The sequence below is a fragment of the uncultured Coprobacter sp. genome (assembly GCF_947855755.1).
In the GTDB taxonomy this organism is placed as follows: Bacteria; Bacteroidota; Bacteroidia; order Bacteroidales; family Coprobacteraceae; genus Coprobacter.
The window spans coordinates 1-57,671 of record NZ_CANUAR010000022.1 but is presented as its reverse complement, the minus strand read 5'-3'; the positions used below and the strand labels follow the sequence as shown (position 1 = coordinate 57,671).

Annotated in this window: 41 protein-coding genes and 1 pseudogene (1 of these 42 running past the window's edge); 21 read left to right on the top strand and 21 right to left on the bottom strand. The window is 39.1% G+C overall.

The annotated features are described in order from the left end of the window. The 13 genes from Q0093_RS11470 to surE all read right to left on the bottom strand — a co-directional run. On the bottom strand, nucleotides 1-1,371 hold the beginning of the coding sequence (locus Q0093_RS11470) for a T9SS type A sorting domain-containing protein (protein ID WP_297930556.1). It extends 1,656 nt beyond the left edge of the window; 1,371 of the gene's 3,027 nt are visible here — the first part of the coding sequence; the start codon lies at nucleotides 1,369-1,371; the stop codon falls past the left edge of the window. A 230-nt stretch (nucleotides 1,372-1,601) separates the two neighbouring features. Next, the gene (locus tag Q0093_RS11465) at nucleotides 1,602-2,645 is read right to left on the bottom strand and encodes a hypothetical protein (RefSeq protein WP_297305282.1); all 1,044 of its coding nucleotides are present in this window, start codon (nucleotides 2,643-2,645) and stop codon (nucleotides 1,602-1,604) included. Between the two features lie 102 nt (nucleotides 2,646-2,747). Next, a complete protein-coding gene (locus Q0093_RS11460) occupies nucleotides 2,748-2,948 on the bottom strand; it encodes a hypothetical protein (RefSeq protein ID WP_297305283.1) in 201 nt (66 codons plus the stop codon). Between the two features lie 30 nt (nucleotides 2,949-2,978). Next, nucleotides 2,979-4,379, bottom strand: coding sequence for a RagB/SusD family nutrient uptake outer membrane protein (locus tag Q0093_RS11455; RefSeq protein ID WP_297930554.1), 1,401 nt, complete (start codon nucleotides 4,377-4,379; stop codon nucleotides 2,979-2,981). Nucleotides 4,380-4,402: 23 nt separating this feature from the next. Then, entirely contained in the window at nucleotides 4,403-7,738 is a 3,336-nt protein-coding gene (locus Q0093_RS11450; RefSeq protein WP_297930551.1) for a SusC/RagA family TonB-linked outer membrane protein, read from the bottom strand. A 770-nt stretch (nucleotides 7,739-8,508) separates the two neighbouring features. Next, nucleotides 8,509-9,633: an aminotransferase class III-fold pyridoxal phosphate-dependent enzyme gene (locus tag Q0093_RS11445; RefSeq protein ID WP_297930548.1), complete on the bottom strand. Its 1,125-nt coding sequence runs from the start codon at nucleotides 9,631-9,633 to the stop codon at nucleotides 8,509-8,511. Between the two features lie 18 nt (nucleotides 9,634-9,651). Beyond that, on the bottom strand, nucleotides 9,652-10,620 hold the full coding sequence (gene argC, locus Q0093_RS11440; RefSeq protein WP_294177297.1) for an N-acetyl-gamma-glutamyl-phosphate reductase: 969 nt from the start codon (nucleotides 10,618-10,620) through the stop codon (nucleotides 9,652-9,654). A 64-nt stretch (nucleotides 10,621-10,684) separates the two neighbouring features. Next, complete coding sequence (locus Q0093_RS11435) at nucleotides 10,685-11,887, bottom strand: argininosuccinate synthase domain-containing protein (RefSeq protein WP_297930545.1); 1,203 nt, start codon at nucleotides 11,885-11,887, stop codon at nucleotides 10,685-10,687. Nucleotides 11,888-11,916: 29 nt separating this feature from the next. Then, entirely contained in the window at nucleotides 11,917-12,477 is a 561-nt protein-coding gene (locus Q0093_RS11430; RefSeq protein WP_294177292.1) for a GNAT family N-acetyltransferase, read from the bottom strand. 83 nt (nucleotides 12,478-12,560) lie between these two features. After that, on the bottom strand, nucleotides 12,561-13,046 hold the full coding sequence (argR, locus tag Q0093_RS11425; RefSeq protein WP_297930541.1) for an arginine repressor: 486 nt from the start codon (nucleotides 13,044-13,046) through the stop codon (nucleotides 12,561-12,563). A gap of 732 nt (nucleotides 13,047-13,778) precedes the next feature. Beyond that, nucleotides 13,779-14,093 (bottom strand): GNAT family N-acetyltransferase, encoded by a 315-nt coding sequence (locus tag Q0093_RS11420; RefSeq protein ID WP_297930538.1) that lies wholly within the window; start codon nucleotides 14,091-14,093, stop codon nucleotides 13,779-13,781. A 26-nt stretch (nucleotides 14,094-14,119) separates the two neighbouring features. Continuing rightward, complete coding sequence (locus Q0093_RS11415; RefSeq protein WP_294177288.1) at nucleotides 14,120-14,902, bottom strand: M48 family metallopeptidase; 783 nt, start codon at nucleotides 14,900-14,902, stop codon at nucleotides 14,120-14,122. A 9-nt stretch (nucleotides 14,903-14,911) separates the two neighbouring features. Further along, nucleotides 14,912-15,697 carry a 5'/3'-nucleotidase SurE gene (gene surE / locus Q0093_RS11410; protein WP_297930535.1) on the bottom strand — a complete coding sequence of 262 codons (786 nt, stop codon included), beginning with the start codon at nucleotides 15,695-15,697 and terminating at the stop codon, nucleotides 14,912-14,914. 290 nt (nucleotides 15,698-15,987) lie between these two features. Between surE and Q0093_RS11405 the strand changes: the two genes are divergently transcribed. From Q0093_RS11405 to Q0093_RS11320, 18 genes and pseudogenes are all read left to right on the top strand, one after another. Continuing rightward, complete coding sequence (locus Q0093_RS11405) at nucleotides 15,988-16,752, top strand: AAA family ATPase (protein ID WP_022390364.1); 765 nt, start codon at nucleotides 15,988-15,990, stop codon at nucleotides 16,750-16,752. A gap of 51 nt (nucleotides 16,753-16,803) precedes the next feature. Further along, nucleotides 16,804-17,691, top strand: coding sequence for a ParB/RepB/Spo0J family partition protein (locus Q0093_RS11400; protein ID WP_009319610.1), 888 nt, complete (start codon nucleotides 16,804-16,806; stop codon nucleotides 17,689-17,691). 76 nt (nucleotides 17,692-17,767) lie between these two features. After that, nucleotides 17,768-18,415, top strand: a complete 648-nt coding sequence (locus Q0093_RS11395) for a DUF5683 domain-containing protein (protein ID WP_297930531.1) — start codon at nucleotides 17,768-17,770, stop codon at nucleotides 18,413-18,415. Nucleotides 18,416-18,428: 13 nt separating this feature from the next. Next, nucleotides 18,429-20,030: a transglycosylase SLT domain-containing protein gene (locus Q0093_RS11390; protein WP_297930528.1), complete on the top strand. Its 1,602-nt coding sequence runs from the start codon at nucleotides 18,429-18,431 to the stop codon at nucleotides 20,028-20,030. A gap of 335 nt (nucleotides 20,031-20,365) precedes the next feature. Next, a complete protein-coding gene (locus Q0093_RS11385; protein WP_297930525.1) occupies nucleotides 20,366-22,030 on the top strand; it encodes a pectinesterase family protein in 1,665 nt (554 codons plus the stop codon). Between the two features lie 21 nt (nucleotides 22,031-22,051). Next, complete coding sequence (locus tag Q0093_RS11380) at nucleotides 22,052-25,471, top strand: pectinesterase family protein (protein ID WP_297930522.1); 3,420 nt, start codon at nucleotides 22,052-22,054, stop codon at nucleotides 25,469-25,471. A 203-nt stretch (nucleotides 25,472-25,674) separates the two neighbouring features. Next, nucleotides 25,675-27,159: pseudogene (locus Q0093_RS11375) on the top strand (polysaccharide lyase family 1 protein); the annotation flags it as partial. 72 nt (nucleotides 27,160-27,231) lie between these two features. Next, the gene (locus tag Q0093_RS11370) at nucleotides 27,232-28,323 is read left to right on the top strand and encodes a DUF4957 domain-containing protein (protein ID WP_297930577.1); all 1,092 of its coding nucleotides are present in this window, start codon (nucleotides 27,232-27,234) and stop codon (nucleotides 28,321-28,323) included. Nucleotides 28,324-28,355: 32 nt separating this feature from the next. After that, nucleotides 28,356-30,218: a GDSL-type esterase/lipase family protein gene (locus Q0093_RS11365; RefSeq protein ID WP_297930519.1), complete on the top strand. Its 1,863-nt coding sequence runs from the start codon at nucleotides 28,356-28,358 to the stop codon at nucleotides 30,216-30,218. A 48-nt stretch (nucleotides 30,219-30,266) separates the two neighbouring features. Beyond that, entirely contained in the window at nucleotides 30,267-31,484 is a 1,218-nt protein-coding gene (locus Q0093_RS11360) for a glycoside hydrolase family 88 protein (protein WP_297930516.1), read from the top strand. A 535-nt stretch (nucleotides 31,485-32,019) separates the two neighbouring features. Next, nucleotides 32,020-32,226, top strand: a complete 207-nt coding sequence (locus tag Q0093_RS11355; RefSeq protein WP_009319618.1) for a winged helix-turn-helix domain-containing protein — start codon at nucleotides 32,020-32,022, stop codon at nucleotides 32,224-32,226. 334 nt (nucleotides 32,227-32,560) lie between these two features. Further along, nucleotides 32,561-33,538 carry a pectinesterase family protein gene (locus tag Q0093_RS11350; RefSeq protein ID WP_297930513.1) on the top strand — a complete coding sequence of 326 codons (978 nt, stop codon included), beginning with the start codon at nucleotides 32,561-32,563 and terminating at the stop codon, nucleotides 33,536-33,538. 71 nt (nucleotides 33,539-33,609) lie between these two features. Then, the gene (locus Q0093_RS11345) at nucleotides 33,610-35,244 is read left to right on the top strand and encodes a glycoside hydrolase 43 family protein (protein ID WP_297930511.1); all 1,635 of its coding nucleotides are present in this window, start codon (nucleotides 33,610-33,612) and stop codon (nucleotides 35,242-35,244) included. 390 nt (nucleotides 35,245-35,634) lie between these two features. Beyond that, the gene (locus Q0093_RS11340; RefSeq protein WP_297930508.1) at nucleotides 35,635-38,877 is read left to right on the top strand and encodes a TonB-dependent receptor; all 3,243 of its coding nucleotides are present in this window, start codon (nucleotides 35,635-35,637) and stop codon (nucleotides 38,875-38,877) included. A gap of 34 nt (nucleotides 38,878-38,911) precedes the next feature. Then, a complete protein-coding gene (locus Q0093_RS11335; protein WP_297930505.1) occupies nucleotides 38,912-40,759 on the top strand; it encodes a RagB/SusD family nutrient uptake outer membrane protein in 1,848 nt (615 codons plus the stop codon). A 23-nt stretch (nucleotides 40,760-40,782) separates the two neighbouring features. Then, nucleotides 40,783-42,381 (top strand): DUF5123 domain-containing protein, encoded by a 1,599-nt coding sequence (locus tag Q0093_RS11330; RefSeq protein WP_297930501.1) that lies wholly within the window; start codon nucleotides 40,783-40,785, stop codon nucleotides 42,379-42,381. Between the two features lie 269 nt (nucleotides 42,382-42,650). After that, nucleotides 42,651-43,841, top strand: a complete 1,191-nt coding sequence (purT, locus tag Q0093_RS11325; RefSeq protein WP_297930498.1) for a formate-dependent phosphoribosylglycinamide formyltransferase — start codon at nucleotides 42,651-42,653, stop codon at nucleotides 43,839-43,841. Then, nucleotides 43,841-44,434: an ACP phosphodiesterase gene (locus Q0093_RS11320; RefSeq protein WP_297930495.1), complete on the top strand. Its 594-nt coding sequence runs from the start codon at nucleotides 43,841-43,843 to the stop codon at nucleotides 44,432-44,434. The genes purT and Q0093_RS11320 overlap by 1 nt, the downstream gene beginning before the upstream one ends. A 100-nt stretch (nucleotides 44,435-44,534) precedes the next feature. Here the strand turns inward: Q0093_RS11320 and Q0093_RS11315 are convergent, their stop codons facing one another. The 4 genes from Q0093_RS11315 to Q0093_RS11300 all read right to left on the bottom strand — a co-directional run bounded on the left by Q0093_RS11315 (nucleotide 44,535) and on the right by Q0093_RS11300 (nucleotide 50,731). Then, nucleotides 44,535-45,653 (bottom strand): Mrp/NBP35 family ATP-binding protein, encoded by a 1,119-nt coding sequence (locus tag Q0093_RS11315; protein WP_297930492.1) that lies wholly within the window; start codon nucleotides 45,651-45,653, stop codon nucleotides 44,535-44,537. Nucleotides 45,654-45,665: 12 nt separating this feature from the next. Next, nucleotides 45,666-46,424: a tRNA (guanosine(46)-N7)-methyltransferase TrmB gene (gene trmB / locus Q0093_RS11310; RefSeq protein WP_297930489.1), complete on the bottom strand. Its 759-nt coding sequence runs from the start codon at nucleotides 46,422-46,424 to the stop codon at nucleotides 45,666-45,668. A 171-nt stretch (nucleotides 46,425-46,595) separates the two neighbouring features. Beyond that, complete coding sequence (locus Q0093_RS11305; RefSeq protein ID WP_297930486.1) at nucleotides 46,596-49,772, bottom strand: glycoside hydrolase family 2 TIM barrel-domain containing protein; 3,177 nt, start codon at nucleotides 49,770-49,772, stop codon at nucleotides 46,596-46,598. 275 nt (nucleotides 49,773-50,047) lie between these two features. Continuing rightward, nucleotides 50,048-50,731, bottom strand: a complete 684-nt coding sequence (locus tag Q0093_RS11300; RefSeq protein ID WP_294177257.1) for a S24 family peptidase — start codon at nucleotides 50,729-50,731, stop codon at nucleotides 50,048-50,050. Nucleotides 50,732-50,964: 233 nt separating this feature from the next. On the opposite strand from Q0093_RS11300, the gene Q0093_RS11295 reads away from it, so the two are divergent. Continuing rightward, nucleotides 50,965-51,291: a hypothetical protein gene (locus Q0093_RS11295; RefSeq protein WP_297930483.1), complete on the top strand. Its 327-nt coding sequence runs from the start codon at nucleotides 50,965-50,967 to the stop codon at nucleotides 51,289-51,291. A 60-nt stretch (nucleotides 51,292-51,351) separates the two neighbouring features. Here Q0093_RS11295 and gap read toward each other — a convergent pair whose 3' ends face one another. The 4 genes from gap to Q0093_RS11275 all read right to left on the bottom strand — a co-directional run bounded on the left by gap (nucleotide 51,352) and on the right by Q0093_RS11275 (nucleotide 56,185). Further along, complete coding sequence (gap, locus tag Q0093_RS11290; protein WP_009319632.1) at nucleotides 51,352-52,356, bottom strand: type I glyceraldehyde-3-phosphate dehydrogenase; 1,005 nt, start codon at nucleotides 52,354-52,356, stop codon at nucleotides 51,352-51,354. Nucleotides 52,357-53,066: 710 nt separating this feature from the next. Then, nucleotides 53,067-53,885, bottom strand: coding sequence for a 3-methyl-2-oxobutanoate hydroxymethyltransferase (gene panB, locus Q0093_RS11285; protein ID WP_294177250.1), 819 nt, complete (start codon nucleotides 53,883-53,885; stop codon nucleotides 53,067-53,069). A gap of 130 nt (nucleotides 53,886-54,015) precedes the next feature. Then, entirely contained in the window at nucleotides 54,016-55,602 is a 1,587-nt protein-coding gene (locus Q0093_RS11280) for a hypothetical protein (protein WP_297930481.1), read from the bottom strand. Nucleotides 55,603-55,810: 208 nt separating this feature from the next. Continuing rightward, entirely contained in the window at nucleotides 55,811-56,185 is a 375-nt protein-coding gene (locus Q0093_RS11275) for a hypothetical protein (protein WP_294177246.1), read from the bottom strand. Nucleotides 56,186-56,412: 227 nt separating this feature from the next. Between Q0093_RS11275 and Q0093_RS11270 the strand changes: the two genes are divergently transcribed. Both Q0093_RS11270 and Q0093_RS11265 read left to right on the top strand, forming a co-directional pair. After that, the gene (locus Q0093_RS11270) at nucleotides 56,413-56,871 is read left to right on the top strand and encodes a hypothetical protein (protein WP_297930479.1); all 459 of its coding nucleotides are present in this window, start codon (nucleotides 56,413-56,415) and stop codon (nucleotides 56,869-56,871) included. A 227-nt stretch (nucleotides 56,872-57,098) separates the two neighbouring features. Next, nucleotides 57,099-57,563 carry a hypothetical protein gene (locus Q0093_RS11265; protein WP_297930477.1) on the top strand — a complete coding sequence of 155 codons (465 nt, stop codon included), beginning with the start codon at nucleotides 57,099-57,101 and terminating at the stop codon, nucleotides 57,561-57,563. Nucleotides 57,564-57,671: the final 108 nt, after the last annotated feature.

The following is a 57,671-nucleotide window of genomic DNA, read 5'->3' as shown; positions in this document are numbered from 1 at the left end:
AGACAGAATATGTTCGGAAACAGAACCTTCGAATTCTGCAAGAGATTCTACTGCCGAATAGTAGTTGAAGAGGTTGTCTTCCATGTAATTTTTTACGTTGATATTATTGTTTCCATCACTTCCTATAAAAGAGTTTTTAATAATTAAATAAGTGGTTTCGGGTGTATGACGGAACGATAGATCGGAGTTTTGAAATTTACTTCCGTTGTTTGTTGCATAGTTGTTTTCGATAATGCAGTTCAATAATCTTTTCAATACGGTCTGGCTGGTTGATGTATCGTCGTTATAGAATCGGATTCCTGCTCCATGTCCTGCATTTCCGGTTGTCGTATTTTCGGTAATGGTACAGTTGATCAGATCGAATGTTTCTCCTGTTTGGCCGGCAAGCAACATGATTGCTCCGGCATCGTTTGAAGTACTGTTTTTGTAGAAAGTGGAATTTATGATCTGATAGTCATTGATCGCTGTTTTTTTATTTTCAAGGGAGATTGCTCCTCCTCGTCCGGTGTTTTCTATAAATGCACAACTCTCGATGTGGAGTTTGACCGCATTGGTATTTGTCGAATTGCTTACGGTTATCGCACCGCCTGCCGAACCATTATTTTTATAGAAGTACGAGTTAGAACAAAAAATGGAAACCTGTTTTTCTTCGGGAGTAATCGTGTTGACGGTATTGGCTTGTGTTGCGATAGCGCCGCCGAGAGTAGCGTTACCTTGCATGAAAGAACAATTATCTGCAACTAACTTTCCGGATGCGACGTATATAGCTCCTCCATAAGAAGCATTGCTACGAACGAAACTACAACTTTTCAGTGTCACGATGGCGTTATCGGCTTGAATGACTCCTCCATAACGGAGGGTAGGTGATCCGCAGGCATCGAAATTACAATTCTCGATAGAGACATTTCCACCTTCGATACTAATTGCTCCACCACCTATTACCATGGGATTTATATTTTTCAGCGCATTAGTTATCGAGATGTTCTTAATTGTCAGGTTTTCGGCATTTTGCAGTAATAATATCCGTTGTCCTAAAATAAGAGATGTCCCGTCGATACCGGATGTTTCGGGAGAGCGCCCTTGTATAACGATATTTTTCTTGTCAGACGGGAATTTGAGACCAAGGCAATCGTTTTCCATTTGTCCTATTCCTGTTCCCGAAGTTTCGTTTTGTATGTTTAATATGTCCAGTATGACAATCGTATCGTCATTTTCAAGAACGGTAAATGCTTTTCCTAATGTTGCGTAAGGTTCGTTTTGCGAACCGGGATTCGAATCGTTTCCGAAAGAGGCAACATAGATTTCTTTTGCTGATACAAGGCTCGATAACAGCCCGGAAATGAATAAAATCAGTAGTCGTCGGTTTTTCATTTTTGTAAGATATTGAATTAATGTAAAAAACAAAAATAACCGTCCGTCCTTAAGAAATCCTCGAATAATGTATTAAATACAGATTAAAAAGAGAATATATCGTGTTTAATATCGGGGTTTATAAATAAGGCTGCCTCATTTTTTTATTTGGGGCAGCCTCAGAGCCTATCTAAATTTTCCAATAAAAATACTATCAGATCAGGTTCTCAGAGTTTATATTTTATAGATCTTTATTGTATTCGGGTGAACTTGTAAGTAATACCGAATACCGATGGCGCGTTAAAGTTCCATTCGCCGAAGAATGTATCATTGAACGAAGAGTAGAAAAAGTCGGTTGGGACATATTCGTGAATGAATATGTTGATGGTATTGTCATCTACTTTGTAAAAACCTATCTTGAGATCTGCCGGTTCGGATTTTGTCGCTGAAAAATATTTGTTGGCACCTTTTATTGTGTAATATATGATGTCGATTCCGTCCCAATTATCTATCATAGACATGTCAAAGAAATTTTCTACGCTTAAGAAAGAAACTTCATGTTCTGCACCGCAGAAATAATTTTTCAGGCTTCCTGTCACGTGAGGAACAATTTTTTTACTGTCGTTTATATTCACGATTTCAAGATAATCATCGGCATTGAATGTTTCGGGCAGATTTGTATAATCTTCTGCCGGGATTTCTAAGTTTATCCAGTTTAGTTTGTTTGTGATCTCTACCGGTTTCCAGTTTCCTGCAAAGTTATTGAAATCGGTATTAGCTTTAGTAATGTAAATATTCATTTGGTCATAGTTTCCCAAATAGAACTTGTCGGTATTTTTTTCGGGAGCATTCAGTTTTAAGATTATTTCTTTGATTTTTGTGACAGATTCTCCGGCTGTGAAACGCACACTTCCTTCATTACTTCCTGCTTTTACGGTAATGAAGTGTTTGAGTTTCGGTTCGTCCGAATCGGCAGCGGCAGTTTCTGTCGGTGTATATCCGTCGATCGAGTAGTCTGTTCCGATTTCTGCCGTACTTGCTGCATCTACTTCAAACGGAATATTTATATCTTCCGGAGCAGTGAATGATTTTCCGCTTTCTTCACCTTGAAGAATAACTTTCACATCTAAGGTGTTGGACATTGATTGAGATGAGGTCTCGAAGGAGTACATGATTTTTTCATCGATTTCATCAAAGGATGTCGGTTTTTTTGTGTCATCGTTATCGTCATCGTTGCATGATGAGAATGTAAGCGTAATGACGCTTAAACATAAAAAATAAAAGATTTTTTTCATTTGTTTGATTTTTAAGTGATTAATAAATTATTCGGTTTATAGAGTTCATTTGAATTTTTTTGAAAATCATTTTTATTTTCTCCCGGAGAGGAATATGAGTTTTTATTTTGTTGCAAGTTCATATTCTGTTTTTTTATCATTACACAAATCTCTTTCTGAGGAGGTCATGACTGTTCCTTTAGGTAATAAGTATTTAGTAGATGAATTTTCGGTTTTCGGAGGAAGGTCGTCGCTTTGGTCGCATGAGACGAGTCCGCAAATAATTGCCGATACCAATAAGGCTGATAGTATGTACTTTTTCATTTGTCGTATTTTATTATAGGAATGAGATTTTTATTCTTCGTATCCCGGATTCTGTATTACCAGTCCCGGATAAAGGTCTATATCGGACTTATTTATGGGGTAGGTATATAAATATTTTTCATTTACATATTTTTTCCCGTTGTTGGCGACCCAAAACTCCGGACGACCGTTTCGTTTCAGTTCAAACCATCGGTCGCCTTCGATGTAGAATTCTTTACGACGTTCGCATAAGATTGCCGACATTAGTTTGTCTATCGGTTTACCGGTTGCATCTTCAGTGATCAGTTGGGAATATATTTCCGGTAAGTTTTCTTCTGTGTATGGGATGAAATTTTGTATGATTCGTTTTTCGCGAAGGGCATTTAATTGACGTATGGCGTTTTCTGTGTCGTTTAAATGGGCATAAGACTCGGCAGCAATCAGGCACATCTCTTCGCTTCGGATTCTGAAAAGAATCGTTTTATTGTTTACCCGTTTTTTGTTGAATGCAACAGTATAACGAATGTCATCATTTTTTTCTGAAAAAGATTCAGCCATTTCTCTGCTTACCGGACGTGTTTTGGAATCGCTAAAAGCATTTGTAACCGCCATAGAACCTAAAGAAGATTCTGAGGTGTAGGGATTTAAAATAAAGTTGGAACTTTGGGTAAATTTATTTTGCATGACTTCTTCATACCGATTCGCTTCTAACATCGGGTATTTGGATAGCAGTTCTTCTGCATACTGAATTGCTTTTTCCCACTGCTGAGTCCAGAAATATAGTTTTGTCAGATATGCTTTTGCGACATCCGATGTGAAAATGTAGTCTGTGTTGCTTATATCGTATCGTATTGCGTTTTTAAATCCTTCTTCTATGAAAGAGACTGTTGTTTTCAAGTCGGATCTGGACGGTTTTGCTTCCATGTCGAAGCGGTCAATTAAGGGGAGTCCGAGTTTATCTTCAGCCGAGATCGGATTATACGGCTCGCAAAAGCGGATCAATAAGTTATAATAACAGATGCTTCGTATCGCCCAAGCTGTTCCTAAGAGTTGTTTTGCCAGTTCTGATTCGGTATCTTTCATTTCTCCGATTATCATATTGCAATCTTTGATTACCGAGTAATTGTTGGAGTATTCGCTTTGTACCGAATTTATTTTTTCGCCTATGTATAGAGGGGTATATCCGTTTATCGTAAACCCTTCTACTAAGGAGGCTAAAGTCGCGTCTAAATTGTCTGAATAAAATTCTTGCAGTATAAGGTTGGTCGCATTGCCGAGAATCTCTTCATCTTGTCCTGTTTCTACACGGTCGAGCCAATAATGAATGATCGTGGAAAAGTCTTCTGCGGTTTCGGGAATTATTTTTCCTTTAGGTTTTACGTCGAGGTATTCTGTGCATGCAGGCGTGAACAAAATGAGAGTTCCTAATAATGTGCATTTGAAATGTTTCATATTTCTTTATTTCTATATTGATCTTAAAATCCGATATTAACGCTGAAGGTAACAGAACGGGATATCGGGTATGTTGCGCCCGGAGTTTCTGGGTCCATTCCTTTGTATTGCGTAATTGTCAAGAAATTATTCAACGATAGAGAAAAATCGAGATTGGAGATTTTAGACCGTTGTATGTATTTTTTGGGAAGTTTGTATCCGAGAATAATATTTTTAATTCTGAGATAAGAGAGCTTGGTGAGAAATGCACCTTGGGTGATTGCTGTTTCTGTCGGATATTGCCGACTGAATCCGTAATCTGCCGTATAGGGATTCCACAAGCGCGGAGCGGAGGCATCTGTCTTGTTCTCAGGTGTCCAACGATTAAACATGTCTCGGTTGACATTGAGATATTGTGTGAATAAGTCGTTTTGAAAAGTCTGTACCATTTCGTTTACCGTGATTTCTTGTCCGTATTCTGTACTGGAATACGAAACGGGAGGACGAATATATTCGAATTGTTTTGCTCCGACTGAATAGACTCCATTTATGCTCAAGCGGAATTCTTTATAGTCTGCACTTAAACTGAAACCTCCGGTAAGAGGGGAGGTCGGAGTCCCCAAATAAAACAGATAGTTGTCCGGAAGATGAAGATCGTCTTTTGTTCGGATTACGGCATCCGGACGGAGTTCGAAATTATATAATCCTGTTTCTGGATCGATTCCCGTGCATTTGCCGCTGAAAATACCGTCGGTAGGGAATCCTTCGAGCATTTCAGCATTATAAGAGGTACTGCTGTTTCGATAGGGAGGATTGTATTTGCTCACGATGTTCCGGTTGAGAGCCATGTTTACGGATAGGTTCAGGCTGAAATCTTTTGTTTTTACCGGTATGCTGTTCAGTGTTACTTCAATGCCTCGATTTTTAATTTTTGCGGTATTGTATTTTTGTGTAGGATATCCTGTCGTGGTGAGCACTCTTTCTGATGTAACGACGTCCGAACTTTTACGATAGTATGCTTCGACTATGCCGCTCAATCGATCGTTGAAAAGTCCGAAATCGAGAGAGGCTTTTACATCCTGTGTTTTTTCCCATCGCAATTTGGGATTCGGAGCACCTACGACTTTCCCGATATGATAAATGTTGTTATTCAGATTTCGGTAATTGTCATAATATTCGATAATCAGTTGCGGACTTGCGGCACGGCTGATGTTTCCGGTAAATCCACTTGCGGCACGGAGAGTTATCCGATTCACTGCCGGTTTTAAGAATTTCATAAAAGATTCTTCTCCTAAATGCCATGCAGCTCCGAGAGCCCAAGTCGGATTGAATTGTTCTTTGCTTCCGAAGTTTGAGCTTCCGTCGGTTCTGAAAGATACGTTGAAGATATATTTGTTCATCAGATAATAGTCGGCAGAAGCATAGAAGGATGCAAACCGTTGCTCGTCTTCCAGTTGTCCGGATGCCAAATCAAGAGCTGCCAGATACTCTTTCAGTTTTTCATATCCGACACCGTTCGGGTCGGGCAACGGAGTTGTATTATTTTCGGTAATCGGGTCATAACCGTACCGCTTACTATATAATGTATGGGAGGTAGAACCTCTCAATTCTGCTCCGGCTAAAATAGACAAAGCGTGATTTTTCCCGAAATTGTCGGAATAGGCGAAATGTCCCCTTACCATATAACTGTTCATGGATGCTTTGTTTTGAGCGATAGAAGCGTACTCACGACGACTCTGACTGTCAACCGAAAGGCGATTATCGAATGCGGCTTTTGTTTCTGCACCATAAATGCTTTCTGAATTATTATTGGAGAAGGAGTAAGAAGCTAATCCTTCAAACTTTAGTTTGGGTATGATTTTCCATTCCAACCCTCCGCGTAGCGATGTGCTGGTATTTGACGTATTGCTTTCGGTCTCATTCATTTCACGCATGATATTGAATCCGCAGGCAGGAATATAAGGTGCTTTGTAAGATCCGGTAAGATTATTGTATTCCCCTAAGCTGTAATATGTTTCGTCTGCACGATAGCTACCGTCCGCATTATACGGGCTTTCATAAGGATTTGCGAAGTAGGCGTATTTAAAAGGATCGACACTTTCGAGAGCCGGAGCTTTCGAGTTGAGATAGGAAACATCGATCCCGAAATTTATTTTTATTTTTTGACTGGGAGAGATGTTTAGGTTTGTAGTAAAATTGTAACGGTCATAATCGTTCTTTTTTACCAGTCCTGCGTCATGGGTATATCCTAAAGAGGTGTAATAGGTTACTTTTTCCGTTCCTCCGCTTAGAGAAAGATGATGGTTTGTCGATATTGCGTTGCGGAATAGTTCGTCATACCAGTCGGTTTCTATGCTTCCGAGCTGATCTATATAAGAATTTTGTTCTTGTTCTGTCCAACCTTGAAATTTGCCTTTCCCGGATCGTATAATTCCCACTATTCCTATTACCGGATAGTTCGTCTTTCCTGCAGCAAAATCGGTGGCAGAGAATTCGTCCCATAATGTCTGTTCGTATATTAGTTTTTCTTTAGAATTCATCAGGTTATTATCTTTTTGCGGTGGCATGACGACCGATAAGTTTGCCGAATAGTTGATTTTCATCTTGCCGGCCTGACCTTTTTTGGTAGTTACGATAATAACTCCGCCGGCAGCTCTTGAACCGTAAATAGCTGCTGCTGCCGCATCTTTCAAAATTGTGATATTTTCGATGTCATTCGGATTTATTCCTGCAATTCCGGTTATAAACATGTTATCGAAGTTTCCTGTTTTAATTTCCGATGAGGATATTTCAGGAACGCTGTTCTGCATAGGAACACCATCTATTACCCATAATGGGTCGGCATCTCCGGTCAGTGTATTTGTACCTCGAATTCTGATTTTTTGTTCTTTCCCCGGTTGTCCACTTGTCGCAGAAACCGATACTCCGGCTATTTGACCTTGTAAAAGTGCATCGATGTTGGGTTGTGGTTGATTGGCAAGTTTTTTGCCGTCTATTATACCGACAGAACCGGTCATTTTTTTTGTTGTCGTTTGTGCATAACCGGTTATAACTACTTGTTCCGTCTCTGTCGATTGAATCTCCATTTGCACTGTTATATAGGAAGTTTTGGATGAAACAGCAACTGTATTGTCATTCATTCCTATGTACGTGAACAAGAGATGCTTTCCGTTTTCGGGCAGGAGTATCGAGAATTCTCCTTTATCGTCAGTTGAAGTTCCTATAGATTTTTGTTCTTTTACCCGGACTGTTACACCGGATAATCTTTCCCCCGATTCATCGATGACCTTTCCTCGAATGTAATGTTTGTCTGCGGCTAAGGTAATTGTGAAATAGAAAAAAAAGAATAGTGGTAAAATAAACAGTAATTTTTTGATCATTTCGGCTTTGGCTTTTAAAATTATCCAAATAAATGAACGTTTATTTGGACTTTTTTTTATGAATTGTATCTTTTCTCTTTTAATTATTTAGAATATAAGTATTTATATCGAAAAATAACCTTTTTATAAAAGCTCGGTTATCTATTGGCTTTAGAGTAAAAATAAACGTTCGTTTATTTGGTTATTGTGGTTAATTTAAGTTCTGATTTAATCTAATAAGAAATATTTTAATTAAGTGCTGTTTAAATTTCCTGATAAAATTATATGTCCGGACTGTTGATCTTGTACGCCATGTATATAGTTTGCTACACTTTTTTCGGGACAAAAAAATTTAAAAGAATCTCTCAAAAGCGTCTGTGCAAAATCTTAAACAGGCTCTAAGAAACAAATGAAAGTATGCGATATTTAGTCTTTTATAAGAAATTATCATTGGTGTTCATAAATGTGAAATTTTGTAGGTTGTTTTTGTTATGTTTGTAAAATATTTTATTTCCTATGTAATTTCTTGTTTTTACAAAAATATATTTATATTGTTGTAAAACAAACAAAAATATCTATTTTAACATTATTATTATTGCAAAAAGGTGATTTTGGTATAAAGATTTAGAATTTTGTCGGGATTTACTGTCTAAGTTGTGTCCTATTTGAATAGATATAATAAAAAAAGTTTATTACTTATTGTTTATAAATAAAAACCTTTTATCCGAAATCAAATCTTCGGATAAAAGGTTTTTTATTTAGATAGGCTATAAAAGCCTCTTCAGGTTTTCTTAATTCAATACTTTTTTCAAACGTTCGATAAATATATCGGCTTGATCGGTCGTGAGTATTAATGGGGGTAGTAGTCGTATTACATTTGTACCTGAAACTCCTGTAAATACTTTCTGTTCAAATAACAGTTTACTTCTGATCTCTTTTACCGGTTGTTCAAATTCAAGGCCTATCATGAGACCTTCTCCTCGTACTTCTTTGATCTGAGGAATCTTTTTTAATTCATTGATCAGGTAGTTACCTGTATTGGCCGCATTTTCTACTAAATTTTCTTTTTTCATAATATCGAGTACGGCTATTGCTGCAGCACAACCGAGATGATTTCCTCCGAAAGTCGTTCCCAACATCCCGTATGCCGGAGTAAACATGGGGCTTATCAGTACGCCACCGATCGGGAAACCGTTTCCCATCCCTTTTGCCATAGTTATGAGATCGGCTTTTATTTCGGCATATTGATGTGCAAAAAATTTACCGCTTCGCCCGTATCCCGATTGTATCTCGTCAAGAATGAGGACTACTCCGTTTTGAGTACATACTTCCCGGAGTTGTTGCATAAAATCTATTTTAGGAACTTGTATTCCTCCTATTCCTTGTATTCCTTCGATAATAACCGCACATACATCGCCTTTGGCTATTTCTGTTTTTACGGAGTCGATGTCGTTTAGGTTTAGATAACTGACTTCGAATGTATCGTTGATAGGTGCAACGATTTTAGGATTGTCCGTTACTTTTACCGCTGCCGATGTACGTCCGTGAAATGCTTTTTTAAAAGCGATGACTTTCTTTTTTCCTGTATGGAAAGAGGCAAGTTTGAGTGCATTTTCGTTCGCTTCTGCACCGGAATTGATCAGAAACAGCGAATAATCGTCGTATCCTGATTGTTTTCCCAATTTATCTGCCAGTTCTATTTGAAGTTTATTGATTACCGAATTCGAATAAAATATAAGTTTTTGAGCCTGTTCGGTAAGTTTTTGAGTGTAATAGGGATGGGTGTGCCCCACCGAGATTACAGCATGTCCGCCATACAAGTCGAGGTATTCGTTTCCTTTTGAGTCATATGTGTAACAACCTTTCCCCTTGACTATTTCTATATCGAAAAGAGGATAAACATCGAATAGTTTCATAGTGAATTTTTTATTATGTTAAAATGCTGAAGGTTTGAGTCTCAGACCGACGGTTTCTTCCAGACCGAAAAGTAGATTCATATTGTGAACCGCTTGTCCGGATGCGCCTTTCAGAAGGTTGTCGATCAAAGAGGTAATCAGCAATTTATTCCCGAATTTTTCTAAATAAAGTAAACATTTGTTTGTATTTACGACTTGTTTCAGATCGGGATTCTTGTCGCTGATGAACACGAAAGAATGATCGTCGTAATACTCTTCGTAAATTCGTTTTATTTCATCGAGTTCTACCGGGCAGTCCGTGTAAAGAGTGGCGAAAATCCCTCTTGAAAAATTTCCCCGTACCGGAATAAAATTCAAATCGGTATCAAAACTGTTTTGAAGTTGTTTTAGACTTTGTTTTATTTCTGCCAGATGTTGATGTGTAAAAGGTTTATAGATCGAGACATTATCATTTCTCCAACTGAAATGAGATGTTGCCGAAGGTTTTTGCCCAGCACCTGTCGATCCGGTTATCGCATGGATGTGTACAGGATTATTAAGCAGCAAATTTTTTGCTAACGGAAGCAAAGCCAGTTGTATAGCAGTAGCGAAACATCCCGGATTGGCAACCCGATTGCACCGGATTATGCGTTTCCGGTTTAGTTCAGGGAGACCGTAAATAAAATCATGTTCGGAAGATTCTATCCGGAAATCCATAGAGAGGTCTATTAATTTTAATTTTTCGGGAAGAGTATGAGCTTCCATGAATTTTTTTGTGTCTCCGTGTGCTGTACAGAAAAATAATACGTCGATTTCGTCAAAAGGAAGTTCGGAAGTAAAAGTCAGGTCTGTTTCGCCGAAAAGTCCTGAATGAACGTCCGTAATTTTATTTCCGGCATTACTGCTGCTGTTGACAAATCCGATCTCAACGTCCGGATGATTTATTAATAAACGAATTAATTCTCCGGCTGTATAGCCTGCTCCGCCTATAATTCCTGCTTTTATCATATTATACTATTGGGAAGAAAGCAGAAAAAGATAAATCCTTTTCTGCTTTTGGTTTATTAAAAATTTACTTTTTATTTTTGTTCAATACCGAATGGTAAATTTTCATTTGGTTACCCAAGATTTTAGTGAATCCCTTTACGTCATCAGCTGTCCATGCCTTGTTCACTTCTCCATATTCTCCGAAATCGGATTTCATAAGATCAAAATCGCTTTCGACACCTACCAAGACATAGCGGTACGGCTTCAGGTCGATGATAACTCGACCGGTGACATTTTGCTGGGAACTTTGTAGAAAAGCTTCCATATCTCGCATTACAGGATCGAGGTATTGGGCTTCATGCAAAAACATCCCGTACCATGTCCCGATTTGATCTTTCCAGTATTGCTGCCATTTGGTAAGAGTATGTTTTTCGAGCATTTTGTGGGCGTTGATGATTACCATAGGAGCTGCTGCTTCGAAACCTACACGACCTTTGATACCTATGATCGTATCACCGATGTGCATATCTCGTCCGATCGCATATTTTTCAGTGATTTTTTCAATTGCTTGTATTGCGGCGACTTTGTCATCATATTTTTCCCCATTGACTGCCGCGATTTCTCCTTCTTTGAAATCTATTGTCAAGGTTTCTTCTCCTTTTGCAACCATTTGACAAGGATATGCCGATTCGGGAAGGGTCTGGTCGCTTTTCAGCGTTTCTTTTCCTCCGATACTCGTTCCCCATAATCCTTTGTTGATGGAGTATTCCATTTTTTTGAAATCAGCTTCATATCCGTGTTTTTTCAGATAATCTATTTCATATTCGCGGGTGAGGGTCATGTCTCGTGTCGGAGTAAGTATTTTTATTTCAGGAGCTAATATTTGAAATGTAAGGTCGAAACGAACCTGATCGTTTCCTGCACCAGTACTACCGTGGGCGACATAATCAGCTCCGATTTCTTTGGCGTAATTGATAATGGCAATTGCCTGAAAAATACGCTCCGAACTGACTGAGATCGGATATGTCCCATTTCTGAGAACATTTCCGAATATCATATATTTTATGCTTTTATCGTAGTATTCTTGTGTTATATCGAGAGAGGCATGTTTTGTCGCACCCAGTTTGTAGGCGCGTTCTTCTATCGATTTCAGTTCTTCTTTACTGAATCCTCCGGTATTTGCGATTGCCGTATATAGTTCGTAGCCGCAGTCTTCTGTCAGATATTTGGCGCAGAAAGATGTGTCTAATCCTCCGCTAAATGCTAAAACAACTTTTTCTTTTTTCATATCGAGAGTATTTTATATTTAGATGTAGTTTATTTATTTTCGGAATGATGTTCTTCGGCGTGCGGGTCGAAGAGCATTCCCGTACACAGACACATCCTGCGATTTGTTCGTTGCAATATGTCATAATTTACACAGCTTTGGCATCCTTTCCAAAATGCCTCGTCATCTGTAAGTTCGGAAAATGTTACCGGACGGTATCCTAATTCCGAGTTGATTTTCATAACCGCCAATCCGGTTGTAAGTCCGAAAATTTTTGCATCCGGGAAACGGGATCGTGAAAGTTCGAATGCTTTTCTTTTGATTCGCTTTGCCAGTCCGTGTCCTCGATATGACTCTACGACAATAAGTCCGGAATTGGCTACAAACTGTTTGTTACTCCAGCTTTCGATATAGCAGAACCCTGCGAATTTATCTCCATCGAGAGCGATAATGGCTTTACCTTCGAGCATTTTTTGTTTTACATATTCCGGTGATCGTTTTGCAATTCCGGTACCTCTAACTTTCGCTGCTTTCTCGATCGTATCGAGAATCGTTTCTACATACGACAAGTGCTTCTCGCTTGCTACAATTACTTCAATTGTATCTTCCATTTTCTTTTGTTCTTTGGTCTGTTTTTAAGTAGAATAAACAGGCGCATCGGGTCATTTTAATATGTTAATATAATATCTCTTTTTTATTCTCCGTCGATAGAAGGGATTATGGTTTTTAAAGTTTCCAATACTTGGGATCGCGTAATTCCTTCACGTAAGATTAATAATATCGTGTCGTCTCCTGCAATCGTTCCCAATATTTCTTCAGCGGAGTGAGAGTCTATGTCCCAAGCTATTCCGCTGGCATAACCCGGACGTGTTTTAATGACTGCCAATTGTCCAGAGAATTCGATAGAAAGAAATCCGGATACCGGGCCTGCATAGTGATGTCGATTTTTTGTGTCGGCCAGTCTGCCGATTCCCGCAGTTTCGGGCATAACGTAAAGGTAGCCTCCGTCTTTACCTGCAACTTTGGCAATCTGCAATTGTTTTAAGTCTCTTGAAAGTGTCGCCTGAGTAAGGTCGAAACCTCTTTCTGTGAGTTGCTTTAGTAAATCTTCCTGACTACTGATTTTGTATGAAATAATGATTTCTTTAATTGCTTGTAACCTATCGACTTTATTTTTCATAAGATTATTCCTTTTTTGCAAGTCTGTCCTTCTCTGTATCTTATAGTACCTTTTTATTATGTCTGTTTTCAATATTTATGTTTCGTTTCTTATAGCGTTTTATGCTTTTAGAAAATAAAAAATGCACCGAAATAACTTTCGGAACAGTATTGAAATAAGATTTGAAATAGCTTCTAATTATAAAGTAGAAATTTTCCATTTGTATAATTATGCTATATTCTGATGCAAATGTAAGAATAAAAGTTTTATTATTGCATAAAATCTGAATTTATTTTGAATAAAATCGATATTTTGTTGTTTTATGCAGAAAATATTCTGCTTTGTGGTTGTTGAAATTGAATAATTTTGCAGAAATATCGATTGGTAGGTTTTATAGAAGGAAAACACAAAGAAGGCTTATAGTCTATCTAAACTTTCCGGTAAAAAATATTATCCGGTCGTTTTTGCGTTCTTTCGCTCTTTTCCCCGTTTTTACTTGTCGGATAGCCGGCTATCCGACAAGTAAAAACAGAAAAGCATCCTCAAAAGCAACTTTCAAATCAGATCCGAGTAAAATTAGACAGGCTCTTAAATCAATTATATAGTAAAGCTAAAATAGTTGCCAAATGATTTAATAATATTTTATTTTTTCCATTCCATGAAAAGTTCTTCTTCTCTGGTATGTATGTCAATTTGGGTTTCTACAATTTTGAAATTTTGTTTTTGATAAAATTCTATGGCTTTGAGATTTTTTTAATAAACGTGTAGTTGTAAAGCTATATATCGTTCTTTTGCAGTGTTCAGCAATTGTTTCCCAATGCCGTGCAATTGCATGTGTTCGGAAACGAAAATTCCTGCAATGTAGTTATTAACAAAACCGATAAATCCTACGATCTTTTTATTCTGGTCTGCGACATATATTTCGGCTTCGGATAGTGCCGATTTTACCTCATTAAAATTATCATGCCAATAGTGTTCGGGAATAAAGGAGTGAGTCTTCAGGTTGGTTTGCAGCCATAGTTGCATGACATCTTCGATGTCTTTTACTTCCATTTTTCTTATTTGCATGAGTCTTTTATCGAACTGAATTTTTTTTATTTTTTGTATTTCATCGCTTCGGGGACTAATTTTTTCAGATTCGCTATTCGAGAGGCATCAGATGGATGGGTACTTAAAAATTCGGGAGTGGAAGATCCTTGAGTTGCCATTCTTTCCCAAAATGCAGGGGCTTTTTCGGGATTGTAGCCGGCCATCGCCATAAAAATGAGTCCCATGCGGTCGCTCTCGGATTCTTGCTTACGAGAATAAGGCAGCATGACACCGACTTGTGTTCCGACACCGTATATTTGGTTTGCCAGAGCTTGTGCTGCATCAGACTTGTTTTGCATCAAAGTGTTTAACGCTATTCCACCATATTGGACGAGCATTTGTTGGCTGATTCGTTCGCTGCTATGCTTGGCGACTGCATGAGCTATCTCGTGTCCGAGAACGACAGCTAATCCGTCATCATCGAGAGTGTAGGGAAGTATGCCGGTATTTACGACGACTTTTCCTCCGGGCATGCAAAACGCATTCGGCGTATTATCGTTGACCAGCACGAATTGCCAATTATAAGAGGCGGCATCGGTTGCCATACCGTTGTTCTGCAGGAAATTCATGACGGCGTTTGCAATGCGTTGCCCGACACGTGTGACTTGCAGTGTCTTCATGTAGTCTGTCGATACTTTTGCCGTTTTCATGTAGTCCGAAAAACTTTGGTTACTTAAAGAAAGGACTTCTTGATCAGAAACGAGATTGAGCTGTCTTCGGCCGGTCAGCGGTACGCTGCTGCATCCGAGCATGATAAAAATAATAAACGATATGGCGATTTTTTTCATAAGCCGGGATTATTTTGAAGATAAAAGATCGTTTATTTCCGGGATAACAGAATAGGCCGTCTGGTCACAGGTACATGGAACTATCGAGATATAGCCATGAGCAAGTGCCCATTCGTCGGTTTCTTCATTCTCGGGTTCTAAATTCATAAAACGGCCGGTCAGCCAATAGTAATCTTTTCCGTGCGGGTCGATACGGTGGTCATACTCTTCGGTCCAGTAACCTTGAGCCTGACGGCAGATGCGAACTCCTTCCGGATGAGGAATCGCCGGAATATTGATATTTAGACAGACCGAAGGCGGAAGCCCTTTTTCTAAAACTTTTTTACAGCTTTCCCTTACGATTTCCCGGCAAGGTGAAAAATCTGCATTCGGTTCGTGACTGGCAAGAGAAAAACCGATAGAGGGGATTCCGATTATACAACCCTCCAAAGCAGCACCCATCGTTCCCGAGTAAACGATGCTGACGCCAGAGTTCGAACCGTGATTGATTCCGGATAATAGAAGGTCAGGCCGGCGGTCGAACAGTTGGTTCATAGAAAGTTTTACACAATCGACCGGTGTGCCGTTTGTCCGGTAGAAAGATATGTTTCTGTAATGTTCGATCAAATTGAGCCTTAAAGGAATACCGACAGATAATGCGCTTGATTGACCGGAACGGGGACTATCCGGAGCTACAACTACGATCTCCCCCAAATCTTCTATCATTTTTACCAGTTCGTGGACACCTTTTGCTTCTATTCCGTCATCATTCGTTACTAAAATAAGCGGTCTTTTTTCTGTAGCTGGGACTTTCATATATTTTAATTGTCAGGTTCTTCGTATGCAAATGTACAAAATAAACATTTTTCAGGCCGCTTTTTTTAACGTGTAGTTTATTCGAGTGCTAAATTAATTGAAAGGCACAGTAGTATCCGTCAAATTTATTTATCTTTGTCACGATGAGTGAGCACTTTACGTATATTCGGAATCTTATTGATGTTATTAACAATAAAGCCGACTTATCAACAATCGGGACATTTTTTTGTGTGCTGATAAATAGCAGAACATAAAAAACGGTTACTTTGTTCCCGATAAAATTTTGTGTTATGGGTAAAGTTATTGCTATTGCCAATCAAAAGGGGGGAGTAGGGAAAACCACTACCTCGATCAATTTGGCCGCATCATTAGCCGCGTTGGACAAAAAAGTTCTCGTGATCGATGCCGACCCACAGGCAAATGCTTCTTCAGGACTCGGGGTCGATCCTCGTACGGTTTCTGTATCGATTTATGAATGTCTGATCGGTGGAAATTCTTTACGTGAAGCGATTGTCGGATCTTGTGTTTCAGGATTAGACATCGTGTGTTCGAGAATCGATCTTGTCGGTGCGGAATTGGAACTCTTGAATGTAGAAAACCGGGAGAGAGTGTTGTCTCGGTTGTTGGATGAGGTCAAGCGGGAATATGATTATGTTTTGATAGACTGCTCTCCATCGTTGGGTTTGATAACCGTCAACTCTTTAACCGCTGCGGATTCGGTTATTATTCCGGTTCAGGCCGAATATTTTGCATTGGAAGGAATCAGTAAATTATTGAACACAATTAAGATTATCAAATCCAAATTGAATCCGGCACTGGAAATAGAGGGCTTTTTACTGACTATGTACGATGCTCGGCTAAGACTTGCCAATCAAATTTATGAAGAGTTGAAGAAGCATTTCAGGGATATGGTGTTTACTACCGTTATTCAGCGGAATATCCGGTTGAGCGAAGCTCCCAGTCATGGTATCCCGGCGATATTGTACGATCCGGATTCTCGCGGAAGTATTAATCACATGCAACTGGCAAAAGAGTTGATCGAAAGAGAGAGTTGATTTTATAAGATAAACCTGTCTTGCCCGGCAGGTATAAAAGGGCGACATACTATGGCTACATTTAAAAGAAACGCTTTGGGACGTGGACTCGATGCACTCATTACGATGGATGAGGTGAAAACGGAAGGGTCTTCGTCGATAAATGAAATAGAAATTTCAAAAATAAAACCGAATCCGGATCAACCCAGACGGGAATTTGATCAGGAAGCGTTGTCGGAACTGGCTACATCTATTCGAGAATTGGGTATTATACAGCCGATATCCTTACGCCAGATATCGGACGGAACTTATCAGATCATTGCCGGAGAACGTCGTTACAGGGCTTCTATTATGGCCGGTCTTAAAACTATTCCGGCTTATGTGCGTACAGCAGAAGATGAAACGATGATGGAGATGGCGCTGATAGAAAATATTCAACGGGAAGATTTGAATTCTATCGAAATCGCATTGACGTTTCAGAAATTGATCGAACAGTATAATCTGACTCAAGAACGTTTGAGCGATCGGGTCGGTAAGAAAAGGACGACTATTGCTAATTATCTGCGTTTGTTGAAACTGCCGGCCGAAATTCAAATGGGGCTGAAGAACAAATTGCTGGATATGGGGCATGCGCGGGCTTTGCTGTCGATCGATGACCCGGCACTTCAGTTGAAAGTATATGAATTGATACAAGAGAACGGTTATTCTGTGCGTAAAGTCGAAGAAATTGTGAAAAGTCTTTCCGAAGGACATTCGATAGAAGAGGCGAAAAAGCCGAAAGTTCCTTCTCGTCCTACTTCACGCGAAGAATATGATATTCTGAAAAAACATCTTTCTTCATTTTTTAATACAAAAGTTCAGTTTACTTGTAACGATGAGGGAAAAGGAAGGATTAGTATTCCTTTTAAAAATGAGGAGGAGTTGGAACGTTTGATCGCTATTTTTGATAAATTGAAATAGTATTTTGACAGGGATATATTACATATACAGACATAAGATACTGGGGATCTTTTTAATTATATGTCTTTTAATCCCGATGTCGGTTGTCCCGGTATCGGCTCAAGTACAGACGGAAGTTTCTACCGGAAAAGATTCTCTTTATGTCATCGGTACAGAAGAGAGGTCTATCGATGTTGTCGATACTACCGGATTGGAGGTCGACCGTAGAGATAGTGTCGTGTTCAACCCCGATCCGATGAAAGCCGTTTGGTTATCGGCATTAGTCCCGGGTTTAGGACAGATTTATAACCGGAGATATTGGAAATTGCCGATTGTAATAGGCGGGTTTATGGGATTGACATATGCCGTCTCATGGAATGGCAGATATTATACCGATTATTCTCAGGCATATCGGGATGTCATGGATAGTGATCCGACTACCGATAGTTATATAAATTTTCTTCCGTATAACCGTAGGAATGATAAAGAATGGATCGAATCGAATACCGAATGGCTGAAAAGTGCGATGAAACGGAAAAAGGATTTTTACCGTCGTAATCGGGATTTATGTATTATATCTATGATCGGGGTTTATGTCGTGGCCATGATCGATGCTTATGTCGATGCACAATTATATCATTTTGACATTACTCCTGACGTTTCGATGCATTTGCTTCCGGCTGTAATGGAGCCTACTCCGTTTTCGAGTACTTCATTGGGGTTGCAATGTGCGATAACTTTTTAAAAATGAATTGATTATGCAGAAAATAGTGCTTGTATTTCTTTTTTCGTTTTTGCTGTTCCCTGTTTGGGGGACGATAGACGAACCTCAGAAAATCAGAACAGCTAAAGATACGATTTCAGATCACGAAATCGTTTTACCAGAGAGCCTTGAAGCTGACGTCGATAGTCTTCTGTCCAGTTGGTTTTTAAAGAAATATGCCATAATCGATGAAAATTGTATAAGAAGCAGTGTTAATATAGATTATCCGGATTCCGTTTATATTCAGCGTTTGGCGGCTTTACCTACTGTTATCGAAATGCCGTATAATCAGGTTGTAAAAAGTTATATAACTCTTTATACTGAGAAGCGTCGTGAATTGGTCGAAACGATGATCGGTCTGAGTGCCTATTATTTCCCTATTTTCGAACAAGCTCTTGAAAAAGCCGGATTGCCTCTTGAATTGAAATATCTGCCGATTATCGAATCGGCTTTGCGCCCGGACGCTGTTTCCCGTGCGGGAGCTACCGGATTATGGCAGTTTATGATCGGTACGGCAAAACCTTTAGGTCTTGAAGTAAATAGTTTGATAGACGAACGTCGAGATCCTGTTCGTTCGTCAGAAACAGCCGTACGATATTTAAAAGAATTGTACAATATTTATCAAGACTGGCCTCTTGCCATAGCCTCCTATAATTGTGGTCCGGGAAATGTAAATAAAGCGATCCGCCGTTCGGGTGGCAAAAAAGACTATTGGGAAATTTATAATTATCTGCCGAAGGAAACCCGGGGATATGTACCTGCGTTTATTGCAGCTAATTATGTGATGCATTATTACCAAAAACATAATATTTGTCCGGTTCTTACCGACTTGCCCTTGACGACCGACACGATACAGATCAGCGACCGCATTCATTTGAAGCAGATTGCTGATGTTTTGGAAATTCCTATGGATCTATTACGAGGGCTTAATCCGCAATATCGAAAAGATATTATTCCGGGAGATACCCGTTTGAGAACATTGTGTCTGCCTGCGCAGCAGGCTTACGCTTTTATCGATGCGAAAGATTCTATCGTCAATTATCAATCTGAGATATATGGTCGGCGGACGACTGTCGAACCTGCAGGTTATTATGCTTCGACCGGAAGCGGCAGTTGGGTATATCATCGTGTAAGAAAAGGAGAGTCCCTTTCTGTAATCGCCAATCGTTATGGCGTTTCTGTCCGGAATCTCCGTAATTGGAATCATTTAAAGAATAATAATATCGTAGCCGGACGAAGACTGAAAGTTTATCGTGCCGAACTTGCTCGGAAAGCTCCTTCTAAAAAGGTCGAGAAACCGGATAGTATAACTGTCATCTCTAAGGATTCGACTTTTATTGCGCAATCTATGAAAGAAGTAAAAAACGAAACTGCCGTTATTTCTTCGGTTTCGAGTAAGAAAAATATTTCGACGGCACGTAATCCGCGCAATCCTGCCTATGATCGTTATCATTATCATAAGGTCATTCGGGGAGAGAGTTTATGGACTATTTCGCAACGTTTTCCGGGTGTTACTACTGATTTGCTAAAGAAAATAAATAATCTGAACTCGTCTTCTTTAAAGATCGGTCAGATCCTTAAAATTCCGGAAGTCTAAGAGCTTGTCTAATAGCCTGTTTAAATTTTCCAATAAAAAAATACTATCAGGTCATTTTTGCGTTCTCTTCCGGTCTTTTTCCTTGTTTTCCCCTCGTCAGATAGTCCGCTATCCTCCTCGTAAAAACAGAAAAACATACTCGGAAGAAATTCTCAAAACTGACCCGAGTAAAATTCAGACAGGTTCTTAAAAGCCTCTGAAACTCCTTTTTATTCCATCCCGAGTAGAATCGAAATTATCTTGATTATATAGAAATTTTCCACAATTTGTGTCAAAAAATACTCTTTCAGACAGGGTTGTGTATTTATTTTTGTGACATGATAAAATGTCTATAAATGAAGAACACGTTCTGTTATATCCTATTTGTTTTACTTCTATGTGTTTTTTGTTCGTTCGATGTCGAGCGCATTCCTGTCATTTATATGATCGGAGACTCGACAATGGCCGATAAACCTCTTTCGGGCGGAAATCCTGAACGAGGTTGGGGACAGATGTTCCCCGGATTTTTGACGCCGGATATTCGTGTTGATAACAGAGCTCTGAATGGACGCAGTAGCCGGAGTTTCAGGAATGAAGGGCATTGGGAACTCGTACGGAAAAGACTTCGTAAAGGAGATTATGTGTTTATCCAGTTCGGGCATAATGATCAAAAAGCTGATACTGCTCGTCATTCGGATGCAGAAACCGACTATAAGATCAATTTAGGAAAATATATAGATGAAACTCGGGAAGCTGAGGCAATACCGGTACTTTTTACTCCTATTGTCCGTAGAAAGTTTAACTTGGACGGTACATTAGCAGATACGCATGGGAAATATACCGATGCGGTAAGAGTTGTTGCTAAGGAAAAACAAGTTTTATTAATCGATTTAAATAAAATGTCTGCCAGTTTGCTGGAACGGTACGGACAGGAAAAATCTACTTCTCTTTTTGTCTGGGTCGAACCGGGAATCTGTGCAGCATTGCCTGAAGGGAAACAAGATAATACTCATCTTAATGTGCGAGGTGCGAGGATAATTGCCCGTATGGTCGCCGAGACGATAAAAGAGACTATTCCTGCTCTTGCTCCTCATATCGTAGTGTATGATTACGTTGTAGCCAAAGATGGTAGCGGAGATTTTTTTACTATACAAGAGGTCATTGATGCAGTACCTGATTTCAGGAAAAAAAGGCGTACGACGATTTATATACGGGAAGGCGTCTATAAAGAAAAGGTTATTTTGCCGGAGAGTAAAATAAATGTTTCATTTATAGGAGAGTCCCGAACTAAGACTATTTTGACTTATGATGATTATGCTTCTAAAATGAATGTATTCGGAGAGGAGATGTCTACTTCGGGTTCTGCTTCATTTTATGTTTACGCTCCGGATTTTATAGCAGAGAATATGACTTTCGAGAATAGTGCAGGACCTGTCGGACAGGCTGTTGCCGTTTTTGTGAGCGGAGATCGTTCTGTATTCCGGAATTGTCGTTTTCTGGGCTTTCAGGATACTCTTTATACTTATGATAAAGATAGCCGGCAATATTATGAAGGTTGCTATATCGAGGGAACGGTCGATTTTATTTTCGGAAAATCTACTGCGTGGTTCGAGAACTGTACAATTCACAGTAAACGCTCAGAAGGGTATCTTACTGCAGCGGCGACTCCGGCAGGAAAGGCATACGGGTATGTTTTCCATAATTGCCGGTTGACGGCAGATCGCTCTGTCGAAAATGTTTATTTGGGGCGTCCTTGGCGTCCTTTTGCCCGGACTTTGTTTATTGAATGCGATATGGGTAGCCATATTTCTCCTGAAGGGTGGCATAATTGGAAGAAACCCGATGCTGAAAAGACAACTTTTTATGGCGAGTATAAAAGTCGGGGTGGGGGTGGAAATTGTGAAGATCGAGTTAGTTGGTCGCATCAGCTTACGAATAAAGAGGCGGATCAGATAACTTTAAAAAATGTATTGAGTGGAAACGATGGGTGGAATCCCCAGATAATCGAAACAGTTAAATAGTATAAATATAAAATTATAACCATGAAACAGATGATGAAACGATTCGGATTTTTATTTCTTTTATGTTTGTCGGTGATCGGTTCGATCCGTGCAGAAGAGAAACTTTTGTATTCTACGACATTTCAAGATTGGGAATCTTCTTCTGCAAGCGATGATGCAGTCGTTGTACCTGCAAAGACTCATTTTTCGAACGAGGATTTTTCCTTTTCTTTGTCTCAGGTAGTTGTTTCTCCGACAGGAACAGATTCTAAATTTACCAGTTCTTATGTGACTCCCGGTTATATTCGGGCAGAAAAAAAAGATAATTCTGCTATCGAAATTTCTGCATTGAAGTCGGTTACGAAAATCGAATTTGTAGAAGCTGCTACCGGAAATGATCGGGGATTGGGTGTGCAGATAAAGTATGAAGGTCAGTCTGAGTGGGAAACGATTTTCGATACGCCATTGGACGGAACATACTATTATGATTCTAATAACGAGAAATATAAAGATACACAGGGACATTTGGTGTCTATTTCCATTCCGGAGGAAAAACAAAAGAACGTATCTATCCGCTTTTATAATTTGAATGGTTCTCAATATGCATTCCTGCTTAGTCTCGACATTTATGGCGATTATGTTTCTACGGCCGAACAGGTAACGTTGAGTACAAAAACGAATATCGAAGGTGCAGGGAATATATCCGTTTCTCCGGTATCGGAGACTTATGATATAAACTCGACAGTAAAAGTTTCTGCTGAGGCTGCTTTTGGATATGAATTCGTAAACTGGACAGATGATGATAGCGGTGCGGTATTGGGAAGCGATCCGGAGTTGGAACTTGTTTTAAATACCGATCGGAAAATAACTGCTAATTTCAATAAACTGACTTTGTATAAGCTGACTGTTTCTGTCAACGGTTCTCGGTGGGGTAAAATCTCTTTTTCTCCTGAAGCAGAGGATAATTTTTATCCGGAAGGAACTATCGTGACGCTTTCGGTGGTAGATAATCCTGTTACGATATTCGGAGGCTGGAGCGACGGGCAGACAGAAAAAGTACGTACTGTTCAGATAAACGGGAATGTAGAGCTTTCAGCAAATTTCGATCAAAAGGATTTTATTGTAGGGTGGGATTTTAATGATGCTGCCAGTGCTGAAAAAAGAAAAGAGATTCCCGCACCGTTCTATTCTGAATCTACGAATCAGGGATTGCTTTCAGCTTATGAGCCGACCGGAGCATCGGTAAATTGGTTGTACCATGCTGCGGAATATACTCCGGCACATGCAAATGCACGGCTTTGGACGACTGATTTCAGTTCTCGGCGTTATTTTCAGGCTCAATTTTCGACTAAAGGATATACGAATATAGAGGTTACATCGCTGATGTCCGGAAGTTATCAGGTATATTCTAAGCAAAAAATGCAGTATTCGTTAGATAATAAAGATTTCAAAGACCTTGTGACGATAGATCTTTCTTCGGTTTACGGGAAGTCGTTGTGGGAAGATTGTATCGGGAAACTTCCTGCTGAGGCAGAGGATCAATCTATGGTTTATATCCGTTGGATTGCTGACGAAACAAGCACGATATTGGGTTCGGGGAATGACGGTACGACCTTAGCTAATGTATTCGTGTTTGCCGATCCTAAAAATGAATATGATCCGGAAGCACCCGTATTAGCTTCGTCAGTTCCGGCTGAGGGTTCTTCTTCAGCTTCTGCAAATGGAGCATTAATTTTGAATTTTAACAAGAAAATAAAAGCCGGTACGGGAGATGTCGTATTGAACGGAGTCTCTTTAGTCCCTGAATATGGATCTACGTCTGTTACTTTGCCTTATACGAAATTAACTTACAATACCCCTTATTCTGTGGATATTCCGGCCGGTTTTGTAACCAATGTATCAGGGATACCTAATGACGCGTTTTCTGTAACGTTTACGACAATGAGTCGTCCCGATCCGATCGCAAAAGTTTTTGATGTCGTAGTGGCACAGGACGGTTCGGGGGATTATACGTCTGTAAAAGACGCAATCGATGCCGCACCTTCCGACCGTACATCTCCGTGGTTGATTTATATTAAAGCGGGAAAATATCAAGGCCATCTTGAAATTGCAAAACCGTATATTCATCTGATCGGGGAGGATGCGGAGAGTGTTATTATTTCGGACGACCGAGTCAGCGGAGACAATGATTTAGGCAAGCCTGTTTATTCTCCAACTGATGGGGCTACCGTATATGTCACCGGAGACAATTTTTATGCGACGGGTATTTCGTTTGAAAACGAATACGGAATAACTGCACAGGACGGACCTCAAGCTCTTGCCTTGTGTACTTATAGTGACCGGGCTATCTTGAATAGATGTAAGTTGAGAAGCTATCAAGATACTTACCTTACTTCGAATAAAACAGGGAGACGTCATTTCCTGAACGAATGTTTTATCGAAGGTGCTGTCGATTATATTTATGGAGCTGGGGATGTATTCTTTAATAAATGTACATTGTATAATACCCGTAAATCGGGAGGATATATCGTTGCACCGAATCATAAGAAGGAAGAAAAGTGGGGCTATGTCTTTGATCATTGCGTTATCGACGGAAATGCCGATGTCGAAGGGCTTTATTTCGGCAGACCTTGGCACGATTCGCCTAAGACGGTATTTTTATATACTACATGCAAAGTCCCTGTTTATGCAAAAGGTTGGTATTTTACGATGGGAGGTATTCCTGAAATATGGGCAGACTATAAAACCGTAGATGCATACGGAGATCCGGTCGATGTGTCATTGCGTAATGATTATTATTACTACTATGAAGGAGAAACAATTATAGATGAATCTACCGGACAACCGAAAAAAGATGAGAACGGAGTAACCATGAAAGAGAATAAAATTGAGGGTTACGCCAAAAATTCGCTGACTGATGAAGAGGCTGCAGCTTATACGATCGAAAATGTAATGAGTGGAAGTGATGATTGGGATCCGGCAATTATGACGGAGAGTGTCGAAGCACCGTCCGGTTTGAAGATAGATGGTAAGACGTTAAGTTGGGAAGCTTCGAAGTATGTCATCTGTTATGTCGTAAAAAAGAATGGATCTACGATAGGTTTTGTAAAGGCAGATGCGGCGGAGTTGGTATATGAGGATGAGCTGATGCAGTCCGGTGATGAATATACAGTTCAGGGAGTGAGTGAATATGGTATGTTGAGCGAATTGTCGGAAGTTGTTAAAGCTGATGTATCCGGGATAGAAACTCTTGATTTACCGGATTACATTGCTTATCGAAACGGTGATGAGATCGTGGTTAGAAATATTCCGGAATCGGCGACAGTAAGCGCTTATTCTTTAACGGGTACAGTCTTGGCACGGGAAAAAGTATCGGACGGTACTTTCCGGATAAGCACTGTTCAGCCTTGTATTATTCGTATCGTTTCAGAAAAAAAGACAAGTGTGTTCAAAATGTTGTGATAGCATTTATTAATTATTAATGTGTGTATTTGTGATGAAAGTCCGGAAGGGATCTGCCTTTCCGGACTTTTATTTTTTAGAAAGTTTTATAGAAGAGGGATAGCAGAAGCAAGGAATAACAATAAATGCACCTATTCTGTTGATTCCTACACATTATTAAGTGCCGGTCATGTGTATCTTTGTACCATTAAAGTTTATTACAAATGAAAAACATATCTATCTGTATTATAATCTCGATACTTTCGTTGGTTTGTGTGCAGGCGCAAACGCCGGCATTTCCCGGAGCAGAGGGGCACGGTCGTTATACGACCGGAGGACGAGGCGGAACTGTTTATCATGTGACTACGCTTGAAGATACCGGATTGAAGGGAAGTTTGCGTTATGCTGTTGTGCAGAAAGGAGCGAGAACAATCGTTTTTGATGTTGCCGGGACTATTTTTCTGAAAAGTACGTTGAAGATAGCGAATGACGATATTACTATTGCCGGACAAACAGCTCCCGGACAGGGTATTTGTATCGCGGGTTGGCCGGTATCCGTGTCGGCGAATAATGTTATTATCCGTTATGTGCGTTTTCGTATGGGAAATGAAAGTGGAACAGAGGAAGATGCTTTAGGCGGATGGGGGAAAAAGAATATCATTGTTGATCACTGTTCGATCAGTTGGTCTGTAGATGAGTGTTGTTCGTTGTACGGGTCTGATAACTTGACTTTACAATGGTGCATTATTTCAGAAAGCCTGCGTACGGCAGGACATGAAAAAGGCACGCACGGATATGGCGGAAATTGGGGTGGCGCTAAGGCCTCTTATCATCATAACTTATTGGCGCATCATGACAGCAGAGCTCCTCGTTTAGGTCCGAAAGCGGGAACTCAGACACGAGAATATATGGATTTGAGGAACAATGTAATTTATAATTGGTCGGGTAATGGTTGTTATGGTGGTGAGGGAATGAAAATAAACATCGTAAATAATTATTATAAACCCGGACCGGCGACAAAAAGTGCGGCAACTTCTGCTAAGGTGCGGTATCGGATTGCCGGAATCGGCATTCGTACGGAAAGCTATGTTTCTAAATATCCTGATTTTGCTCCTATGAAACATGTTTGGGGGAAATATTATGTCGACGGAAATGTTGTCGAAGGTTATTCGGACGTAACGAAAGATAATTGGACGAAAGGTATTTATGAACAGATCGACAATAATTCTTGTGACGGATTATATACTCAGGTTACAAAAGACACCATTAAATTAGATACTCCTCTGGAAACGGATGTTATAACTACTCATACGGCAACTCAGGCATTGGGACGTGTTTTATTGTATGCAGGATGCTCTCTTGCAAGGGATGAAGTGGACGCCCGCATAGTGAGGGAGACGGAGTACGGGATAACGACTTATACCGGAAGCGTTTCTGCAGATGCGAAAAGCAAACCGGGATTAATAGATTTACCAGATGATGTTAAACCGGAAGGGGCGACAAGCGCATGGCCGGAGTTATCGGACGGAGGAGTAACAGAAGCGGAATTGATAGATACGGACGGTGACGGGATTCCCGATGTATGGGAAGAGGCTCACGGATTGAATAAAAATAATGCGGCAGACGGAAAGATTGTTAACTCTGAGGGTTATACGAATCTTGAAGTGTATATGAACAGCCTTGTTGCAGAGATTACCGAGAATCAAAATAAAGTTGTAGATTATACGCCTATTGTCCCGACTTCTTTGGAGACATTGTTGAAGAATGCTTCTGCCGGAGATGTGCTGGAAGTGACAAGCGAGGTTATAGGAAAGGAGTTGACGGTAGATAAAAATATCACGATAAAGGCTAAATCGGGCTTGATAGGACCTCCAGTGTTGGAAAAGGTGACTTTTAAAATTAAAAATGGAGCAAGTATTGCTTTAGATGGTCTTATTTTATTTTATGATCGTCCTGATGAAGAACCGACTGACAGCAAATATCTGATCAGCGTCACGGGGGAAGCTCAGACGATTCCGGAAATTTCGTTTAGAAATTGCGAAATTTACGGATATGGGCGTGGTGCTGTTCGGGCTGATGACAAGACGAATATTGCTGTAATCGGTAAGTTGGAAGTCGATAATTCGGTCTTTCATGATATGTGTAAGGCAAGTCCCAATTATTCTGTTTTGGGATTTGCTAAAGCTGAGCTTTCAGAAGCGGAATTGACAAATAGCTCGTTTTTTAATTGTTCGGGGGGAGTTTTTGTAAATGGGGGAGCTGTGCCTCTGAATTTCAAAATGAGCAACGTGACGGTTTTGGATTGCGGAACGGATGCGGACGAGACTCAGACCGGGAATGCGGCGAGAGCATCTAATGAGATTATTGCTACCGGGGCTTGTACCGGTTCTGTTTATAGATTGGAGAATTGTATAATTTCAGGGTTTGAAACGAAAAAAGTCGTATTGAATGATGATGCGTATGTTCAAAATTGTCTGATTGAGAACGAGGTAACCGGTGACTTGAAAACCGATACGCGGATTAATGCTTCTGTCATCTCGAAAGATTATGATTCTTATATTTTGACTACAGACTATTTTGTCGGGGATGAGGTGGGTGATTCTCGATGGACGTTGAAATCTTCGGAGACAGGAGGTCTTGTTTCGGATTTAGGACAGAATAGCGATATGAGAGTTTGTGTTTCGGGAAATCGGATTCATTTTGCGGGTATATCGGGTACTGTTATGGTAGATGTATTTGCAATAAATGGAAGTATTGTTCTGAAAAAAACAGGAGACGGAGAGAGTATTTCGTTTGAATTGCCTTCGGGCTTCTATGTCTTGCGTGTGGTTTCGGGCAGACAAGTAAATGTATTTCGTGTGAATGTAAGGTAAAAAGATTGTTTTAGGTTTATTGCGTTTTAATTATGAGATTTTTTTGGTCAATAATATTGTTTCTGTTTTTTACTTTTTCGTTGCATGCGAAGATAAAGATAATTACGATCGGAGATTCTACGATGGCTGAATATGATCCTTCTACTACCGAAAAGGTCGGGTGGGGGCAAACATTATCTATGTTCGTTTTGTCGGATGCCGCTACGGTAATTGATGATGCCCGAAGCGGTCGGAGTAGCAAATCTTTTATTTCGGAAGGATTATGGGATGCTTCGAAAGCAAAAATATCTCCGGGAGATTATGTTTTGATACAGTTCGGCCATAATGATGAGAAGACAAATGTGGAAGGAACCGGTTCTACTATTCCCGAGTTTAAATCGAATTTGAAAATGTTCGTGTCCGAGACAAAAGCTGCCGGAGGAGTCCCGGTATTGTTTACCCCTATCGTAAGATGTAATTTTTCCGGAAATAAGATATCGGAGACAGGACGACATATAACGGCGGACGGAGATTATGCCGCTGCTGTTCGCGAGGTTGCCGCAGAGACCGAAACTTCTATCGTCGATCATACCGAGTTGACGAGAGTTTTGGTAGAGGAATATGGAGAGACGAAAGCTCTTTCGGAATTGTATGCGTCCGGAGACAGGACGCATACTAAAATGAATGGTGCTATTGTTTTTGCCCGATTAGCGGCTGAGGAATTGTTAAGACAGAACATTTTGTCAGATTGTCTTTCTGTTGCTCCGTCTTTAATGGTAAGTCCGTCTTCGGAGTGTGATTTCGGAATGGTTTATGTCGGTTCTTCATCGGAGTATCTTTTTTCTGTCAGCGGTTCATCTCTTGATCCGGCTAACGGTTCGGTGACGATAACTGTTACTGAAGGGTATGAAGTTTCTTTGATAAAAGAGGGGGATTATGCTTCTTTTTTGCGGTTACCTTATGAAAACAGAGAGTTGGCTTATACTTCTTTTTATGTACGTTTTGTCCCCGGTATAGCGGGAGATATAACCGGAGTTTTGACTTTGACCACCGGAGAGATGAAAAAAGAGATACTCCTTTCCGGAACGGGATTGGATGCATCGACCGGAGTGCGGTCGGAAGTCGTTTGGAAACTGGATGGAGACGAGAATCCTGTTGTATCCGGGTCGATAGTCGCTCTTCCCGAAAGTTGGAGTAATATGTTCGTTTCGGATTATAACCGTGTAGGCGGTATTTCGGAAAAATCTCAACGAAACTTGATTTCGGGAGGATCATGGCCTAAAGAGGAGGATGAGGTTTCGGATCGTTATATTCAGTTTGGGATTTCTATACCGGAAGGAAAAACGTTTACTGTGGATAATATCAGTTTCGTTGTTGCCGGTTCGGGGGGTAACGGAATGTGTTATCGGGCGCGTTATTTCAAAGCTTCCGATATTTCGGCTGTAATGACATTGAGTGAGCAGAAAAATATGTCGAACGGGGTGTTGAACGAAGTTTCGGTCAATCCGATGTTGGAGTTATCTGCTGGAGAAATACTTTATATACGTATATATCCTTGGTATTCTTCTGTGGCAAATGGAAAAACGATTTGCCTGAAGGATGTCAAGATTTCCGGCTTGAGTAAGGATATGAGTCCTTCGAATATTTTAGCAGAGCAATTTTCTCCGGAAATAAAGATAGATAAAACTGCATTTCGGGATAGTCTGACGCTTACTTATATATTAAAGGATAGAACCCGGACAAAAATTTCATTGATCTCTGCTTCCGGGCAGCTTGTACGTTCTTGGGATCGGGGTGTTCAGAGCGCAGGGATGTACGATTGGTGTATAGATGGCTCGATGTTGAATAAGGGGACTTATTTTATTTCTTTGCTAACAGAGCAGGGAAGAAAGACGATGAAAGCCTTAAAAAAGTAGAGGAATATTTTTATTTATCAGTCGAAGTAATTTTAAAACGCTAATTATATGAAACAAACCTTGAAAGACCTGACGAGAAAGTCCGTATTTTTGTCGATGATGTTATTGGCTTGTTCTGGAATTTTCGCTAAATCGAAAACAAAATGGGCAGTGAATCCCGAACTTCCGATGTCGGTAAGGATGTGTCAGTCTGAGATTATTCGTAATCCGGAGGGATGGATGCTCGATTTTTCTACAAAATTGAAATGGAATTATTGTCATGGACTTGAATGTCAGGCATTTTTGGATGTTTATGACCGCTATGGAGGAGATTATCTTTATAAATATGTAAAACAGTTTGCCGATACGATGATCAACGAGAACGGTCAGATATATGGTTATAAGAAGACAAATTATAATCTGGATCATGTAAATTCGGGAAAGATTTTGTTCAGGTTATATGAACGGGAAAAAGATCCGCGTTATAAAATCGCAATGGATACATTGCGAGCACAGTTGGCTTCCCAGCCTCGTACTTCAGACGGAGGATTTTGGCATAAAAAAATATATCCGTATCAAATGTGGCTCGATGGGATTTATATGGGATCACCTTTTTATGCTCAATATGCCGCAACATTTAATGAACCGGAAGATTTTGCAGATGTTGTAAGTCAGTTTTTGATCATTGCGAAACATACGTATGATAAGAAAACCGGTCTTTATCGTCATGCATGGGATGAGATAAAGGCATTGCCTTGGTCTGACTTGAAAACCGGGCAAGCTCCGCATGTTTGGGGTAGGGCATTGGGCTGGTATATGATGGCTATTGTAGATGCTCTGGATTTTATTCCGGAAAACCAACCGGGTAGAGACAAGATGATTTTGATTCTAAATGATCTTGTGAAAATATTGCCGGAATATCAGGATCAACGTACGGGAGCTTGGTATCAGGTCGTAGATATGCCGGATAGGAAAGGTAATTATTTGGAAATGTCTTGCACGCCTATGTATGCTTATGCTATTGCTAAAGGTGTGCGTAAAGGATATTTGCCTGAAAAAAGTTTGTCGATCGCTCAAAAGGCTTATCAGGGTATTTTGGATAATTTTATAGTAGTGGATGATAAAGGTATCGTCTCTTTGACCCGTATTTGCGGTGTCGCCGGGTTAGGAGGGAGAAAACCTTATCGAGACGGTTCGTTTGACTATTATGTGAATGAAATCGTTAGGGATAATGATCCTAAAGGTGTCGCACCCTTTATTATGCTCTGTCTTGAAATGGAGAAATAAGCGTGGAATGCTTTTATTTGTGTTGATTAAATAAACCAAAAGGGCCGTTCTGTTGTTGTTAATGGAGTCGGCCTTTGGTGTATTAAGAGCTAGTTTAAATTTTCCGGTAAGGAAAATATATCGGTTCTTCTTTATGTTTTCTTTCGGTCTGTTTTCTTGTTTTTATTTGTCGGATATTCCATTATCTTTTTCGTAAAAACACGAAACTTTTCTCAAAAGAAATAGTCAAAGCCGACCTGAGTAAACCTTAAACAGATCCTAACAGACTGTTTAAAGTTTGCTCAAAAAAGAATAAGATTGATTTTCAGAAGATTCGAGGCTGTTTAAGGCGAAAGAGTAATGAATCGTATTGAATTGTAATAATCTTAATGGCTTGAAAATCGACTTATTACCTTTGGGATAGGCTGTTAAAAAATATTTCTGTAAAATTTAAACAGACTTTAAATTCAATTTATAAAAATAAAGTCGTATTTTTGCGAAGAACTGTTACTAAAAACGATTTTACAATATTTATTCATTCTAAAATCAACAAGTTATGGACAGAGAAGAAATCGGTTTGAATGCCGGACTCGTATGGAATGCCCTTAATGAAAGCGAAGGTTTAACTTTGAAAGGGCTTAAAAAGGTAACTAAACTGAAAGATAAGCAGTTGTATGCTGCTTTGGGTTGGTTGTCACGTGAGGATAAGGTTACTATCGAAGAAGTTGAAGGTGACCTTTTGGTGAACTTGATCAAATACTAATATCTATAATAAAGGCTCTGAATAAAGAGCCTTTTGCTATTAAGTATTCTGTAGTGTTTGTAAAAGAAACGGTTTGGAAAGTTTTTCTGAACCGTTTCTTTTTCTTTGCGAGTATTTTTTTTGAGAACAATTTGTTTTATGCTTCTGTTACGTGTGAATTTTTGTTTTCAGAGAATCATCTTCGAAAGTATCTCTCCAAACTGACCCGAGTAAAATTTAGACAGGTCTAAACAGGTTCTAAAAAAAGGAAAGAAAATTAATCCCCTTTTATGTATAATAAAAATGAGAAATTGTATATTGCAGCCTGATTGTGTTAATAAATAGAGTGTATTCCATGAAAACATTTGCTTGCACGCTTTTTTTAAGTTTTGTTCTTGTTTTTTCTATTTCTGCTAATGCCGCTTATCCGATAATTGTAGTGGCTCAAGATGGCAGCGGAGATTTTGTGACTATACAGGATGCTGTCGATTCTGTCCGTGATTTCACCCTTGTACCTCGTGTAATACATGTAAAAAGGGGCATTTATTATGAAAAGGTAGAGATCCCTTCGTGGAAATGCGACATAACTTTAAAGGGTGACGGTCCGGAGGAAACATTGATTTATTATGATGATTATGCTGCATTGCGCCGGATGGGGACATTTCGTACTTATACCTTACAAATACGAGGGAATCGTGTAACGTTAGAAAATCTTACGATAGAGAATCGGGCAGGACGAGTAGGGCAGGCCGTAGCATTGCATGTAGAAGGAGACTGCGTAACTGTTCGTAATTGTCGGTTGTTGGGAAATCAAGATACATTGTTTACAGGGAATGAGAATAGTCGGCAGTATTATGATCGGTGTTATATAGAGGGGACTACCGATTATATTTTCGGCCCGGCGACTTGTTGGTTTGATCGTTGTATCCTTCACAGTAAATCCGATTCTTATATTACTGCGGCATCTACGCCGAAGAATCATAAAAACGGTTATATTTTTTATAAATGCGATTTGACAGCTTCCGATGGAGTTGTTAACGTGTATTTAGGTCGTCCTTGGAGACCGTATGCATCGGTGGTATTTTTAGAGTGCAAGATGGGAAGGCATATTCGTCCGGAAGGATGGCATAATTGGCGAAATGCGGAAAATGAGAAAACTGCCCGTTATGCCGAGTATGCTTCTATAGGAGAAGGCGCAAATCCAGAATCCAGAGTTTCTTGGTCGTTGCAATTGGATAAAGATGATGTGTCTTTATACGTTCCCGAATCTGTTTTGGGAGGGGATTGGTTTAGAAAGACGTGTATTGAAAGTGCGCATAAAAAATCCTCGTAATTTGTCGAAATTTCCCCCTTTTGATTTTGTATGGTGTTTATTTTTGCACTGAAACTAATTTAATAAGTGCTATGAAGAATATATGGACTGCTGTAATTTGCCTGTTACTTTGCTGGGGAACAGTTTCTGCACAATCTTATGTCTCGAAAGTCTGGGTCTCCGATTTGGGAAACGGAAAGTATAAGAATCCTGTTTTAGACGCTGATTATTCTGATCCGGACGTTTGCCGGGTAGGCGATGATTATTATATGACATCTTCGAGTTTTGCGTGCGTACCCGGTCTTCAGATTCTTCACTCTAAAGATATGGTGAATTGGCGTATTATAGGAACAGCTATTGAACGCTTGCTTCCTGAAGAACGTTTTTCTCAGATGCAACATGGAAACGGTGTTTGGGCACCCAGTATAAGATATCATCAAGGAGAGTTTTATATTTATTATGGTGATCCCGATACGGGAATTTACATGGTAAAGTCTAAAGATCCTGCGGGGAAATGGGATAAACCTGTATTGGTAAAAGCTGTTAAAGGGATTATCGATACCTGCCCGTTATGGGATGAAGATGGTAATGCTTATATAGTACATGGCTATGCCGGAAGTCGTGCCGGTCTGAAAAGTATTTTAGGATTGACCCGTATGACTCCGGACGGGACACAGGCGATCGGAGAGTCCAGAATTATTTTTGACGGACATATTGGCAATGCAACGATAGAAGGTCCTAAATTTTATAAACGAGATGGTTGGTATTATATTTTTGCTCCTGCCGGAGGTGTACCGACAGGTTGGCAAACAGTTTTACGGTCTAAAAATATATGGGGACCGTATGAGTGGAAAATTGTAATGGCTCAGGGAGAGACGGAAATAAACGGCCCTCATCAGGGTGCATGGGTGGATACTCCGGATGGAAAAGAGGATTGGTTTTTTCATTTTCAAGATAAAGAAGCGTATGGTCGCGTAGTTCATTTGCAGCCAATGAAGTGGGTTGACGGATGGCCTGTAATCGGAGTCGATAAAGATGGGGATGGTTGCGGAAGTCCTGTGTATTCTTATAAGAAACCGAATGTCGGGAAGACTTATTCTGTTGAAACGCCTGCAGAAAGCGACGAATTCGATTCTTTAGAATTAGGTTTGCAATGGCAATGGCAGGCAAATCCTAAACCGATATGGTATTTTTGTGACGGAGGTAACAGTTTGTTACGACTTTACTCTTATTATACCGAAAATCAGGTTAATTTATGGGATGTTCCGAATTTGTTACTACAAAAATTCCCAACGGAAGATTTTACGGTAACAACGAAGATTTCATTTGCGCCTTCTTCTAAATATACCGGAGAACGGACTGGTTTGGTTGTAATGGGGGCAGATTATGCCGTGTTGGCAATGGAAAATCGTGAGGATGGATTATTCTTGCTACAGAATGTGTGCCGTAAGGCTGATAAGAAAGGAAAGGAAGAGGAAAATGCGTCGGTAAAGCTATCTGATAATACGTTGTTGCTTAGAGTAAAGGTTAAGAAAGATTCTGAGAAAGAGGCTATCTGTTCATTCAGTTATAGTGTAGATGGCAAGAAATTTATTTCTTTGGGAGAAAACTTTACGGCAAAACCCGGTAAATGGATCGGCGCTAAAGTGGGATTGTTTATTACTCGCCCTAAAGCTATCAATGATGGAGGCTGGGTGGATATAGATTGGTTTAGAGTAACGAAATAGCTTTTAAAAAGCTTTGTTTGAAGATATTATCAAAAAATCCTATAAAAGTGACAATTTATGCTCATGTTGCCGTTTGTATTCGGTGTATTTTTGGGCTTGTAATATTCGTCATGTGAGATTGTAGAAGTTCATTTTTAGTTTTTGATAGGGAAGGTTGTCCAGAAAAACGATCGTTTGATTGGACTTGAACAGTCTCTAAAGAGATGAATAATAAGAGATTGAATATGTATAACTTGTAAGATTGAGTGCGTGGTTATTTTAAGAAAAAAGGTTGTCCTGAAAAAACGATCGTTTCATCGGATACCTTTTGTAATACCGGAAAACATATCTTTTTGATAGTTTCATGAATTTAATAAATCATAATATCATTAACATTAAATCCAAGTACTAATGAACGGAAATCTGAAATTGAAAAGTTTGGGTATTCTTCTGTTGATGTGCTTATTTAGCTTCGGTGCGTATGCTCAGGGACGACAAGTTTCCGGTACGGTTACCGATGCGAAGGGTGAGCCTCAGATCGGAGTATCTGTCGGAGTGAAGGGTACTACTCAGGGTACTATGACCGATATCGACGGTAAATTTAAAATTAAAGTTCCTTCGGATAAGTCGGTTTTGCGTTTTACTTATGTGGGTTTTAAGCCTCATGAAGTTACGGTAGGAAAACAATCGACATTTAAAATTGTGCTTCACGAAGAGGCGAAAGATCTCGATGAGGTGGTTGTAATCGGTTACGGTACAGTGCGTAAAGGTGAGTTGACCGGTGCAACGGCTTCTATTAATGAGAAGATGTTAAAGGATATTCCTGTAGCGTCTGCAGCCGAAGCCTTGACCGGACGTTTGTCAGGGGTACAAGTGACGACGACGGAAGGTTCTCCTGATGCTGAAATACAGATCCGTGTACGTGGGGGAGGTTCTATAACTCAAGATAATTCTCCTCTTTATATTGTGGATGGTTTCCCGGTAAATAGTATCGGAGATATCTCCCCTTCGGATATAAAGGATATGCGTGTGTTGAAGGATGCTGCGTCTACTGCTATTTATGGGGCGCGTGGAGCTAATGGGGTTATTCTTATTACGACAAAAGAGGGTACGGAAGGAAAAATCACCGTTGATTTTAACGCTTATTGGGGAGCTAAGAAAATCACCAAATATTTGGATATGATGAGCCCTTATGATTATGTAATGTGGCAATATGAATTAGATCCCAGTTCCAAAACAACTCCGGAGACCGGTTTTAATCGTCTTTATGGAGCTTATCAAGATTTGGATATTTATAAATCTAAACAGGGAACGAATTGGCAGAAAGAGGTTTTCGGTCGTACGGCATTTCAGCAAAACTATAACTTGAATATTAGCGGTGGTTCTAAGGCTACCAAATTCAGTTTAGGATTGAATCATATTGATGAGAATAGTATAATGATAGGCTCTGGATTTCAGAAGAGCAATATCAATTTTAAGTTGAAAACCGAAATCAATAAGCATTTAAGCTTCGATTTCAATACTCGTTTGAACTATCAGATTGTTGATGGTGCAGGGGTTTCTTCGGGAAGTGGTTCGACTACCCGTTTGCGTAATTCGTTGAAGTATGCGCCGGTAAAGGGGATCAGTTCTTTCGGTGTCGATCAGGAGTATGATGACGATGATGATGTTACTTCTTCCAGTTTGCTGTATAATCCAGTAGAATCTACAAATGACGAATACAAGAAGCGGAAAAGATTCTCAAATAACTATCAGGCTGCGGTTAATTGGAAAATTATCAAGCCGTTGACTTTTCGGAGTGAATGGGGATATGAATTTAAGCGTGAACATACCGAACAAGTTTGGGGACCTTCGACCTCGACTGCTAAAGGAGAAGCCGGTAAACCGTCTGCGACTTTTACAAAGGTAGACGGATCTTCATATCGTATCGCTAATACATTGACTTATGATCAGAGAAATTTTGTGAAAGGTCATAATTTGAATATCGTGTTGGGACAAGAGGTTTATGCTCAGGATTCGGAAGAACTGGTGGCTAACTCAAAGTTCTTTCCTCAATCGATGACGACCAGTGAAATATTGGCTATGATGTCGGCGGGAAAGGCTCAGCCTACGGAAACGACGATTGCTTTGCCGAATCGTTTGTCTTCATTCTTCGGACGGGTTAACTATTCTGCATTAGATCGTTATTTGGCGACGGTGACTTTCCGTGCCGACGGATCGAGCAAATTTGCAAAGGGTAATCGTTGGGGATTCTTTCCTTCTGCAGCTTTTGCTTGGAGAGTTTCCGGTGAGCCTTTTATGGTCGACTATGATTGGATCTCGGATTTGAAAATACGTGTAAGTGTGGGTACTGCCGGGAATAACCGCATCTCGGATGGCCTTTGGAAAAATACTTATAATGGTACGGAGAGTGTGAAGGATTATTATATTAATGGGGAGATCGTTTCTTATTTAGTTCCCGGAAAACAGTTGGCAAATCCGGATTTGAAGTGGGAGACGACATTGACCCGGAATATCGGTGTCGATTATTCGTTTTGGAATTCCCGTGTTTCCGGAGCTCTCGATTTTTATTGGAATACGACACATGATCTGTTGATCGAAGCTCCTATCGCTTCGAGTAGCGGTTATACGACACAATATCAGAATTTCGGACGTACCTCGAATAAAGGGATCGAGTTTAATGTAGATGCCTTGATCGTAAATAAGAAAGATTTTTCTTTGAGTGCATCGTTCAATATCGGCTTTAATAAGAATAGAGTAGAAAAGTTTAAGAACGGAGAATCTAATTATAAAACATATTCTTCTAAATGGAATGGAAATAGCGCTGCTCCTTTTGATGATTATATTATCCGTGAAGGTGAAGCTGTGGGGCAGATGTACGGATATATTACCGGAGGTATGTACACTTTTGATGATTTTGATTATATAGGAACGGGGACTTATCCGTATAGATTGAAAGGTGATGCTGACGGATCGAAAACAGAAGCGGCTGCATCTTTGATAGGTGCTAAATATTTTGGGCCGGGATCATTGAAGTTGGTAGATAAAGATGGAAATATCGCTACCAGTACAGATGCTAAGACTGTGATCGGAAATGCCAATCCCGATTTGATCGGAGGGTTTAATTTGACTGCTCGTTATAAGGGTTTTGACTTGTCTGCATTCTTTAATTTCTCTATTGGTAATGATGTGTATAATGCGAATAAAATAGATAATTCTTGTTATTCCGGATCACGGAAATACAATAATCTTGTAGAAGAGATGAAGAACCGCTTTACCTATATCGATCCGGCAACCGGTTATCTGGCATATAATGATCCTGTAAGATTGGCAGAGATCAATAAAAATGCGACGATATGGAGTCCGTATATGACAACTGCCGTTTTACACTCATGGGCAGTAGAAGACGGATCGTTTTTACGGTTTAATAATCTGACATTGGGTTACACTTTCCCAAAACGGTGGGTTAAGAAGTTGGGATTGACTAATCTGCGTATTTACGGAACGGTTTATAATGTTTGCGTGATTACCGGATATAGCGGATTTGATCCGGAAGTAAGTACTCGTAACAGTACGGCTATGACTCCGGGTGTAGATTATTCTGCTTACCCGAAGAGTCGTTCATTCATCGGTGGTGTTAATGTAAGTTTCTGATCGTAGGATGTATAACTCTAAAAATCGATTTAAAATGAAAAAAACAGCATATTTATTATTGTCGGTACTTTGCTTCGGTTTGGTTTCGTGCGAAGATTATTTGGATACGGATTCTGCATCTTATTTGTCTCCGGATATCGTATATAACTCGATTGCATATACCGATCAGGCAATCTTGGGTATTTATGCTCAACTACCTCAAGATCAGATTTATGGCTCTCGGTTGCAGTTTACCTACGGATCGGGAAGCGATTGTGATACTTATGGAACTTCTAATCCTACGGATACGAAGAATTCCGGTTTGGCAAATTATAACGGAACTTCCGATAATACAGCTATTTCTAAAGAGTGGGATGCCATTTATAAGACGATAGAGATGGCGAGTGTCGCTATCGACGGTATTCGGAACAGTGAATTGCTAAAATCCGGAACAGTCGATGAGCAAGCTCAAATGAAGGAATATCTCGGGGAGGCTTTGACTTTGCGGGCTCTGCTCTATTTTGAAGTGGTTCGGAATTTCGGAGATGTGCCTTTTAAGGATGAACCGACCAATAGCGATGGTTCGAATATTTATCTGCCGGCAACGGATAGAGATGAAATATATGAACACATTATTGCTGATGCCGAGGAGGCTGCCGGGTATTTGCCTTGGCTGGAGTCTTCTGCTAATGTGGAACGTGTGTCAAAGGGCTTTGCTTATGGGTTGGCTGCTCGTATGAGTTTGGCTTGTGCCGGATATTCAATGCGTAATCTTCCGGGATTCCCTCTGAAAACTCCTGAATTTTCTATACAGAAGTCTTATTATGAGAGAGCATTGAAAAATTGCAATGCGATTATTAAAGATCCGAATAATCCTCATGGTCTGGAAGACACTTTTGCGAAAGTGTTTGATAACCAGACTCAGCAAAAATATGGAGAGAAGAGTGAAGATCTGTTTGAAGTCGGACTTGGTCTCGGACTTAGCGGTGAGGTGGGATATACTTCCGGTGTCCGTTTTTATCAAAGTGCGATTTATGGGCGTAATAATTCAGTACAGGTTGTGACCAATGCTTATTATTTGTATAGTTTTGACCGAGATGATATGCGTCGCGACGTAACTATCGCTCCGTATAATTATAATAAATCGGGAACGGAGAAAGAAGAGATGTTTAGTAATCTGTATGAATTTACGTTTGCAAAGTGGGATGTGCGTAATTTGAAAGCTTATATTACACAGAATAAAGAGGCCACGAATAAATTGATGACGGGTATCAATTGGTGTATTATGCGTTATTCGGATGTGTTGTTAATGGCTGCAGAAGCAAATGTATGGCTTGCGGAGAATGGCGGTGATGGAAATCTCGGTGAAGCCCGTACTTATGTAAAGGAGGTGCGGAGACGTAATTTTTCTGATGCTTTGCAGGCTACGAAAGTAGATGCTTATGTCGATAATGCTTCTGATTTGATGCAGGTGATCAAGGATGAGCGTATGTTTGAATTCGGAGGAGAGGCGATTCGTAAATTCGATTTGATACGTTGGGGAGAATTGAGTCAGAAAGTTGCAGAGTATCGTACGACTTTAAAACAAATGTATGCAGGAGAGTATGAGATAACTCTGCCGGAACTTGTTTACTTTAAGTATAATTCCGACGGATCTACTATCGATAAATCGTCTGTCGATTATTTCGGTGAAAACGGTGTTCCTGAGGGTGTAGAGGGAAAAGATTGGGATAGCGTAAATTGGTTTAAGAAAAAGGATACGGATATCGCTAAAGCCAGTGATAAGATCGATGCTATCTTGGGCGGATTGGATAAAGTCTATTATTGTCGCCATCTGTTCCCGATCCACGAATCGACTATCAGCTCATCTCAAGGCAAACTGTCTAACAGTTACGGATTTTAATTAACCATTAATACTACGTGAAAATGAAGAATATAAAATATATAATTTTGTCTTCGGTCATCGTGCTGGCAACGGGGTTTGTTTCTTGTCTCGATTCGGAGTTCGATGTAGACGAAAGCTATAATCGGTTGTTTTCTCCGGTCTCTTTTGAGACGACGAATGAAACTTCGACGACTGTCGATTTTACATGGAAAAATATTCCGGCAGCCAGCTATTATCTTATAGAGCTGAGTCTTACGGAAGATTTTGCCGAAGTTTATAAAACATACGGAGAGAATCAGGAAATAACAACGAATGCTTATACGGCAACGGGGCTTACTCCGAATACGGATTATTGGGCACGTATCAAATGTATGTCTACTCAGGGAATACCTGAATCTAAGTATTCTCAAGTGATAACTTTTACTACAAAAAAACTGGTAAATGTAGAGTTTTCTACGACAGTCGATGCTACATGGCTACGTTTGTCATGGGTAGTTCCGGAAGGATCGGTTAATAATGTGACGAAGATTGTTTTGAAAGATGCTGCGGGTGCGGTCGTGGAATCGGTTGAGGATGCTGCGGAGCTAGCTGATAATACTCTCCTTTTTGAAAATCTGACCGCATTGACGACTTATCATTGGGAGGCTTATGACGGGGCTACACTTTTCGATGAAGATGATGTAACAACTTTACCCGATGTGCTTCCGGGTACTGATATTATAGAAATCGATAACACGACTACTGAAAATATCAATACGTTGATAGCGGCAACTACACAAGGGAATATTTTGATCAAAATTGCTGCCGGGACGACTTTGAATGTAGTGACGGAAGATGGCTCTGATACCGGCTTTATCATTCCGGTGGGTAAATCTGTAACGATAAAAGGTATTGTTACTGAAGCGAATCGAACCAATTTGCCGATAATTAAAATGAAAGAATTCAATTTTACTCAAATGCCGTCTCTGACTCTTGAGAATGTTCATATTATCGGTTCTGGAACACAAGCTTCTTATGTGATAAAAGGTGAGGCAGATCAGACTCAACTCGATAAGATAGAGATCGATAATTGCATTATCGAAAATATGCGCGGAATATTCAGCTTACGCAGTACGTCGCCGTTAGCTCCGGAAGTTACGGTAAATAATACGACAATAAAAGATCTGAAAGATTATGGAGTATTCCAAAGTGAAGCCAGCGCGGGAGGAGGATATAAATCGATTGTCGTAACCAATTCGACGTTCGATGGCATTCAGTATTTATTACGGGCAAAGAATGCTCCTACGGCTTATAACGTTATTTCATTCTCGGATTGTACATTTAACAAGACGGTTTTGGATGGCAAATATTTAGTGGATTTAGCCAATGCCACTCAATCTTTGACAACATTCGAGTTTGTAAATTGTATTTTCGGGTCGGCTTATTCGGGAACTCCTAAAGTGACTAAAGCTCCGACCAAACCGACATTTACGAATTGTTATAAAACAACAGATTTTGCTCCTTCATCGATGGATGGTGTAATCGATTATGAAAAGTCGGCGGCAGATTTGTTTACTGATCCTTCTTCCGGAAATTTCTTGATTAAGGATGCATCCTTTATTGGAAAGGATAGTGCCGGTGATCCTATTTGGAGACCATAATACGCTTTAAATACTTGGATGAGAGAAGGGGTGTCCGGATATTACGGATGCCTCTTTTCGTTTTTATTCTATTCTAAAATTTCCGATGAGAAAATATTGTCAGGTTATTTTCGTGTTTTTACTTGTCAGGTAACCTGTTATCCTCCTCGTAAAACGAAAGAATTTCTCAAACCGACCTCCGACAAAACTTAGACAAGCTATTAATTTTCGAAATTTATTTTTATATAGATTTTTTGATGTACCTTTGAGGACATACAAAACAGACGAATATGACAAAAATAGGAACAACCTTATCTGAAGTCGGTAAAAAAGCTCTTTTATGCGGTTCGGGAGAGTTAGGTAAAGAAGTCGCAATCGAATTGCAGCGGTACGGTGTAGAAGTCGTAGCTCTGGATAAATATCCGAATGCTCCGGCTATGCAGGTAGCTCATCGTTCATATGTCCTTTCGATGTTGGACGGAGTACGTTTACGGGAAATTATAGAGGCGGAGAAGCCTGATTATATTATTCCGGAAGTAGAAGCGATCGCTACGTCTACTTTGGTAGAACTTGAAAAGGAAGGATTTCATGTTACTCCTACGGCGAATGCAACTTATCTGACGATGAATCGGGAGGGGATTCGCCGATTGGCAGCCGAAACTTTAGGTATAAAGACTTCGACATATAAATTTGCTTCGACTCGTGAAGAGTTTAACGAGGCGGTTAAAACAATCGGAGTCCCGTGTGTGGTGAAACCTATTATGAGTTCTTCAGGACATGGACAGAGCCTTGTGCGTTCGATGGCAGATATAGATAAAGCGTGGCAGTATGCACAGGAAGGCGGTCGGGCGGGAGCTGGCCGTGTGATTGTCGAAGGATTTGTGGATTTCGATTACGAGATTACGTTATTGACCGTGCGGCATATAGGAGGGACGACCTTTCTTAAACCTGTCGGACATCATCAGGTCGATGGCGATTATCGGGAGTCTTGGCAACCGCAGGCTATGAGTGCAGAGGCGTTGAAACAGGCAGAAGAGATTGCCGGGAAAATAACAAACGCATTAGGTGGCTGGGGAATTTTCGGTGTGGAATTATTTGTGAAAGGAGATGATGTAATATTCAGTGAAGTTTCTCCGCGTCCTCATGATACGGGTATGGTAACAATGATTTCTCAAGATTTGTCGGAGTTTGCTTTACACGCCCGTGCTGTTTTGGGCTTACCTGTTCCGGGAGTGCGTTTTTATCGTCCTTCGGCTTCGAAAGCAATTGTTGTAGAAGGAGATACGGATAAGGTAGAGTTCGATAATCTGGAAGAAGTGTTGTCCGAACCGGATGTTCAATTGCGTATTTTCGGTAAAGCGGAAGTGAAGGGACACCGTCGGTTGGGCGTGATTCTTGCCAGTGCCGATACAGTGGAAGAGGCGTTGGCCAAAGCGGAACGGGCTTATAAGAAACTAAAAATAAATGTTCTTCCCAGATAATGAATTATCTGGCACATATTTATCTTTCGGGCAGTTCTCCGCAAATTAGAGTAGGCGGCTTTATCGCAGATGTTGTTAAAGGAGGTATTCCGGAACATTATCCGTATAAGTTGAGATCCGGAATTCGTTTGCATCGTTTGATAGATAATTATACCGACCATCATCCGCTTGTACGGGAGATGGTCGCTCTTTTAAATCGGGAGTTCGGACGGTATGGCGGTATTCTTCCCGATCTTTTTTTCGATCATTATTTGGCAAAAGAATTCAGTAGTTATTCTTCGGTATCTTTGTCTTCTTTTTCTCGGAAGTTTTATTTCGATTTAATTTTGCATTATTCTTATTTGCCTGTTCGTATCCGTCGTTTTATGTGGCATTTTATATTTACTAATCGATTGTGCCGTTATCGTACCGTAGAAGGATTGATGGAGTCTGTCGGAATTATGGTAGAGTATCGAGGTGTACCTTTTGATATAAATAAATTGCAACGATATTTTGTCGATAACTATGATTATTTTCAAGACTGTTTTTATTCTTTCTTTCCGGATGTGACGAATTATGCAGAGAGTATGAGACGGGAGGAGTGTAGTCGGTGAGGATTTAGACAGGCTTTTAAGTATAAAAATAAATTTCACCCTTTCTGTCTGTAATCAGGAAAAGGGTGAAATCTATTATTGTATAATATAAAACAGTCTCTTACGGTTTTACAGTTTTATGGGTCTCTACGATTTGAGTCGGTTTTTGTGTCTTGTTTCGAGTATCGGTAGCTTCTACGACAGAACGAGCTAAATCGGCAAAAGCCATACCGGTAATCGATTGGGGATCAAGAGCTACGGGTTTACCGTTATCTCCGCCTTCACAGATACTTTGTACGATCGGTATTTGTCCCAGCAGTGCGATATTTAGTTCTTCGGACAAACGTTTTCCTCCTTCTTTCCCGAAGAGATAATATTTGTTTTCCGGGAGTTCTGCCGGAGTAAACCATGCCATGTTTTCGACAAGTCCGAGTACGGGAACATTAACTTTTTCGTTTGTAAACATATCGATTCCTTTACGGGCATCGGCAAGTGCTACTTCTTGTGGTGTTGTTACTACGATTACTCCGGTAATGGCAAGAGTTTGTACAATAGTCAGATGTATGTCACTTGTACCGGGGGGTAAATCGAGAATAAAATAATCTAATTCTCCCCAGTCGGCATCTGCAATTAATTGTTTGAGGGCATTACTCGCCATCCCGCCTCGCCATATGATCGCACTATCTTTATCCACAAAAAAGCCGATAGAGAGTATTTTTATGCCATATTTTTCTATGGGAAGAATCAAGTCTCTTCCGCCTATTTGTTCTACGTATGGGCGAGCATCTTCTACATCGAACATTTTGGGAACAGAAGGGCCGAATATATCGGCATCTAATAATCCGACTTTGTATCCTTGTTGTGCTAAAGCTACGGCGAGATTGGCGGATACGGTCGATTTCCCTACACCGCCTTTGCCTGATGATACGGCGATGACATTCTTGACTTGAGGCAATAGTTTTCCCGGTTCGGGACGTTGCGCCTGTTTGGATTTGATGTTGATATTTCCTTTGATGTCGACATCTTCACCGACGTATGTAAGTATTGCTGTTTCGGCAGCTTTTACAACTGATTTTATGAATGGATCATTCGGTTTTTCGAAAATAAGAGAAAAGCTCACTTTATTTCCGTCGATGCGGATATCGTCTTCTACCATACCGGCAGATACAAGGTCTTTTCCGTTTCCCGGATAGCGCACTTTACTTAGTGCGTCTGTAATAAGTTTAGGATATAATGCCATAATAATTTGTATTTATATTCCGCTTGAATTTGCACTTCGTTTGCTGCGGTTGAAACTTCGGTAACTATCGAATTCGATTTTGATTTCGGGTTCGATGAGAACGGGTCTCGGCTCGCAGATGAATTGTATGTATTTGATTGATAAACCCCTTTCGAGCCATTGTTGTTCATAGAAGGTTTTTATTTCGAGTATATCGTCGGTTATTCCTGAATTATAGAGATCTTCGGTTTGTACATTGACCGGATAATGATTTGCCTTAATCATTTCACAAGTATAAGTGTACATGAAATTGCTGTCGCTTTTAAGGTGGATGATACCGTCCGGTTTGAGTATTTGTCGGTATAGGTCCATAAAACGGGTTGATGTCAGTCTTTTCCTGACTTTTTTCATTTGGGGATCGGGAAATGTAATCCAAATTTCTGAGATTTCATTTTCTGCGAAAAATGCTGTAATGAGTTCGATGTTCGTTCGGAGAAATGCAACGTTTGTAATGCCGTTTTCCAGAGCGTCTTTAGCTCCTGTCCACATGCGAGCTCCTTTTATATCGACTCCGATAAAATTTTTTTCAGGATACTTTCGGGCTAATCCTACGGCATATTCTCCTTTTCCGCATCCCAATTCGAGAACGATAGGATTATTATTTTTGAAAAAATCGGAATTCCATTTTCCTTTCATTTCAAATCCTTTTTCTCGTAATGTGGAGAAAGGAAATTGAAATACGTGGGGAAATGAATTCATATCATCAAATTTTTGTAGTTTGTTTTTGCCCATAAACCTGTTCTTGATAAATATTAAAAACTTAGCGAAGATACGGATTTTTTAATAAATTGTCTGAACGTTGAGACTCGAAGTATGAAATGAATAATCGTAATATAACGATATTCGATATCTACTGAATTAAGCTGATGCAACAATCTCATTTCAGTAGATATCGATACTTTTTTATTTTGCGGAGATTTTGAATTTGTATTGATATTTACCCGGTTTTATCTGATATTTTTGTAGTACAGGCAGTCCCCATGAGCAATCTCCGCCGACACCCATTTGGTTGCAATCGATATTGACAATGATATTGTTATGCATTTTCAAGTCAAAATCATGTGTCGTTTGTTCGAGAGTGTTCGTGGTGTATGGCCATGCACTTGCACAGAACGGCTCTCCTACGGCAGAGAATTGTAGTTGATGAGTTCCTTGACTGAATCGCAACCAACGTATGCCTCCTCTGTTTGAATTTTCTTGGGGGCGTACGTACGGAGTGATCCATTGGTCCAAAGTTGTTTGGTATGTGCTTATTGCAGCTCCGGATTCTCGATCTATGTAATTTTCGTGCGGTCCTCGTCCGTACCAATCTATATTCTGGAGTTCTTTTTCTATTTCGAATTGTAATCCGATACGAGGAATATTCGGAAGGTCTTGGGGCATGGAAATGTTATAGTCGATTTCAATAGTTCCGTTGGCGAAAATTGAATGTTCTATGGTGGCGGTTGCTTTAGAATTTGTAAATGTATATTCTCCTTTGACGACGGTTTTGTCTTTGTCCGACGAAATAATCTGGAATTGTTGTACGGTGTAGCACAGACCTGCGTCTTGCCAGATTTTCATTTTTTCTCCTACTTTCCAACCTCTGTCATTATCGGTCAATGCTCTGCGGAAGTTGAACCGTACGGGAGCTTTGATGAGTTCTTTGTTATTAATCGAATAAGAAGATAACATTCCGTTTTTACGATTGAATTTTACTTCGAAAAAGTCTCCTTTGATCGTATATAGAGTGTCAGACTCGTATAATATTGCCGGATTTGAGGCTTTCGGCATTGCTAATGTGATACAGGGTTTTATATCGTTTAGTCTGAATTGTTCCCATGCTATCGTAAAGCCTTCGCTTGCCCAGATTTCGGGCTCTCTTAGTTGTATGGATATTTTTAGAAAACTTTCTTTTTTAAGGCTATATCGTACATGGTCTGGTAATGTTATTTTTCGAGAGGAGCATGGGGAAACGGAAATTTTCGGTAATATGCCTTCTGATGTTATTTTTCCGTTTTCCTGTATTTGGTATTTGAAATCGTATTTGTTGAGATCAGTTGTTAACAATCGATTTGTTACATCGATCGTAAACGGTTGGCTATCTATCAATTTAAATGCGACAGGTTGATAAACTTTCTGCATTTCATAGTAATGCGGATGTGGAATGCGATCGGCACTTATCAATCCATCGATACAGCCATTCTTGTCATTCGGAAAATCTCCGAAATCCCCACCATATAAATATCCGGCAGAGGGATCGTTCGGGTTTTTCCATAGGGCTTGATCTACCCAATCCCAAATAAATCCACCGATGAGCATATCATGCTTATAGATCAGATCCCAGTAGTCGATTAGATCCCCGAGACTATTTCCTTGTGCATGAGCATATTCACTTAATAGGAACGGCTTTCCCGATGGGTATTCCCCATGTTGTTCTATGCTGGTCGATTCTCCTCGTTCGCCTTTTCTGACAGCTTTTCCTTTCAGATGTTGTCGTAACCAGTCTGCTGTGGGATAAGTCTGGCTGTCTATATCTGCTACTCTGTTCATATCGGCATATTGGATTAATCGGAGTTCCGGATCATATTGGTGAGTTATTTTCCGCATTTCTACAAAGGCATTTCCATATCCGGCTTCGTTTCCCAAAGACCACATTGTAACGCAAGGATATTGCCGGTCACGTATGACCATTCGTTGCATTCTGTCGATACAAGCTTTACTCCATTCGGGAAGATCGGCAGGAAGAACTTTTCTCAGATAGCTTAATCCGTGTGATTCTATATTCGGCTCGTCCATTATCATAATTCCGTATTGATCGCACAGTTCATACCATCTGGGGTCATTCGGATAATGGGCATTACGTATGAAGTTGACATTTCCTCGTTTCATGAGCTCGAGATCTTTGATCATTTCTTCTTTTGAGATAACCCACCCTTGATCTGGCGAAAATTCATGTCGGTTTACTCCTCTGATTTTAAACTTTTTTCTGTTTAGGAGTATTTTGTTCCCATCTATTTCTATCTTGCGAAAAGCAACGGGAAGTTCATAGGCCTCAATCGTTTTCCCTTTTTGGGTTAGTTCAACAAGAACTTTATATCGTATAGGAGATTCATCATACCATAGTTGTACGGTATCTAATTCGATAGCAGGCAATCTGATTTCTTTTCCAAATCCGGAAGAGAAATCTTTAAGCTTAATATGTTTATTAATCAGTTTTTCTCCTAATGGAGAAATTACCGATATATTTATTTTGTAGTCACGACTTTTTTGGGGGGTGAAATTGGCCGAAGTGTAATGTAAAGTTATTTTACCTTTGCGGGTGGATAAATCTAATTCTGGTTGAGCATATACATCCCATAAGGATATTTTGGGTACGGCGCGGATGAATACATCTCTGAAAATGCCGCTTAATCTCCAGAAATCTTGGTCTTCAAGATATGAACCGTCGCAATATTTGTAAACTTCGATAGCTAAAAAATTCTCTCCTTTTTTGAGATATTTATTGATTGAGAATTCTGCAGGAAGTCGAGGATCTTGGGTATAACCTACTTTTTCTCCGTTGATCCATACAAATGCAGCAGGTCCTACACCGGCTAAATGGAGGATAATCTCTTTATCGTTTTTCCATTCTTCCGGTATTAGAAATGTCCGGCAAAATGATCCGACAGGATTTCGTTGTTTGAAAGTCGTATATTTATGATTGGGTTCATCCATAACAAAAGGAGGATTAACTTTGAACGGATAGGTAGAATTAACATATAGGGGTGTTCCGTAACCCTGACGTTCTATTATGGAGGGTACATCGATTTTGTTCCAGTTATTGCGGTTAAACTCTGGTTTATAAAAATTTATTGGTCTTGATTGAGGATCGGGAGACCAATAAAAATCCCATTTGCCATTTAAAGATTTGACCCATATAGAATGTTCATAATTTGTATTTTGAGCTTCTTGTGTTGAGGGAGCTGGCCATATTGCCGTTCGTGGCGGTAATTTATTGATGCCTATTATGTGTGCATCTTGAATTTCTGTTGGAATTTGAGCAAGACCGGTAAACGTTGCTGATAGCAGCAAGAAAGTTTTAAAAAAGATGTGTTTCATGTTGTGTGTGTATTGATTAGATTCTCAAATATAGAAATTTATTCTAAATGGAACAATATGAAAAACTGGATGAAAAAATATGGAGAATTAATTTAAAAAGAAATGGTTGCCTCCCGGCAACCAATCTTTGTTATTAACCTTAAATCTAAATACCATGAAAAACTGATACAAATATAAACTATAAAGATTTGTTCTTCCAAATTAATTCTTAATTTTCTGTTTTGTTTTAAATTTAATTAGTTAAAACTTGATGTTTTATTAACAATTGTAATTTGTTACATGCGGCTATCGAAACGAATAATGTTCTCGACAATGAATAAATCTCGAATTTCTGATTTGTGAATTTCTATGTCGTCATATTCGGGATTGGCACTTCTGAGAATTACCATATCTCGGTCGGTATGTTTTCGTATATATTTAACCATGCGGTAGTCATCTAGTAATACTACGTAAATTTGCCCCCAAAATATAAGGTTGAGATTTTTAACTTCTCTGATAGCTACCATATCTCCGTTGCAAATGACCGGTTGCATACTATCTCCGCTTACTCGAACGATACTATTTTCGTTATTTATGAATGGAACATCTATTGACCCGATGAGGTTTTCTGTCGAGAATATGAGGCTTCTTCCGATAGGACCGGCTGTAACATCGATATCATATACTTTAGCTCCTTTTTGCCCATTGGTATGTATGACATTTGTCGGTAAAGATATTGTTTGGTTGTGAGCAGTCGTTATATAGTATTTTTCTCCTTCTCCAGAATTGAGCCATTCTTTAGATATGCCCAAACTGACGACTATTTTATTTAATAAAGAATCGCTAATGGGAAGTTTTCCGTTTATATGTTTTGAAAAATTGGAGCGGTCTATTTTAATGCGGTCGGCAAATTCGTTTTGAGAAATACTCATTTCTTTGATTAATTCTCGAATGCGGGATATAAGTTCTTCTTGAGGCATAATAATTTTTTTAAGGGTGTGATTTTATAATTATAGCATAAGTATATGGTTTTATAACTATAATTTTGTGGTATCAAAGATAATGATAAGAATTATATATCACTATATAATTCTTGCTTTTATATGGTTTATTGAATGGTTGATTAACAATTAATAACGTGCTTATATCTTTTTCGGTCTTTTGTGTAATTTAGAGGTAATGGGTATGAAATTGGGGTAAATAATGAGAAGATATGGGCGCAATAGAGAAAGGAGGTGTTATAATTATGAGAGTAGATGCCGTACAATTAGCATTGTTGTGTGCGAGCCATTTTATTATTTTCTTTTCTTATGATGATGTGTGCGGGGTACGGTATCGATCTGATTATGATGTAGAGTTTAAGGGCAAGAATTTGTCTTTATGGTGTGAAGTAAAGTTTGATAAAATGAAGAGGAAACTTGTTCAATTCCGTTTTGATGCTGATTTGAGATATGAAGACGGAGAGGTTGAGATTATTGGATCAGTTCGGGATGCTGCTCGAAAAGCAATTTGTTTTATTAATGAATATCTTGCCGGATAATTTGGTTATAAAAAAGGGCATCAAATTTGATGCCCTTTTTTGTCATATATCGTGAAATACTTATTTTACGGTATCCATGTGTGCAATTAAATCCAGAACTTTGTTTGAGTAACCGATTTCGTTGTCATACCAAGAAACGATTTTTACGAAAGTCGGGGTTAATTGAATACCTGCATTCTTATCGAAAATAGAAGTGCGAGGATCTCCTAAGAAGTCAGAAGAAACAACTGCGTCTTCAGTATATCCGAGTATGCCTTTCAATTCGCCTTCAGAAGCTGCTTTCATTGCTGCGCAAATTTCTTCGTAAGTAGCCGGTTTTGCCAAGTTTACGGTTAAGTCTACAACAGAAACATCCAAAGTCGGAACACGCATAGACATACCGGTCAATTTACCATTCAACGAAGGGATAACTTTACCTACGGCTTTTGCTGCACCAGTAGAAGAAGGAATGATGTTACCAGAAGCTGCACGACCACCTCTCCAGTCTTTCATAGAAGGACCGTCAACTGTTTTTTGAGTTGCAGTAGTTGAGTGAACAGTCGTCATCAAACCGTCAAGGATTCCGAATTTGTCGTTAAGAACTTTAGCGATAGGAGCTAAACAGTTTGTTGTACAAGATGCATTAGATACGATCGGTTGTCCTGCATAAGTATTGTGGTTAACACCACAAACGAACATAGGAGTATCGTCTTTGGAAGGAGCAGACATAACAACACGTTTAGCACCGGCTTTGATATGAGCTTCAGCTTTTTCTTTAGTTAAGAAAAGGCCTGTTGATTCAACTACATATTCTGCACCGATAGCATCCCATTTCAAATCTTCAGGATTTCTTTCTGCTGTTACGCGGATAGCTTTTCCGTTTACGATTAGTTGGCTTTTTTCAACGTCTGCTTCGATAGTACCGTCGAATTGACCGTGCATTGTATCATATTTCAGCATATATGCTAAATAATCTACTGGGCAAAGGTCGTTGATACCTACAATTTCAATGTCATTTCTTTTTTGAGCTGCACGGAAAACGAAACGTCCGATACGTCCAAAACCGTTAATACCTACTTTAATCATTGTAATAAAACTTTTAAGGGTTTATTATAAAATACAAATTTATTCTCTGTACGTGTCTTGTTTAAAAACAAAGCACCTCATTTTTATTTGCGTTGCAAAGGTAAGTATTTTATTTGTAAACAACATATTTTCTGCTTAAAAATAAAGAAAAAATTCTTTATTAAAATTTTCAGATTAAAGCTTTTAGCTTGTTTCCTTCTATTTTGCTTTCTCTGGATTACAAAATGATCTTTTTGACTCGAAATGTTAATTAATCGACTTGTTTTGCGTAATAATAGTTAAAAATTAGCATTTTAATTCTGATTAATTTGGATAATCAAAAATTCTCGGGTATATTTGTATCAGTTTTTTCATGGTATTAGATTTAAGGTATTAAAGAATTGGTTGTCGGGAGACAACCCTTCTTTTTTAAATGTAAGCGAAGACTATTTTATATAAAACAATAAACGCGTTGAGTAATGTGCGAACTACTTAACGCGTTTTTTTATGAGAATGTCCTTAGTAGAACTTGTCGTCTAAATTTTCCAATAAAGAAATATTATCAGGTTATTTTGTGTTTTCTTTCGGTCTGTTTTTCCTCCTTTTTACTCGTCAGATAGCCCGCTATCCTCCTTGTAAAAGCAGAAAAACATTCCCGAAGGAAACTTTTAAATCTGATCCAAGTAAGATTTAGACCGGTTTTTAGGAATTATTGGGGATCGCCCCAGCTCTTAATATTGTTCTTTTTCGTTGGGGAAATCTTGAGTTTTCACGTCTTTAATATATGCTTGTACGGCTTCGGTTATTATTGTATGTAGATCGGCATATCTGCGCAAGAATCTTGGAGAGAAGCCTTTGTTGATTCCCAACATATCGTGCATTACCAAGACTTGTCCGTCTGTTCCGTTTCCAGCTCCGATGCCGATTGTAGGAATGTTTAATTCTTTAGAAACACGTTCTGCTAATTTAGCAGGAATTTTTTCGAGAACCATGGAAAAACATCCAATCTCTTCAAGTAAGTGCGCGTCTTTGATTAATTTTTGAGCTTCAGCTTCTTCTTTAGCTCGGACGGTATAAGTACCGAATTTGTTAATGGATTGGGGGGTTAATCCTAAATGTCCCATAACGGGTATTCCTGCGCTTAATATTCGCTCGATGGATTCTCTTATTTCTTCTCCTCCTTCCATTTTTACACAATCAGCTCCGGTTTCTTTCATGATCCGGATTGCAGATGCGACAGCTTCTTTGGAATTTCCTTGATAAGATCCGAAAGGCATATCTACGACAACAAGAGCTCGTTTGACAGCTTTTACTACGGAAGTCCCGTGATATATCATCTGGTCTAATGTCATCGGCAAGGTGGTTACGTTTCCTGCCATAACATTGGATGCAGAATCTCCTACTAATATAACATCCATACCGGCTTGGTCTATAAGGCTGGCCATAGAATAATCGTATGCTGTAAGCATCGATATTTTTTCTCCCCGTTGTTTCATTTCTGCTAAGCGACGGGTGGTTACTTTTCGTAAATCTTCAGTATAAGTAGACATGTTATGTTGTTCTTTTAATTGTTATTTGTCGACAAAGGTAAATCTTATTTTCGGGATTATGAGATTCGATAGAAAAGAAATATCCGGTATTCAAAAATTTGAATACCGGATATTTCTAAAATTTATTGCTTTATTTGTAAGAATAATATTCTATATCGCGTTGTATCGTCTCTTTTACTTTCCCGTCATTGTATTGAGTTCGGCTTGTCCAGTTACCTTGTGCATCATAGGTATATTCATATGTTATTTCGTTTGATTTTCCATTAGCGTCTATACTGTCTTTGGATAAATCTCCGTTGTTGTTATAAGAATATGTGTGTGTTGTCTTGAGTTTTCCATTGATAATTGTTTCATTTTGTTTTTTGTTGTTGCTAAAAGTTGCCGTTGTAGTATTCTTGGGCAGATTAGCTTTAAAAGTTTTAGTTGAAACAAGGCTGTCGTTTGCGTTGTAGGTATATTGTGTTTTTATGCCACCTTTAACTCCTGTTACGAAATCTGTACGTTCGATTAATCGATTATTTGCATCATATTTGAAAGTACTTTGTGTTGTTTCCCGTTTTTTAGTATTGACGAAAGTGATTTTTTGTAATAATGAGCCTTTATAAATATATTTTTCATTTCCTTTTGCCGTTACAACAGAGCTTAATGTGTTGTCAGGGTGATAGTAGTACTGTTTTCCTTGTGTACTCGACCCAGAAGTTTGTTCATGGAGTGTTAGTTGTCCTAATTCGTTGTATGTATTTCTGATATTGCTTGTAGAGGTTTTGCCATTTGTATTTTTGGTTTCGACTTTTTCGAAAGTCGTTTTTACGTAACCTTTTAATCCTTCCGCTTCTGAATGAAATTGGGACATATTTATTAAAGCCATTTTTTCATTCAATTTTTCTATATATGGAGAATTTGGGTGATCTGCTATAAATTTGTTATAAGCGTATAGACTCATTCCGTTTATGAAATGATTGTAGTCGATATCTTCAATTATTTTGGTGATTTCAGTTTTTTGGGGATGAGCAGGATATCTTTGCAAAAGATTTACGTATGCTTCTTTGGTGTTTTGTTCTGTTGCATATTGGTATGCAAGTTGGTAAATCCGGTTTTGCGCTTCGGGTACGAGTTCAGATTGAGGATATTGTTGTATAAATGCACTGTAAGCCTCTATTGTATTGTCTAATTTTGAAAATATTATTTTATCGGCGAGACGGGTAATCTCGGGGACTCTTTCAGATTCAGGATAATGGGTCAGAAAATATTTATAACTATCTATGTCTGCTTTTTCTATTGCGTTATTGTATGCGATATCTTCTTGCAGTTGTTTGGCTTCTTGCAGATAAAAACATTCGTTGCAGACTTCGATTGCTCGTGCAAAAGCGGCTTCTGTGTTGTTTTTCTTTGCATCGTTGAGAATATTCTCTTCGATTTGTTTTTTTATTATAGCAAAAGATGTTTTGTGTTTGGTCAAAAATTTTTTTACATCTTTATCTTGTTGGTGTGTAATTGTGGTGTTGAGCAACGCATAAGCTCGATATGGGTCATAACCTTTATATTCGGGTGTATTGAATAAAACGCAATCGCAAATGTCTACTAAAATCAGGTCGCTTTTGCTGTCTGTCGTATATACTTTATTCCGTTTTTCTACTGCTTTGGAGATTTTTTTTTCTTGAAGCAACTCGAATATTTTGTTCGCTTTTTGAGCATGAACTGTAAATGACGTTAACATGCATGTTGATATAAATAAGCAAGAAAAAAAATTACTGTATGGTCGAAAAGTGATGAGCTGTTTCATAATCCTCAATTATTATTATAATACGCATTAAATCAAGATTCCTTAATTTTTGTACTTTTTGGTAATTGCAAATATAGTATTCTTGTATTATAAGTTGCAAATATCTTGCTCTTTTTTTGAGTTTTATGCAGTATATGGGTTTCTATAAGTCTTGTTGAATCGAAATCTTTCTATTTTGAAACTCGTATATCCCTGTTAAGATCAGTTTTACTAATTCGCTGCTTTGTTCGAAAAAAGCTTTGGCTAAAGTTACATTTATGGCAGAAGCCTGAGATAACATTTGTATGATATGGATAGCTTTGTGTAGTTCCTCTATAGCAGTGTTGAGTCTTTTGGGTGTGTTTACACTGGCATAATCCATGCAAATTGCATCAATAAGTCCTCCTGTAGTTATGATGCTATTTGTAAATTGTTGCATGAATATTACTGTAAAAGAAGGGGTATTTGTGTTTTTGATTAAATCTGTCGCTATCTGAGTAACAGATTGACTTTGAAGCATTAATTCTTTACGATTCATAATTTTGTTTTTTTGGTATGGTATATGTGTTTTTATTTATGAAATAAAAGAACAAACAGCATGCAGAACCTCGACTTATTTTACAACTGTTTAATTAGTATATTAATTATCAGGTGTTTATTAAATTGGTATAAAGAAATATTTTTTCCTATTCTGAAAATGACCTTTTCAAAATGGGAAAGGGGATTTGCTAAAATGAAAAATATTCAATAAAAAGACAGTTTAATATGGTACTAGAAAAAGAAGATTGTCGTATTGATACAAAATCAATGACGGTAGAGCCAGATATTTTTATTCTTAAGATTAAGTCTGATTATAGTTTGCCATTGTATCAGTTTTCTACTCGTGTATTTCGAATTTTAGAACAATTTAATGTTTCTGTTGTGAGGACTATTAGTTCAGGGGTTTGTTATACGTTGATTATAAGGAAACTGCATCGAAAAGAAGACCTGTGTAGTGTATTGAGTGAGTTTGCAAAAGTTGATTTGTTTACGGGATGTGTGGCAATTTTTGTAAAATGGAAAGATCGTTTGCTTGCCAACGAATTTGCTATTCAATTAAATTATCATATACCTGTGATGTTAATTTCTTATGATATTGAGCTTTGCTCATTTTGTATTTGTGTTGATCGCAAAAATATAAATTTTGTTCAAAGAATTATTCCTCGTTTAAAAGGAGCTGTGTGATCGTATAGGTATTTTCTTGAATTTTATCGCTATATTTGTATCTCTAAAGGTATGCTATGGGAGCAGTGGCCGGTTATGTTGTGACGCAGAATTTGTGCAGGTGATTTTATTCTTGAAATGAAAATTTGAAAAAAGAATGGCTATTGCTATTTACAGGTAAAGATTTCCTTGATTGTAAATAAAATTCAATATGCTATCTTTATCTATTAAATTATAATAGTGCTATCATGGAACAACAATTACAATTGAATGAACATAATAAACAAGAATATCCGCCAATGCATACGGTGGAACATATTTTGAATAGGACTATGATGAATTTGTTTGTATGCGGAAGAGCTGTTAGTGCACATATTGAAAAGAAAAAATCAAAGTGTGATTATCTTTTAGCCGAAGCACCTACAAAAGAACAGCTGCAGAAAGTAGAGCAATGTGTAAATGATATTATAAAGCAAAATTTACCTGTGACTTTTGATTATATTTCTAAAGAAGAAGCATGTGATAAATTTGATATGAAACGTTTGCCAGATCATGCCAGTGAAACTGTGCGTGTTGTGCATGTCGGTGATTATGATGATTGCCTTTGTGTTGGTTTGCATGTAAAAAATACTTCAGAAATAGGACAGTTTGTGATTGTCAGTCATGATTATACAGAGGGTCGTTTACGTATCCGTTTTAAATTAAAGGAATAGACTGCGTTGATGTATGGGATAGTTATGAAAAGTCTTTGTAAAGGTGTTGTTTCAAATCTTTCTATTTTCCATAGACATTTATTTGTTCTATAATTGACTAGTTTACAG

What these genes read in the sequence shown, in the direction of transcription:
- Q0093_RS11465 (WP_297305282.1), bottom strand. Translation starts at nt 2,645, where the DNA reads ATGAAAAAAATCTTTTATTTTTTATGTTTAAGCGTCATTACGCTTACA.
- Q0093_RS11460 (WP_297305283.1), bottom strand. Translation starts at nt 2,948, where the DNA reads ATGAAAAAGTACATACTATCAGCCTTATTGGTATCGGCAATTATTTGC.
- Q0093_RS11455 (WP_297930554.1), bottom strand. Translation starts at nt 4,379, where the DNA reads ATGAAACATTTCAAATGCACATTATTAGGAACTCTCATTTTGTTCACG.
- Q0093_RS11450 (WP_297930551.1), bottom strand. Translation starts at nt 7,738, where the DNA reads ATGATCAAAAAATTACTGTTTATTTTACCACTATTCTTTTTTTTCTAT.
- Q0093_RS11445 (WP_297930548.1), bottom strand. Translation starts at nt 9,633, where the DNA reads ATGAAACTATTCGATGTTTATCCTCTTTTCGATATAGAAATAGTCAAG.
- argC (WP_294177297.1), bottom strand. Translation starts at nt 10,620, where the DNA reads ATGATAAAAGCAGGAATTATAGGCGGAGCAGGCTATACAGCCGGAGAA.
- Q0093_RS11435 (WP_297930545.1), bottom strand. Translation starts at nt 11,887, where the DNA reads ATGAAAAAAGAAAAAGTTGTTTTAGCATTTAGCGGAGGATTAGACACA.
- Q0093_RS11430 (WP_294177292.1), bottom strand. Translation starts at nt 12,477, where the DNA reads ATGGAAGATACAATTGAAGTAATTGTAGCAAGCGAGAAGCACTTGTCG.
- argR (WP_297930541.1), bottom strand. Translation starts at nt 13,046, where the DNA reads ATGAAAAATAAAGTCGATAGGTTACAAGCAATTAAAGAAATCATTATT.
- Q0093_RS11420 (WP_297930538.1), bottom strand. Translation starts at nt 14,093, where the DNA reads ATGCAAATAAGAAAAATGGAAGTAAAAGACATCGAAGATGTCATGCAA.
- Q0093_RS11415 (WP_294177288.1), bottom strand. Translation starts at nt 14,902, where the DNA reads ATGAAAAAAATCGCCATATCGTTTATTATTTTTATCATGCTCGGATGC.
- surE (WP_297930535.1), bottom strand. Translation starts at nt 15,697, where the DNA reads ATGAAAGTCCCAGCTACAGAAAAAAGACCGCTTATTTTAGTAACGAAT.
- Q0093_RS11405 (WP_022390364.1), top strand. Translation starts at nt 15,988, where the DNA reads ATGGGTAAAGTTATTGCTATTGCCAATCAAAAGGGGGGAGTAGGGAAA.
- Q0093_RS11400 (WP_009319610.1), top strand. Translation starts at nt 16,804, where the DNA reads ATGGCTACATTTAAAAGAAACGCTTTGGGACGTGGACTCGATGCACTC.
- Q0093_RS11395 (WP_297930531.1), top strand. Translation starts at nt 17,768, where the DNA reads ATGTCGGTTGTCCCGGTATCGGCTCAAGTACAGACGGAAGTTTCTACC.
- Q0093_RS11390 (WP_297930528.1), top strand. Translation starts at nt 18,429, where the DNA reads ATGCAGAAAATAGTGCTTGTATTTCTTTTTTCGTTTTTGCTGTTCCCT.
- Q0093_RS11385 (WP_297930525.1), top strand. Translation starts at nt 20,366, where the DNA reads ATGAAGAACACGTTCTGTTATATCCTATTTGTTTTACTTCTATGTGTT.
- Q0093_RS11380 (WP_297930522.1), top strand. Translation starts at nt 22,052, where the DNA reads ATGAAACAGATGATGAAACGATTCGGATTTTTATTTCTTTTATGTTTG.
- Q0093_RS11365 (WP_297930519.1), top strand. Translation starts at nt 28,356, where the DNA reads ATGAGATTTTTTTGGTCAATAATATTGTTTCTGTTTTTTACTTTTTCG.
- Q0093_RS11360 (WP_297930516.1), top strand. Translation starts at nt 30,267, where the DNA reads ATGAAACAAACCTTGAAAGACCTGACGAGAAAGTCCGTATTTTTGTCG.
- Q0093_RS11355 (WP_009319618.1), top strand. Translation starts at nt 32,020, where the DNA reads ATGGACAGAGAAGAAATCGGTTTGAATGCCGGACTCGTATGGAATGCC.
- Q0093_RS11350 (WP_297930513.1), top strand. Translation starts at nt 32,561, where the DNA reads ATGAAAACATTTGCTTGCACGCTTTTTTTAAGTTTTGTTCTTGTTTTT.
- Q0093_RS11345 (WP_297930511.1), top strand. Translation starts at nt 33,610, where the DNA reads ATGAAGAATATATGGACTGCTGTAATTTGCCTGTTACTTTGCTGGGGA.
- Q0093_RS11340 (WP_297930508.1), top strand. Translation starts at nt 35,635, where the DNA reads ATGAACGGAAATCTGAAATTGAAAAGTTTGGGTATTCTTCTGTTGATG.
- Q0093_RS11335 (WP_297930505.1), top strand. Translation starts at nt 38,912, where the DNA reads ATGAAAAAAACAGCATATTTATTATTGTCGGTACTTTGCTTCGGTTTG.
- Q0093_RS11330 (WP_297930501.1), top strand. Translation starts at nt 40,783, where the DNA reads ATGAAGAATATAAAATATATAATTTTGTCTTCGGTCATCGTGCTGGCA.
- purT (WP_297930498.1), top strand. Translation starts at nt 42,651, where the DNA reads ATGACAAAAATAGGAACAACCTTATCTGAAGTCGGTAAAAAAGCTCTT.
- Q0093_RS11320 (WP_297930495.1), top strand. Translation starts at nt 43,841, where the DNA reads ATGAATTATCTGGCACATATTTATCTTTCGGGCAGTTCTCCGCAAATT.
- Q0093_RS11315 (WP_297930492.1), bottom strand. Translation starts at nt 45,653, where the DNA reads ATGGCATTATATCCTAAACTTATTACAGACGCACTAAGTAAAGTGCGC.
- trmB (WP_297930489.1), bottom strand. Translation starts at nt 46,424, where the DNA reads ATGGGCAAAAACAAACTACAAAAATTTGATGATATGAATTCATTTCCC.
- Q0093_RS11305 (WP_297930486.1), bottom strand. Translation starts at nt 49,772, where the DNA reads ATGAAACACATCTTTTTTAAAACTTTCTTGCTGCTATCAGCAACGTTT.
- Q0093_RS11300 (WP_294177257.1), bottom strand. Translation starts at nt 50,731, where the DNA reads ATGCCTCAAGAAGAACTTATATCCCGCATTCGAGAATTAATCAAAGAA.
- Q0093_RS11295 (WP_297930483.1), top strand. Translation starts at nt 50,965, where the DNA reads ATGGGCGCAATAGAGAAAGGAGGTGTTATAATTATGAGAGTAGATGCC.
- gap (WP_009319632.1), bottom strand. Translation starts at nt 52,356, where the DNA reads ATGATTAAAGTAGGTATTAACGGTTTTGGACGTATCGGACGTTTCGTT.
- panB (WP_294177250.1), bottom strand. Translation starts at nt 53,885, where the DNA reads ATGTCTACTTATACTGAAGATTTACGAAAAGTAACCACCCGTCGCTTA.
- Q0093_RS11280 (WP_297930481.1), bottom strand. Translation starts at nt 55,602, where the DNA reads ATGTTAACGTCATTTACAGTTCATGCTCAAAAAGCGAACAAAATATTC.
- Q0093_RS11275 (WP_294177246.1), bottom strand. Translation starts at nt 56,185, where the DNA reads ATGAATCGTAAAGAATTAATGCTTCAAAGTCAATCTGTTACTCAGATA.
- Q0093_RS11270 (WP_297930479.1), top strand. Translation starts at nt 56,413, where the DNA reads ATGGTACTAGAAAAAGAAGATTGTCGTATTGATACAAAATCAATGACG.
- Q0093_RS11265 (WP_297930477.1), top strand. Translation starts at nt 57,099, where the DNA reads ATGGAACAACAATTACAATTGAATGAACATAATAAACAAGAATATCCG.